The 55,238-nt window shown below is 72.1% G+C and carries 51 protein-coding genes (1 of these 51 cut by a window edge); 17 read left to right on the top strand and 34 right to left on the bottom strand.

Annotated elements, in window-relative coordinates; translation table 11 throughout:
- The 15 genes from hpnH to ACZ4SF_RS11180 all read right to left on the bottom strand — a co-directional run.
- Positions 1-332 carry the 5' end (the start) of an adenosyl-hopene transferase HpnH gene (gene hpnH / locus ACZ4SF_RS11110; protein WP_468381358.1) on the bottom strand. Its footprint begins 691 nt before the window's first position, so only the first 332 of its 1,023 coding nucleotides appear in the window; the start codon lies at positions 330-332; its stop codon lies beyond the left edge, outside the window.
- Between the two features lie 5 nt (positions 333-337).
- Positions 338-979: a phosphorylase family protein gene (locus ACZ4SF_RS11115; protein WP_468381361.1), complete on the bottom strand. Its 642-nt coding sequence runs from the start codon at positions 977-979 to the stop codon at positions 338-340.
- A 1-nt stretch (position 980) separates the two neighbouring features.
- Positions 981-3,011 carry a squalene--hopene cyclase gene (gene shc / locus ACZ4SF_RS11120; RefSeq protein ID WP_468381365.1) on the bottom strand — a complete coding sequence of 677 codons (2,031 nt, stop codon included), beginning with the start codon at positions 3,009-3,011 and terminating at the stop codon, positions 981-983.
- Between the two features lie 118 nt (positions 3,012-3,129).
- A complete protein-coding gene (locus ACZ4SF_RS11125; protein WP_468381368.1) occupies positions 3,130-4,263 on the bottom strand; it encodes a polyprenyl synthetase family protein in 1,134 nt (377 codons plus the stop codon).
- A complete protein-coding gene (hpnE, locus tag ACZ4SF_RS11130; RefSeq protein ID WP_468381370.1) occupies positions 4,263-5,690 on the bottom strand; it encodes a hydroxysqualene dehydroxylase HpnE in 1,428 nt (475 codons plus the stop codon). Before hpnE ends, ACZ4SF_RS11125 begins: the two co-directional genes overlap by 1 nt.
- Complete coding sequence (locus tag ACZ4SF_RS11135; RefSeq protein ID WP_468381373.1) at positions 5,687-5,815, bottom strand: DUF6380 family protein; 129 nt, start codon at positions 5,813-5,815, stop codon at positions 5,687-5,689. Before ACZ4SF_RS11135 ends, hpnE begins: the two co-directional genes overlap by 4 nt.
- Positions 5,815-6,777, bottom strand: coding sequence for a presqualene diphosphate synthase HpnD (gene hpnD / locus ACZ4SF_RS11140; protein WP_468381376.1), 963 nt, complete (start codon positions 6,775-6,777; stop codon positions 5,815-5,817). The genes ACZ4SF_RS11135 and hpnD overlap by 1 nt, the downstream gene beginning before the upstream one ends.
- Positions 6,774-7,670 (bottom strand): squalene synthase HpnC, encoded by an 897-nt coding sequence (gene hpnC, locus ACZ4SF_RS11145; RefSeq protein WP_468381379.1) that lies wholly within the window; start codon positions 7,668-7,670, stop codon positions 6,774-6,776. Before hpnC ends, hpnD begins: the two co-directional genes overlap by 4 nt.
- Positions 7,671-8,030: 360 nt before the next feature.
- Positions 8,031-8,804 carry an ABC transporter ATP-binding protein gene (locus ACZ4SF_RS11150; RefSeq protein WP_468382484.1) on the bottom strand — a complete coding sequence of 258 codons (774 nt, stop codon included), beginning with the start codon at positions 8,802-8,804 and terminating at the stop codon, positions 8,031-8,033.
- Between the two features lie 19 nt (positions 8,805-8,823).
- The gene (locus ACZ4SF_RS11155) at positions 8,824-9,753 is read right to left on the bottom strand and encodes an ABC transporter permease (protein ID WP_468381383.1); all 930 of its coding nucleotides are present in this window, start codon (positions 9,751-9,753) and stop codon (positions 8,824-8,826) included.
- Positions 9,754-9,855: 102 nt separating this feature from the next.
- On the bottom strand, positions 9,856-10,728 hold the full coding sequence (locus ACZ4SF_RS11160) for a glycosyltransferase family 2 protein (protein ID WP_468382487.1): 873 nt from the start codon (positions 10,726-10,728) through the stop codon (positions 9,856-9,858).
- A 5-nt stretch (positions 10,729-10,733) separates the two neighbouring features.
- Entirely contained in the window at positions 10,734-11,513 is a 780-nt protein-coding gene (locus ACZ4SF_RS11165; protein ID WP_468381386.1) for a CDP-alcohol phosphatidyltransferase family protein, read from the bottom strand.
- Positions 11,491-12,552, bottom strand: coding sequence for an iron-containing alcohol dehydrogenase family protein (locus ACZ4SF_RS11170; protein WP_468381388.1), 1,062 nt, complete (start codon positions 12,550-12,552; stop codon positions 11,491-11,493). Before ACZ4SF_RS11170 ends, ACZ4SF_RS11165 begins: the two co-directional genes overlap by 23 nt.
- The gene (locus ACZ4SF_RS11175) at positions 12,540-13,292 is read right to left on the bottom strand and encodes a phosphocholine cytidylyltransferase family protein (RefSeq protein WP_468381392.1); all 753 of its coding nucleotides are present in this window, start codon (positions 13,290-13,292) and stop codon (positions 12,540-12,542) included. The genes ACZ4SF_RS11170 and ACZ4SF_RS11175 overlap by 13 nt, the downstream gene beginning before the upstream one ends.
- Positions 13,289-15,124: a DUF5941 domain-containing protein gene (locus tag ACZ4SF_RS11180; RefSeq protein WP_468381395.1), complete on the bottom strand. Its 1,836-nt coding sequence runs from the start codon at positions 15,122-15,124 to the stop codon at positions 13,289-13,291. Before ACZ4SF_RS11180 ends, ACZ4SF_RS11175 begins: the two co-directional genes overlap by 4 nt.
- A gap of 268 nt (positions 15,125-15,392) precedes the next feature.
- Here ACZ4SF_RS11180 and galE point away from each other — a divergent pair, with 268 nt between their 5' ends.
- From galE to idi, 3 genes are all read left to right on the top strand, one after another.
- On the top strand, positions 15,393-16,364 hold the full coding sequence (gene galE, locus ACZ4SF_RS11185; RefSeq protein WP_468381399.1) for a UDP-glucose 4-epimerase GalE: 972 nt from the start codon (positions 15,393-15,395) through the stop codon (positions 16,362-16,364).
- Positions 16,365-16,499: 135 nt separating this feature from the next.
- Entirely contained in the window at positions 16,500-17,441 is a 942-nt protein-coding gene (locus ACZ4SF_RS11190) for a cation diffusion facilitator family transporter (RefSeq protein ID WP_468381401.1), read from the top strand.
- Between the two features lie 189 nt (positions 17,442-17,630).
- The gene (idi, locus tag ACZ4SF_RS11195; RefSeq protein ID WP_468381404.1) at positions 17,631-18,224 is read left to right on the top strand and encodes an isopentenyl-diphosphate Delta-isomerase; all 594 of its coding nucleotides are present in this window, start codon (positions 17,631-17,633) and stop codon (positions 18,222-18,224) included.
- Positions 18,225-18,226: 2 nt separating this feature from the next.
- Here the strand turns inward: idi and ACZ4SF_RS11200 are convergent, their stop codons facing one another.
- Positions 18,227-18,721 carry an ATP-binding protein gene (locus ACZ4SF_RS11200; protein WP_468382490.1) on the bottom strand — a complete coding sequence of 165 codons (495 nt, stop codon included), beginning with the start codon at positions 18,719-18,721 and terminating at the stop codon, positions 18,227-18,229.
- Positions 18,722-19,015: 294 nt separating this feature from the next.
- On the opposite strand from ACZ4SF_RS11200, the gene ACZ4SF_RS11205 reads away from it, so the two are divergent.
- Positions 19,016-19,771 (top strand): enoyl-CoA hydratase/isomerase family protein, encoded by a 756-nt coding sequence (locus ACZ4SF_RS11205; RefSeq protein ID WP_468381406.1) that lies wholly within the window; start codon positions 19,016-19,018, stop codon positions 19,769-19,771.
- On the opposite strand, the gene ACZ4SF_RS11210 is transcribed toward ACZ4SF_RS11205, so the two are convergent.
- Together ACZ4SF_RS11210 and ACZ4SF_RS11215 are read right to left on the bottom strand one after the other, a co-directional pair.
- On the bottom strand, positions 19,758-20,393 hold the full coding sequence (locus tag ACZ4SF_RS11210; protein WP_468381408.1) for a DJ-1/PfpI family protein: 636 nt from the start codon (positions 20,391-20,393) through the stop codon (positions 19,758-19,760). The two genes, ACZ4SF_RS11205 and ACZ4SF_RS11210, sit on opposite strands and share 14 nt — an antisense overlap.
- 147 nt (positions 20,394-20,540) lie before the next feature.
- Positions 20,541-21,500, bottom strand: a complete 960-nt coding sequence (locus tag ACZ4SF_RS11215; protein WP_468381411.1) for a GlxA family transcriptional regulator — start codon at positions 21,498-21,500, stop codon at positions 20,541-20,543.
- A gap of 154 nt (positions 21,501-21,654) precedes the next feature.
- Here ACZ4SF_RS11215 and ACZ4SF_RS11220 point away from each other — a divergent pair, with 154 nt between their 5' ends.
- Together ACZ4SF_RS11220 and ACZ4SF_RS11225 are read left to right on the top strand one after the other, a co-directional pair.
- Positions 21,655-21,786 (top strand): LPFR motif small protein, encoded by a 132-nt coding sequence (locus ACZ4SF_RS11220; RefSeq protein WP_307788318.1) that lies wholly within the window; start codon positions 21,655-21,657, stop codon positions 21,784-21,786.
- A 99-nt stretch (positions 21,787-21,885) separates the two neighbouring features.
- Positions 21,886-24,285 (top strand): Tex family protein, encoded by a 2,400-nt coding sequence (locus ACZ4SF_RS11225; RefSeq protein WP_468381414.1) that lies wholly within the window; start codon positions 21,886-21,888, stop codon positions 24,283-24,285.
- Positions 24,286-24,562: 277 nt separating this feature from the next.
- Here ACZ4SF_RS11225 and ACZ4SF_RS11230 read toward each other — a convergent pair whose 3' ends face one another.
- Complete coding sequence (locus ACZ4SF_RS11230; RefSeq protein WP_468381417.1) at positions 24,563-26,203, bottom strand: ABC-F family ATP-binding cassette domain-containing protein; 1,641 nt, start codon at positions 26,201-26,203, stop codon at positions 24,563-24,565.
- Between the two features lie 151 nt (positions 26,204-26,354).
- On the opposite strand from ACZ4SF_RS11230, the gene ACZ4SF_RS11235 reads away from it, so the two are divergent.
- Positions 26,355-27,269: an FAD-dependent oxidoreductase gene (locus ACZ4SF_RS11235; RefSeq protein WP_468382493.1), complete on the top strand. Its 915-nt coding sequence runs from the start codon at positions 26,355-26,357 to the stop codon at positions 27,267-27,269.
- A 220-nt stretch (positions 27,270-27,489) separates the two neighbouring features.
- Here the strand turns inward: ACZ4SF_RS11235 and ACZ4SF_RS11240 are convergent, their stop codons facing one another.
- Complete coding sequence (locus ACZ4SF_RS11240; RefSeq protein ID WP_468381419.1) at positions 27,490-29,436, bottom strand: Xaa-Pro dipeptidyl-peptidase; 1,947 nt, start codon at positions 29,434-29,436, stop codon at positions 27,490-27,492.
- Between the two features lie 177 nt (positions 29,437-29,613).
- On the opposite strand from ACZ4SF_RS11240, the gene ACZ4SF_RS11245 reads away from it, so the two are divergent.
- Positions 29,614-31,101, top strand: a complete 1,488-nt coding sequence (locus tag ACZ4SF_RS11245) for a M1 family metallopeptidase (protein WP_468381421.1) — start codon at positions 29,614-29,616, stop codon at positions 31,099-31,101.
- Positions 31,102-31,113: 12 nt separating this feature from the next.
- Here ACZ4SF_RS11245 and ACZ4SF_RS11250 read toward each other — a convergent pair whose 3' ends face one another.
- Genes ACZ4SF_RS11250 through ACZ4SF_RS11260 form a run of 3 tightly spaced genes read right to left on the bottom strand, consistent with a single transcriptional unit; the run spans position 31,114 to position 33,833 of the window.
- Complete coding sequence (locus ACZ4SF_RS11250; RefSeq protein ID WP_468381424.1) at positions 31,114-32,022, bottom strand: PfkB family carbohydrate kinase; 909 nt, start codon at positions 32,020-32,022, stop codon at positions 31,114-31,116.
- Positions 32,019-32,315 (bottom strand): macro domain-containing protein, encoded by a 297-nt coding sequence (locus tag ACZ4SF_RS11255; protein WP_468381427.1) that lies wholly within the window; start codon positions 32,313-32,315, stop codon positions 32,019-32,021. Before ACZ4SF_RS11255 ends, ACZ4SF_RS11250 begins: the two co-directional genes overlap by 4 nt.
- A gap of 42 nt (positions 32,316-32,357) precedes the next feature.
- A complete protein-coding gene (locus ACZ4SF_RS11260; RefSeq protein WP_468381429.1) occupies positions 32,358-33,833 on the bottom strand; it encodes an amino acid permease in 1,476 nt (491 codons plus the stop codon).
- A 221-nt stretch (positions 33,834-34,054) separates the two neighbouring features.
- Between ACZ4SF_RS11260 and ACZ4SF_RS11265 the strand changes: the two genes are divergently transcribed.
- On the top strand, positions 34,055-34,762 hold the full coding sequence (locus tag ACZ4SF_RS11265) for a MerR family transcriptional regulator (protein ID WP_468381432.1): 708 nt from the start codon (positions 34,055-34,057) through the stop codon (positions 34,760-34,762).
- Here the strand turns inward: ACZ4SF_RS11265 and ACZ4SF_RS11270 are convergent.
- From ACZ4SF_RS11270 to ACZ4SF_RS11280, 3 genes are read right to left on the bottom strand one after another with little or no spacing between them, the layout of a single operon-like run.
- Positions 34,748-36,940 (bottom strand): 3-hydroxyacyl-CoA dehydrogenase NAD-binding domain-containing protein, encoded by a 2,193-nt coding sequence (locus tag ACZ4SF_RS11270; RefSeq protein ID WP_468381435.1) that lies wholly within the window; start codon positions 36,938-36,940, stop codon positions 34,748-34,750. The two genes, ACZ4SF_RS11265 and ACZ4SF_RS11270, sit on opposite strands and share 15 nt — an antisense overlap.
- Before the next feature lie 41 nt (positions 36,941-36,981).
- A complete protein-coding gene (locus ACZ4SF_RS11275) occupies positions 36,982-38,196 on the bottom strand; it encodes an acetyl-CoA C-acetyltransferase (protein ID WP_468381438.1) in 1,215 nt (404 codons plus the stop codon).
- A 42-nt stretch (positions 38,197-38,238) separates the two neighbouring features.
- Positions 38,239-39,405 carry a CaiB/BaiF CoA transferase family protein gene (locus ACZ4SF_RS11280; RefSeq protein WP_468381441.1) on the bottom strand — a complete coding sequence of 389 codons (1,167 nt, stop codon included), beginning with the start codon at positions 39,403-39,405 and terminating at the stop codon, positions 38,239-38,241.
- Positions 39,406-39,720: 315 nt separating this feature from the next.
- Between ACZ4SF_RS11280 and ACZ4SF_RS11285 the strand changes: the two genes are divergently transcribed.
- Positions 39,721-40,899, top strand: a complete 1,179-nt coding sequence (locus tag ACZ4SF_RS11285; RefSeq protein ID WP_468381443.1) for a saccharopine dehydrogenase family protein — start codon at positions 39,721-39,723, stop codon at positions 40,897-40,899.
- Here ACZ4SF_RS11285 and ACZ4SF_RS11290 read toward each other — a convergent pair.
- On the bottom strand, positions 40,896-41,627 hold the full coding sequence (locus ACZ4SF_RS11290) for an endonuclease V (RefSeq protein ID WP_468381446.1): 732 nt from the start codon (positions 41,625-41,627) through the stop codon (positions 40,896-40,898). The two genes, ACZ4SF_RS11285 and ACZ4SF_RS11290, sit on opposite strands and share 4 nt — an antisense overlap.
- 60 nt (positions 41,628-41,687) lie before the next feature.
- On the opposite strand from ACZ4SF_RS11290, the gene ACZ4SF_RS11295 reads away from it, so the two are divergent.
- Positions 41,688-41,984, top strand: a complete 297-nt coding sequence (locus ACZ4SF_RS11295) for a YciI family protein (protein WP_468381448.1) — start codon at positions 41,688-41,690, stop codon at positions 41,982-41,984.
- Positions 41,985-41,993: 9 nt separating this feature from the next.
- Here ACZ4SF_RS11295 and ACZ4SF_RS11300 read toward each other — a convergent pair whose 3' ends face one another.
- Complete coding sequence (locus ACZ4SF_RS11300; protein WP_468381451.1) at positions 41,994-42,332, bottom strand: plasmid stabilization protein; 339 nt, start codon at positions 42,330-42,332, stop codon at positions 41,994-41,996.
- A gap of 56 nt (positions 42,333-42,388) precedes the next feature.
- Positions 42,389-43,507 carry a WD40/YVTN/BNR-like repeat-containing protein gene (locus tag ACZ4SF_RS11305; protein WP_468381454.1) on the bottom strand — a complete coding sequence of 373 codons (1,119 nt, stop codon included), beginning with the start codon at positions 43,505-43,507 and terminating at the stop codon, positions 42,389-42,391.
- Positions 43,508-43,755: 248 nt separating this feature from the next.
- Here ACZ4SF_RS11305 and ssgD point away from each other — a divergent pair, with 248 nt between their 5' ends.
- From ssgD to ACZ4SF_RS11325, 4 genes are all read left to right on the top strand, one after another.
- The gene (gene ssgD / locus ACZ4SF_RS11310; RefSeq protein WP_468381457.1) at positions 43,756-44,172 is read left to right on the top strand and encodes a spore wall synthesis regulator SsgD; all 417 of its coding nucleotides are present in this window, start codon (positions 43,756-43,758) and stop codon (positions 44,170-44,172) included.
- A 333-nt stretch (positions 44,173-44,505) separates the two neighbouring features.
- Positions 44,506-46,131 (top strand): ABC-F family ATP-binding cassette domain-containing protein, encoded by a 1,626-nt coding sequence (locus tag ACZ4SF_RS11315; RefSeq protein ID WP_468381460.1) that lies wholly within the window; start codon positions 44,506-44,508, stop codon positions 46,129-46,131.
- Between the two features lie 179 nt (positions 46,132-46,310).
- Entirely contained in the window at positions 46,311-47,087 is a 777-nt protein-coding gene (ddaH, locus tag ACZ4SF_RS11320; protein ID WP_468381461.1) for a dimethylargininase, read from the top strand.
- Positions 47,088-47,314: 227 nt separating this feature from the next.
- Complete coding sequence (locus ACZ4SF_RS11325) at positions 47,315-48,289, top strand: acyl-ACP desaturase (protein WP_468381464.1); 975 nt, start codon at positions 47,315-47,317, stop codon at positions 48,287-48,289.
- 151 nt (positions 48,290-48,440) lie between these two features.
- Here ACZ4SF_RS11325 and ACZ4SF_RS11330 read toward each other — a convergent pair whose 3' ends face one another.
- Complete coding sequence (locus tag ACZ4SF_RS11330) at positions 48,441-48,689, bottom strand: WhiB family transcriptional regulator (protein WP_468382495.1); 249 nt, start codon at positions 48,687-48,689, stop codon at positions 48,441-48,443.
- A 270-nt stretch (positions 48,690-48,959) separates the two neighbouring features.
- Between ACZ4SF_RS11330 and ACZ4SF_RS11335 the strand changes: the two genes are divergently transcribed.
- Positions 48,960-49,751 (top strand): VOC family protein, encoded by a 792-nt coding sequence (locus tag ACZ4SF_RS11335; RefSeq protein ID WP_468381467.1) that lies wholly within the window; start codon positions 48,960-48,962, stop codon positions 49,749-49,751.
- 15 nt (positions 49,752-49,766) lie between these two features.
- Here the strand turns inward: ACZ4SF_RS11335 and ACZ4SF_RS11340 are convergent, their stop codons facing one another.
- Together ACZ4SF_RS11340 and ligD are read right to left on the bottom strand one after the other, a co-directional pair.
- Positions 49,767-50,870 (bottom strand): LacI family DNA-binding transcriptional regulator, encoded by a 1,104-nt coding sequence (locus tag ACZ4SF_RS11340; RefSeq protein ID WP_468381469.1) that lies wholly within the window; start codon positions 50,868-50,870, stop codon positions 49,767-49,769.
- A gap of 239 nt (positions 50,871-51,109) precedes the next feature.
- Positions 51,110-52,129 carry a non-homologous end-joining DNA ligase gene (ligD, locus tag ACZ4SF_RS11345; protein ID WP_468381472.1) on the bottom strand — a complete coding sequence of 340 codons (1,020 nt, stop codon included), beginning with the start codon at positions 52,127-52,129 and terminating at the stop codon, positions 51,110-51,112.
- Positions 52,130-52,202: 73 nt separating this feature from the next.
- Between ligD and ACZ4SF_RS11350 the strand changes: the two genes are divergently transcribed.
- Positions 52,203-53,279, top strand: coding sequence for an ATP-dependent DNA ligase (locus ACZ4SF_RS11350; protein ID WP_468381475.1), 1,077 nt, complete (start codon positions 52,203-52,205; stop codon positions 53,277-53,279).
- Between the two features lie 59 nt (positions 53,280-53,338).
- Here ACZ4SF_RS11350 and ACZ4SF_RS11355 read toward each other — a convergent pair whose 3' ends face one another.
- Positions 53,339-54,529, bottom strand: a complete 1,191-nt coding sequence (locus ACZ4SF_RS11355; RefSeq protein ID WP_468381478.1) for a zinc-dependent alcohol dehydrogenase — start codon at positions 54,527-54,529, stop codon at positions 53,339-53,341.
- 217 nt (positions 54,530-54,746) lie between these two features.
- Entirely contained in the window at positions 54,747-55,211 is a 465-nt protein-coding gene (locus ACZ4SF_RS11360; protein ID WP_468381481.1) for a MarR family winged helix-turn-helix transcriptional regulator, read from the bottom strand.
- Between the last annotated feature and the right edge of the window lie 27 nt (positions 55,212-55,238).

Below are 55,238 nucleotides of genomic sequence, written 5' to 3' on the forward strand. Positions count from 1 at the left end.
AACAAGGCATTGGTGCACAGGAAAACGTATTTGCGCCTGGCCACCAGCTGGCGCACGATCTCGTCGATCTGAGGGTGCATCAACGGTTCGCCGCCGGCGATGGACACCATCGGCGCACCGGACTCCAGCACCGCGCCCACCGCCTGCGCGACCGGCATGCGCTGCTTGAGGACACCGGCCGGGTGCTGGATCTTGCCGCAGCCCTCGCACTTGAGGTTGCAGGCGAAGAGCGGTTCCAGCTCCACGATGAGCGGGAACTTGTCCCGCCTGCGCAGCTTCTGTTCAGCCAGGTAAGTAGCGACCTTGATGGACTGACGCAACGGCATGGCCATCTGGCTCACCTCCGGGGGAGCAGCAAAGAACGGTGCCATTCGAAAAGAGCGGGAAGGATGGATCGAAGAACGCGGAAGGCCGATATTCCACCGCGCACCGTGCCGATCCGGACGAGTTCATGTTCTGGAGCGTCCACGACCACCCGGACGGCCGCAACCGGGCGCCTGCCCGCGCGGACGGCGCCGAGGAGGGTGGCCGCCGACTCCATGTCGACCGCGATCGCGCCGGTCGCGAGCAGCGCGGACCGCTCGGTGCCGCGGACGACGTGGTCGGAGCCGGTCAGCGGGCCGGTGTGCACCGTGCGCCCGGGCAGCAGACGCACGAGTTCCTTGACGAGCAGTTCGGTGCCGACGCACGGGACGGTCCCGCGCGGGTCCCGGGTCTCCTCGGCGACCACCAGGTCACCGGGGTGCATCCCGGGGGCGAGTCCGGCGCAGAAGCCGGTGGCCAGCACGGCTGCGCCGGCGTGTGCCGGAGCGGCCAGCTGCCCGGTGACGGAGCGTTCCGCCGCACGGGGGCCCATGCCCGTCCGGACGAAGGTGACCGGCCCGTCCGCCCCGCTCCTGTCGCCGGTGCGCAGGGCGAGGTGCTCGATGCCGAGCGCGCAGGCGATCAGCAGCGGGGCGGGGGCGGGCCGGCTGCTCAAGTCAGCTCCCCTCGGCCTGTGCGGAGACCTTCCCGGGCAGGGCGAGCAGATTCCGCTCGAAGGGGTCCCCGTGCAGGTACCGGCCGAGCGCCGTGAGCGGGAACACCTGCCGGTAGAGGTGGTAGTTGATGGAGAAGTCCCAGGGGAAGCCGGTGCCCGTGAAGTACGGCTCGTCCCAGGTGCCGTCCTCCCGCTGGGTCGCGGACAGCCACTGGATGCCGCGCTCGACGGCCTTGGAGCCCTTCTCGCCCGCCGCGAGCAGCGCCATCAGCGCCCACGCGGTCTGCGAGGCGGTGGAGGCACCCCGGCCGCTCCATTCCCTGACGTCCTTGTAGGAGCGCAGGTCCTCGCCCCAGCCGCCGTCGTCGTTCTGGACGCTCTCCAGCCAGGCCACGGCCCGCCGGATCGCCGGGTGCGAGCCGGGCAGTCCGGCCGCGGTGAGTGCGGGGACGACCGAACCGGTGCCGTAGATGTAGTTGACGCCCCAGCGGCCGAACCACGAGCCGTCGGACTCCTGTTCGGCCAGCAGCCAGTCGATGCCGCGCCGGGTGCGCGGGTCGTGGGCCAGGCCCTCGGCGGCGAGCATCTCCACGACGTGCGCGGTGACATCCGCCGACGGCGGGTCGATGACCTCGCCGAAGTCGCAGAACGGCAGGCGGTTCGGGAACGGGCTGGTGTTGTCGACGTCGAACGCGCCCCAGGCACCGTTCTTCGACTGCATGCCGAGGTTCCAGCGCACGGCCCGCCCGATGGCCTTGTCGATGCGCTCGGGGTCGTGGTGCCGGACCCGGCGCAGCGCGAGGGCTACCTCGGCGGTGTCGTCGATGTCCGGGTAGTTGTCGTTGTGGAACTCGAACGCCCAGCCGCCGGGCGGTAGTTGGGGTCGCTTGACGGCCCAGTCGCCGGGCCGGACGATCTCCTCGCCGAGCATCCAGTCGGCCGCCTTGACCAGTTGCGGATGGTCGGCGGGGAGCCCCGCGTCGATGAGGGCGATGGTCGCGAGGCAGGTGTCCCACACCGGGGACTGGCAGGCCTCGATCATCCGGGCGCCGTCCTCGCGCCAGACGGCGAAACGGTCCAGCGAGGCGAGGCCCTCGCGCATCACCGGATGCTGGAGGTCGTAGCCGAGCAGGTACAGGGCGATGACCGAGTACACGGCCGGGGGCTGGATGCCGCCCCAGCAGCCGTCGTTCTCCTGCCGCTCGATGATCCAGCGGGCGGCGGAGTTCATCGCGGCCCGGCGGAGTCTGCGCGGGACGACCTTGCGCAGCTGGTGCAGCGCCTTGTCCAGGCGCTGGAAGGCACCGTCCCAACTGGCCACGGGTGCAAGGGGTCTGGGCGGGCTGGGACGGGCCGGGTCGGTGTGCAGCTCGTCCAGCGGGAAGGGCGCCGGGCGCACCGGGCGCTTGGCCGAGACGATGGTGAGCGGAACGATGGTCTGCCGGGCCCAGCATCCGAAGTCGTAGATGTTGAGCGGCATCCAGGACGGGAAGTAGATGAGTTCCGGCGGGAGTTCGGGCAGGTCCTCCCACTTCCACCAGCCGAACAAGGCCAGCCAGATCCGGGTGAAGACACGGGAGGCGGCGATGCCGCCGCGCTCGCGGATCCAGGCGGACGCCTTCGCCATGTGCGGGGCGTCGGGAGCGTCGCCGGCCAGGCGCAGGGCGACGTACGCCTCCACGGTGGTGGAGAGTTCACCGGGCCCGCCGTAGAAGGTGGCCCACGTGCCGTCCTCGCGCTGCTCGCCGCGGATGAACGTCGCCGCGGCCTGGGTCGTCACCTCGTCGCGGATGCCCAGGAACTGACGGAGCAGCAGGTCCTCGGCGTCCATGGTGACGTTGGTCTCGAGGTCGCCCTTCCACCAGCCCTCGTTGTCCTGCCGGGAGAGCAGGAAGTCGGTGGCGCGCCGTGCGGCGTGTGCGGCGGCTTCTTGTACCCCGGCCGCCTCGGGGGTGGTGAGTACGGTGTCGCTGGCCGCGGCAGCGCGGGACGGCAAGGTCGCCCCGGTGCTTCCGTCGGTCGTCGCTGTCATGGCTTCCCCTTCGTGCAGTCGTGCGAGTCGTGCTGCTGTGGGTCCGCCGTCGGCCGGTGTCCGCATCTCCTGCGGGCACCGGCCGGCGACTACGCGCGGCTTGTCGAGCCGATGGTGCTCATCTCTTGCGTACGACGACGAAGTCGGCGAGCGCCGTGAAGGACTCCCTGACCCGGTCGGGCATGGTGACGGCGTCGAGGGCCTCGACGGCGACGGTGTGCTGACGGCGCGCTTCCTCGGCCGTCCACTCGCGGCCGCCGGCTCGCTCGATGAGGGCGGCGCGGGCCGCGAACTCCTCCTCGGAGAAGGTCTCGAAGTCGCTGCTCTTGGCGTCGGCGGCGAGGATCTCGCCGAGTTGCCCGGAGGCGGGGCCGCCGGCCGCGAGCGCGGCCACCACCGGCAGGGACTTTTTGCGCTGGCGCAGGTCGCTCCAGGTCTGCTTGCCGGTGGCCTCCGGATCGCCCCAGATGCCGAGCAGGTCGTCCACGGCCTGGAAGGCGAGACCGAGGTGGTAGCCGTACCGTTCCAGCGCGTCGGCGGTGGTGTCGTCCGCGCCGCCGAGGACCGCGCCGATGGAGGAGGCGCAGGCGAGCAGCGCGCCGGTCTTGTTGCCTTCCATCTCCAGGCACTCCTCGACGCTGACCCGGTCGCGGTGCTCGTAGGAGATGTCCTGGGCCTGACCGTCGATCAGGGCGCGGGTGGCGGTGGTCAGACGGCGGGTGGCGCGGCCGGCCTCGACCGTGCCCAGCTCCAGCAGGACCTCGTTGGCGAGGGCGAACAGGGCGTCGCCGACCAGGATGGCCTGGGCGGGGCCGTGCACCTTCCAGACGGTGTCGCGGTGCCGGCGCTGCTCGTCGCCGTCCATCAGGTCGTCGTGCAGCAGCGAGAAGTTGTGCACGAGTTCGACGGCGACGGCTCCCGGGATGCCCACCTCCGGTGCGGTGCCGGTGACCTCGGCGGAGAGCACGGCGAGCGCGGGGCGGACAGCCTTGCCGCCGTCCCCGGCGGCGGGGTTGCCGGCGGCGTCGATCCAGCCGAAGTGGTAGGCGGCGACGGTGTCCATGGGAGGCGCCAGGCGGTCGACGGCCGCGCGCAGCACCGGTGTGGCCAGGGTCCGGCCGCGCTCCAGGAGCGCGGTCACGTCCGCCGCTGGCCTCCGAGCGGGCGTCGCGGCCGGGGGCACAGTGGGCACAGTCTCTCCTCTTGTTGCGGTACCGGGGGTGCGGGGGGCCGCCGCCTGCCGGTCGGGCATCACGCCGCCTCCTCGAACTCGAAGAGGTGGCGGGGGCGGGGCCGGCCCAGGGCGCCGAGCGCGGCGTCGGCCGCGCTCACTCCACTGCGGACCGCACTCTCCATGGTCGCGGGCCACCCGGTGGCGGTCCACGCTCCGGCCAGGTACAGGCCGGGGGCCTTGGTGCGGGCGCCGGGCCGCAGCCGCCCGACGCCGGGGGTTGGGGCGAACGTCGCCGTGCGCTCCCGGGTCACGAAGAAGTCCTTCACCACGGCGCCGCGCGTGCGCGGGATCAGCCGTTGCAACTCGGGCAGGTAGCGCTCGCGCAGGTCGGCGACCGGGGCGTCGATCTCGCTCTGTGCGGCGGACTGGGACAGCGCGAGGTACTGCCCCGAGCCCAGCCCGGAGGCGTCGGTGCGGTCGAAGACCCACTGCACCGGGGTGCCGAGGGCAGCGAAGAAGGGCCGGGCCAGAACCTTGCGGTCGTAGACGACGTGGACGTTGAGGATCGGCGCGGTCCCGATCTCCAGCAGCCGCCCGGGCGCGTCGAGGGCGCCGGGTGGCAGCAGTTCGTGGGCCTCGCGCTGGGGCACGGCGAGGACGACGGCGTCCGCGGTGAGCGTCTCGCCGGGAACCTGAACGCTCCAGTCCCCGTTTCCGTTGGTAGAGACGGAGGTGACGCGTGTACGGACCTCGGTACGGACGCCCGCGGAGTCGAGCGCCTTGCGGGCCAGCCGGTCGTGCAGTTCGCCCAGCGGGACGCGGGCCCAGCCGATGTCGGCCGCGCCCGGGTCGGACAGCAGACCGGTCTTGAACACCATCGCGGCGAGCCCCAGCGAGGCGTCGCCCGCGACCGCGTTCAGGGTGGCGACCCCCACCAGATCCCACAGGGCCTCGACGGCCCGCGCCGACTGGCCGTGAGCGGCCAGCCAGCTGCCGAAGTCCTGGGTGTCCAGGGCGGGATCGGCTAGGTCGAGCCCCTTCAGCGCGAGAGCGGCGCGTCCGACGGCTGCGCGTTCGGCGAGCGAGAGGTGCGGATAGGCGGCCAGGCTGCGTCCCAGGTGAAGGGGGACGGGCAGCGGGTCGCGCCGCAGTCTGCCGAGCCGCCGGCCCTCGGGCTTGGCGACGTCGACGACGGGCACGTCCAGGCGGTCCTGCAGCGGTGCCAGTGCCGTGCCCTGGATCCGGTCGAGGAACCAGCGGTAGGCGGTGCAGCAGCGCAGGTACACGTGCTGGCCGTTGTCGACGGTCAGTCCGCCGCGCTGGAAGGAGAAGGCGAGGCCGCCCAGCCTGGGCCTGCCTTCGAGCAGGGTGACGCGGACGCCCGCGTCGGCGAGGGCGAGCGCCGCGGTGATCCCGGCGAGACCGCCGCCGATCACGACCGCGCTGCGGCCCGCCGTGCGCGCGGTTTCGGCGTCGGCCTGTGCGGGGCGTGAGCTGTCGCTCATCGTGCGTCCTTCCCTGCGTCCCGGACGTGCTGGTTGAACGGTGCACGCCCGGCCGTCGCAGTCAGGGACGCCACGCCGCAGCGGAGGGTTGCCTGCCGCATGCGGTCCGGTCCGGTGAGCTCCATCAGGCGCGCCTCCTGACGGAGCGCCTGGAGACGTGGCGGGTCACATGCCGGGTGTCGAGGCCGGACAGGCCGCGCACGGCGACGTAGGCCTTCTCGTGTCCGGGCAGCGAGACCCGGCCGCGCAGCACGGCCTCCGGGTCGCGCTCGATGCGGTCCAGCAGCCGGCGGTAGATGCCGGCCATCGCGGCCACGCAGGCGCCGCTGCGCCGGTCGAGCATGGGTAGCAGCCGGTAGCCCTCGGCGAACAGGGCCCGGGCGCGCCGCACTTCGAAGTGGACGAGGCCCGCGAAGTCGGAACCGTCCGGCGGGGTCGGCCCGTGGAACCCGGCCGAGCAGCCGAACTTGGCCAGGTCGTCGGCGGGCAGATAGGTACGGCCGCCCGCCGCGTCCTCGCGGACGTCGCGGAGGATGTTGGTGAGCTGCAGCGCGAGGCCCAGGGTGTCGGCGTACTCGGGTGCGCGTTCGGCGCCGCGCGCCCCCGGCTCGGTGCCGAACACGCCGAGCGAGAGGCGGCCGATGGCCCCGGCGACACACCGGCAGTAGACCTTCAGGTCGTCCCAGGTCTCGTAGGTCTCCCCGCGCACGTCCATCTGGACGCCGTCGATCAGCTCGTCCAGGCCGCCGAGCGGGACCGGGAAGGCCCGCGCGGCATGCGTGAGGGCGACGGCCACCGGGTCGGTGTCGTCCTCCTCGACCTCGTCCTCGCGGATCCGGGCCAGCAGTGCCCGGGTGTCCTCGAGGCGCGCCAGCTTGGTCTCCCCGGGAAGGTCGCCGTCGCCGATGTCGTCCACGCGCCGGGAAAACGCGTACAGCGCCGACATGGCGCGGCGCTTGGCCGTCGGCAGCAACCGGATGCCGTAGGCGAAGTTACGGGCCTGCTGCCCGGTGACGGCCTCGCAGTAGCTGTAGGCGGCGAGTACCGGCGCGGACACGTGCGGCGCAGACTCCACGGTCCGGATCACCCCTCTCCTCGCAGGATCACGCCCGCCTCGCGCAGCAACTGAACCTTGCCGGGCTTGGGCGGGCCGGGAAGTACGTCGTATTCGGCGGCGGCGATCGCCCCGATCGCCGCCCTTCCCCCCGCCACGAACCCTGCGAGCAGCAGCCTCAGCCTGCCGTGGACGCTACCCACCAGGGGGGCGCCTTCATTCAGCAGATCGCGGGCGCGTTGCGCTTCGTATGCAACCAGGGCGCGCACCGATGCGCCTGTGGTTTTTGCGGCGAGGTCCGTTTCCTGGACGTGAAAGCGCTTCATGTCCTCCGCGGGCAGGTAGATCCGGTCACGGCCGAGGTCCTCGGCGACGTCCTGGAGGTGTTCCACGATCTGCAGGGCGGTGCAGATCGCGTCGGACAGCCGGATCCGCTCGGGAGTGGAGGTTCCGGTGACGCCGAGGACGAGGCGGCCGACGGGATTGGCGGACAGTTCGCAGTAGGCGAGGAGGTCGTCGTAGGTCTCGTACCGGGATACGAGCTGGTCCTGGCGGTTGGCGGCGATCAGCCCGAGGAACGGCTCGGGAGTGAGGGCGCAGCGGCGGACGGTGGGCTGCAGGCGGCGCAGCAGCGGATGGCGCGGGGTGCCGTCGAAGACGCGGCGCAGGTCGGCCTCGAAGGCGTCGAGGAGCCCCAGCCGGTCCTCGGCCCCGGCCGGCGACACGCCGAGCACGCGGGCGTCGGCACCGCCGGGGGCGAGGTCTCCGTCACCGATGTCGTCCACCAGTCGGGCGAAACCGTAGACGGCCATGAGGTCGTCGCGCCACGCCCGGGGCAGAAAGAAGGGAGCCACGGGGAAGTTCTCGGTCGCGGCCTTGTCCAGTGTGGCGCGTTCCAGGTCCGGCGGCGCGGCGACGGCCGTCATCGGGCGCTGCCCGGAGGGGGGACGGCACATGCTGCGCTGAGCTGGGGAGTTTCCGTAGCCATTGCCGTCACATCTCCCGTTCTACACTGCCGACCCAATACACACTATTTCGGACACGCCGCCCGGCCGCGCGCCGGGCCGCCCCGGCGGAGGGTGTCGCGCATTATCGCCCCACTTGCCGGTTTCTGGCACCGGTACAGCTTACGTTGTACAACGCAGCAACGACCGTCGGGGTGTCCTGCACATCACAACAACACACCGATTGGCTCCAAGATTCCTGCTGCCAGCCGGAGTTGACGTTTCCTTTGCAGACGCAGGGCCCCGCCGGACGCTCTCCGGCGGGGCCCTGGCCGAAACGGGTCACTTCCCCGTGAACTTCTCGTACTCCTTGAGGACCTCGTCCGTCGGACCGTCCATGCGCAGTTCACCGCGCTCCAGCCACAGCACGCGGTTGCAGGTGTCGCGGATGGACTTGTTGTTGTGACTGACCAGAAACACCGTGCCGGCCTCCTTGCGCAGTTCCCGGATGCGCTCCTCCGAGCGCTTCTGGAACTTGCGGTCACCGGTGGCAAGGGCCTCGTCGATCATGAGGACGTCGTGGTCCTTGGCGGCGGCGATGGAGAACCGCAGCCGGGCCGCCATGCCGGAGGAGTACGTGCGCATCGGCAGGGTGATGAAGTCGCCCTTCTCGTTGATCCCGGAGAAGTCGACGATGTCCTGATAGCGCTCCCTGACCTGTTCCCGGGACATGCCCATGGCGAGGCCGCCCAGGATGACGTTGCGCTCCCCCGTGAGGTCGTTCATCAGGGCCGCGTTGACGCCCAGCAGGGACGGCTGGCCGTCGGTGTAGACCTTGCCCCGCTCGGCGGGCAGCAGGCCCGCGATGGCGCGCAGCAAGGTGGACTTGCCGGAGCCGTTGGATCCGATCAGACCGATGGCCTCACCGCGGTAGGCGACGAAGGACACCCCGCGCACGGCGTGCACCTTGCGCACACCCCGCGCCGAGTCGTCGGAGCCGCGCTTCAGGATCCGGCTCAGGGCGGCCGTCGCGCTGCCCTTGCCGGTCTTGGCGCCGTTGACGCGGTAGACGATGTGCAGTTCGTCCGCGATGACCGTCGGGCGTGGGTCCTGCATGCTCTGCTCGGCGTTCTGCTCAGCCACGGCCGTACCGCTCCTCAGCCTTCCAGAAGTACACGAAGCCCCCGGCGAAGACGGCCACGGCCCAGAACAGGGCGATGGCCCACACGTGCGGCGGCAGGTTCGAGGCACCGTAGCCGTCGATGAGCGCGAACCGCATCAGGTCCATGTAGACCGCGGCCGGGTTGACCTGGAGCACCCGGACGATCCACTCGGGCCGGCCCTCGAGCATCTTGTTGATCGAGAACATGACGCCGGAGGTGTACATCCAGGTGCGCAGGAGGAAGGGCATCAGCTGCGCGAGGTCCGGCGTCTTGGCGCCCATGCGGGCCACGATCAGCGCGAGCCCGGTGTTGAACAGGAACTGCAGCACCAGCACGGGCACGATCAGCAGCCAGGACAGACCCGGGTAGCTGCCGAAGCCGATCGCCACGACGAACAGCACGATCATCGAGAACAGCAGCTGCTGGAGCTGCTGCAGCGAGAAGGAGACCGGCAGGGAGGCGCGCGGGAAGTGCAGGGCGCGCACCAGGCCGAGGTTGCCGGAGATCGCGCGGACGCCCGACATGATCGAGCTCTGCGTGAAGGTGAAAACGAACACGCCGGTCACCAGGAAGGGGATGTACACGTCCTGGGACATGCCACGGCTCGCATGCAGGATCAGCCCGAAGATGAAGAAGTACACGGCCGCGTTCAGCAGTGGCGTGGCCACCTGCCAGAGCTGGCCGAGCTTGGCCTGGCTGTACTGCGCCGTCAGCTTCGCCTGCGAGAAGGCGAGGATGAAGTGACGGCGTCCCCACAGCTGACGGACGTAGTCCACGAGCGAGGGCCGGGCGCCGCTCACGGAGAGCCCGTACTTGGCGGCCAGCTCGGCCGCCGTCAGTCCCGCGTCGGGCGACGGCGCCGCGGTCACCGCGACCGTGCCGTCGTGCGTGGTCTCACTCACAGGGGAAACTTTCGTCCTCGGGTTCGTCTGCTGCACGCCGTCCGACCGGCGAACATGTGTTCCTGGGCTGTTCGACAGTAACGACTCTCAGGGTCGAGCTTGTCAGATCACCGGGGGGCGGCCCAGTCGGGTGAGTCGCCACACCGTACGCCAGCGCATCGGGCGACGGGGACCGCACGGTGTGGTCCAGCCTTCCCGGAAACCGCCGAACCAGGCCTTCAGGGCCGGCCGCGAGGGGCGCCTGAGCAGGGTCAGCAGCAGCCAGACCCCGAGGTAGACGGGGACCAGGAGGGCGGGGAGGTTGCGGCGGGCCAGCCAGACGCGGTTGCGGGCGACCATGCGGTGATAGACGGCGTGCCGCGAGGGCGCGGTCGTCGGGTGGTACAGCACCATGTCGGACCGGTAGTCGATCATCCAGCCGGCGTCGAGGGCCCGCCAGGCCAGGTCCGTCTCCTCGTGCGCGTAGAAGAACTCGTCCGGGAGCCCGCCGACCTCGGCGAGGACCCGGGTGCGGACGGCGTTGGCGCCGCCCAGGAAGGTGGTGACCCGGGAGGAGCGCATCGGGTCGGAGGCGCGCAGCCGCGGCACGTGCCGGCGCTGGGTCTCACCGGTGTCCGGGTCGGCGATGCGGAAGCTGATGATGCCCAGCTCGGGGTCGGCGGCGAAGGCCTGGCGGCACAGCTCGGCGGTGTCATGCCGGGCGAGCAGCCCGTCGTCGTCCAGGAAGAGCAATATGTCGACATCGCGGCCACCGGGCCCGAAGGCCTCTATGCCGACGTTGCGCCCGCCCGGGATGCCCAGGTTCTCGGGCAGTTCTATGGTCCGCACGCCCTCGGGCACGTCCGGGACGGGCGAGCCGTTGCCGACGACGACCACCTCGACGGGATCGCCGTCCTGCTTGGAGACCGAGTCGAGCAGAGCCCGCAGTTCCTCGGGCCGGTTGCCCATGGTGATGATGACGGCGCCGACCTTCATGGCACTCACTTCAGCCTGCTGGAGGCGAGGATGGACACCAGGTGCAGCAGCGTCTGGAGCAGGGCGATGCCGGCGAGGACGGCCGTACCGAGGCGGGTGAAGAACAGGTCACCGCGGGCCTGGTCCACGATCGCGAGGACCAGGATCAGCAGCGCGGCCTCGATGCCGAGGATCAGCCGGTGGAACTTCAGCGCCGAGGCGGCCCGGCGGGCCAGCGCCATGCCGGAGGAGCGCGGCTCGGAGGCGGCCTCCTGCACGGGCGGCTTGCCCGCCTGGTGGCGGGCGACGCCGACCAGGTCGGTCTCGGCCTTGATCAGGATGGCGCCGAGCGCGGCCAGAGTGCCGAGGAAGGCCCACAGCCAGTCGATACGGCCGCTGCCCCACAGGTCGGCGGCGCGCAGCCCGAGACCGACCAGGACGGCCGCGTCGGTGAGGTAGGCGCCGACGCGGTCGAGGTAGACCCCGCCGAGCGAGTACTGCTTCTTCCAGCGGGCGATCTCGCCGTCGACGCAGTCCAGCAGCAGGTACAGCTGGGTGGCGACGACACCGAGGACGGCGCCCGCGATCCCCGGCACCAGCAGGGCCGGGGCCGCGAGCACACCGCAGACGGTCATCAGGTACGTGAGCTGGTTGGGCGTGACCCGGGTGTTCACCAGGTAGCGGTCGACGCGCAGGGACACCTCGCGCATGTAGAGGCGTCCCGCCCAGTGCTCACCGCTGCGCCGGTCCTTCACCCCCGCGGGGTGGACGACCGGACGGAGTTCAGCTACCGATGGCCTTGACATAGTCGGCGTAGATGTCCTTGATCTGGTTCGTCTTGAGGTCGAGGTGTTCGAGGATCGTGTAGCGGCCGGGCCGGGTCTCGGGGGCGAACTCCACCGCGCGGACGAACTCGTCCACCGTGAAACCGATCTCCTCCGGCAGCACCGGCAGCCCGTGCCGGCGCAGCACCTCGGCCATGTGTGCCGACTCCTCGTGCGCGCCGCGCAGGTACATGGCGAAGGCGGCGCCGAGGCCGCACTGCTCGCCGTGGCTGGCGGCGCGCTTGGGGTACAGCAGGTCGAAGGCGTGGTTGATCTCGTGGCAGGAGCCCGAGGCGGGCCGGGAGTCACCCGAGATCGACATGGAGACGCCGGTGAGGACCAGCGCCTCGGCGAGCACCTGCAGGAACTCGTTGTCCCCGATGCCGCCGGGGTGCCTCAGCACCGCCTCGCCCGCCTGGCGCGCCATGGCGGCGGCGAGACCGTCGACCTTCTCGCCGTTGACGCGGTGGGACAGCTCCCAGTCCGCGACCGAGTTGATGTTGGAGACGGCGTCACCGATGCCCGAGCGCACGAAGCGCGCCGGTGCCTCACGGATCACGTCCAGGTCGATGACGACCGCGATGGGGTTCGGCACGCCGTAGGAGCCGCGGCCGGCGTCGTTGTCGAGGGTGGCGACCGGCGAGCACAGGCCGTCGTGCGCGAGGTTCGTCGGCACGGCGACCAGCGGCAGGCCCACCCGGGCCGCCGCGAACTTCGCGCAGTCGATGATCTTCCCGCCGCCGAGGCCCACGACCGCGTCGTAACGGCCGGCCTTTATGTCGCCCGCCAGCCGGACCGCGTCGTCGATGGTGCCCCCGTCGACCTCGTACCAGCTCGCGCCCGGCAGGGTCGGGGCGATCCGCTCGCGCAGCCGGGCGCCGGAGCCGCCGCTGACGGCGATGGCGAGCCGGCCGGACTGCGAGATGCGCTCGTCGGCGAGGACGCAGGCCAGGTCGTCCAGGGCACCCGGGCGGATGTCCACGACGACCGGCGAGGGGATGAGCCTCGTCAGTACTGGCACGCGATCTCCCGTCCGCGGGCGAGATCGTCGTGGTTGTCGATCTCCACCCACTTGACGTCGCCGATCGGCGCCACGTCGATCCTGAAGCCCCGGTTCACCAGTTCCTGGTAGCCGTGCTCGTAGAACTGCTGCGGGTCCGTCTCCCAGACCGTCTTCAGCGCGTCCGCCAGCTCGGGCGCGGCGTCGCCCTCGATCAGGGTGACGCCGATGTACTCGCCGGTGGCCTCGGCCGGGTCCATCAGCTTGGTGATCTTCGTCATGCCCTTCCCGGGGTCGACGACGACCTTCATCTCCTCGTCGGCCAGGTTCTTCACCGTGTCCAGCGCGAGGATGATCTTCTTGCCCTCCCCGCGGGCGGCGAGCAGCGTCTTCTCGACGGAGACCGGGTGCACGGTGTCGCCGTTGGCGAGGATCACACCGTCCTTGAGGGCGTCACGGCCGCACCACAGGGAGTAGGCGTTGTTCCACTCCTCGGCCTTGTCGTTGTCGATGAGGGTGAGCTTCAGGCCGTACTTCGCCTCCAGAGCGGCCTTGCGCTCGTACACGGCCTCCTTGCGGTAGCCGACGATGATCGCGACCTCGGTCAGGCCGATCTCGGCGAAGTTGCCGAGGGTCAGGTCCAGGACCGTGATGCTGTCCTCTATGCCCGCGGGACCCACCGGCACCAGAGCCTTGGGGAGGCTGTCGGTGTAGGGGCGCAGACGCCGTCCGGCGCCGGCCGCCAGCACGAGGCCGATCATGCGGGTTCTCCTTCATCGTGTACGGCGGGCGCACCCCTCAGATGAGAGGTCACCCAGAAGCGGATGCTCTCGACGAGCACCAGCAGGGCCACGGCCACGGCCAGGACCGTGAGTGCGACCGTGAACTGCGAGGCGGTGAGCACCACGGCCAGGACGGTGACGAGCAGCGCCCGTCCCTCGTGCCCCCCGATGGCGCGTACCAGCCAGGCCGGCGGCGCTCCGGCGCCGCCGCGGATGCGGTAGACCGTGTCGTAGTGATGGTAGGCGACGGCGGCCACCAGGCCGAAAGCAGCTGGAAGAGCCCCGTTCACCGCCGCTTTGCTCGCGAGGGCGAGGACGGTGCCGTACTCGGCGGCCCGGAAGAGGGGCGGAACCAGCCAGTCGAGGGCGCCCTTGAGGGGGCGGGCGGCGGTGCCGGCGAGAGCGGAGAAGGCGACGTAGAAGACGGCGCCCAGGACCGGCACCCAGCTGCCGAAGGGGGCGAAGCACGCGGTGAGCAGGACCGCGGCGGTGCCCATCAGTGCCGAGACCAGCGGGGTGCGCAGGGGAATCGCGACACGGCTCAGCGCCTGGGCGAGCGGGCCGTTGTCCGCCAGGTCCGCCAGTGCTCCGGCCGCGCGGTCGGTCCGCCGCGCCTTGCGGGTCAGCGAGCGCAGCACCCGGCCGGCCGTGGTGTACGTCGCGGCGAAGGCGCAGCCGACGAGCAGGACGTAGAACGTGATCCGCGGGGTCGTGGCGGCCGTGAGGACAGCGATCAGTGCCCAGCGTTCGCCGATCGGGAGCACGATCATGCGGCGCACCCAGACGGTCCAGCCGACGCTGTCGAGCTTGTCGGAGAGGGCGGCCGTGGGACTGGTGTTGGCCGTGGCGTCGTGGTTGGCCTCGTTGAAGGAGAAGTCGACCACGTGCCGGCAGGTCTGCAGGATCATCGCGCCGAGCGCGAGGGCCCACACGTCGTCGCCGCCGCGGGCGGCGCCGAGGGCGAGGCCGGCGTAGTAGGCGTACTCCTTGGCCCGGTCGAAGGTGGCGTCGAGCCAGGCGCCGAGGGTGGAGTACTTCAGGGCGTAGCGGGCGAGCTGGCCGTCGGTGCAGTCGAGCACGAAGGAGGCGATCAGCAGCACACCGGCGGCGACGAAGCCGCCGCGGGTACCGGTCGCCGCGCAGCCGGCCGCTATGAGCGCGGTGAGCAGCGAGGCCGTGGTGACCTGGTTCGGGGTCAGGCCGCGGCGGGCGCACCAGCGGGCGATGTAGCGCGAGTACGGGCTGATGAAGAAGGTGGTGAAGAAGCCGTCCCGGGCCTTCACGGCCGACTTCAGGCGTACGGCCTCGTCGTCCACGGAGGCGACGCCCTGCCGGGCCTCGTTGCGGGCCTGCGGGTCGGCCGGCACGGCTGCGACCAGGCTGCCCAGCTCGGGCCGGTGCACCGCGGCGCCGTCGGTGCCGAGGGCGGTGGCGACCCGGTCGGCGAGGCTGTCCACGGCGAGCGCGGGGGCGCCGCCGGTGGCCGCCGGGGCCGCCGTACCGTCGTCCGTGGAGGTCTCGCGCGCCATGGCCCGGGTGAGCTGCTGCCGGGCGGCCGGCTGGGCCGTCACGGCACCGGGAACGGCGGCGAGCGGGAAGCGCGGGTCGGTCAGGCCGAGGCGCAGGGCGTGCAGGTGGCCGACGAAGCGGGAGTCGACCAGGGCCACCCGGTGGCCGGCCGGGACGGCCGCGAGCCGGGCCTCGGTCTCGGCGGCGTCGGCGGCCGTGCACACGTCGAAGCCGAGGGACCGCAGATCGTTCTCCAGTGACGATCCGGGGACCGGCTGACCGGTGACGATGGCGGTCGGCAACCGAACTCACTCCCTGGGTGCCGGCGCACGGCGCGCCGGTCTGCTGCGTGGTGGGGGCGCCCCTGCCTGCGGCACCCGGGCGGCATGTCGGCAGAGGCTATCGGATGTGCGGGAGCCGGTGTTCACCGGCCGTTCACGACCCGGCCCCCCGGGGGCTGCCCCGGCCTTTGCCGCGATCATCATCGGTGATGCGGGGCCCGGCCCACAAACCGTGGGGGCGGACCCGGGCATCCGGGACAGCGGGCACCTCGGCATAGGGTGTTCGACCATGACGTGGCTGATCACCGGCGGGGCCGGATACATCGGGGCACATGTGGCACACGCCATGGCGGGCGCCGGCGAGAGCGTCGTCGCACTGGACGACCTGTCGGCCGCCGTGCCCGCGCGCCTGCCGGCCGAGGTCCCGCTGGTCCGGGGTTCGACGCTGGACGGGGCGGTGCTGAAGCGGGTGTTCGCGGAGTACGGCGTCACCGGCGTCGTCCACCTGGCCGCGCGCAAGCAGGTCGCCGAGTCGGTGGCCCAGCCCACCCGCTACTACCGGGAGAACGTGGGCGGCCTCGCCACGCTGCTGGACGCGGTCGCCGAGGCGGGCATCGGCCGCCTGGTGTTCTCCTCGTCGGCGGCGGTGTACGGCAACCCGGACGTGGAACTGATCACCGAGGACACCCCGTGCGCGCCGGTGAACCCGTACGGCGAGACCAAGCTCGCCGGGGAGTGGCTGGTGCGGGCGGCCGGCCGGGCACACGGGATCTCCACGGTCTGTCTGCGGTATTTCAACGTGGCGGGTGCCGCGGCGCCGGAGCTGGCGGACACGGGGGTGTTCAACATCGTGCCGATGGTCTTCGACCGGCTCACCCGTGACGAGGCCCCGCGGATCTTCGGCGACGACTACCCGACGCCGGACGGCACCTGCATCCGCGACTACATCCATGTCGCCGATCTCGCCGAGGCGCACCTGGCGGCGGCCCGGCGGCTCACCGCCGGGGACCTCACCGGCGATCTGACGCTGAACATCGGCCGCGGCGAGGGCGTCTCGGTGCGCGAGCTGATCACGGTGATCGGCGAGGTCACCGGGGACCGCCGGGCGCCCTCGGTGGAGGGCCGGCGCCCCGGGGACGCACCGCGCGCGGTGGCCTCGGCCGAGCGGGCCGCCGAGGCGCTGGGCTGGCGGGCCCGGCGCGAGGTGCGGGAGATGGTCGAGTCGGCCTGGCAGGGCTGGCGGCTGCACCGCGGCGCCTGAGGCCGGCACCGCCCTGACCTGCGGATCGTTTCCGCAGGTCAGGGCACATGACAACGGTGTTCAGTGCCGCGTTGCCCGATACCCCCCGCCCGTAGTTGACTGGCCTTTTGGCAGGCAGATGAAAGGGCGGCGCACATGGGGGCTGGGCACGACCACGGGCACGCGCACTCCCACGCGCCGGCCCCGGGTACGGCCACGGGGGCGTACCGGGGGCGGCTGCGGATCGCGCTGGGCATCACGCTCACGATCATGGTGGTCGAGATCGTCGGTGGTCTGGTCGCGGACTCGCTGGCGCTGATCGCGGACGCGGCGCACATGGCGACCGACGCCGTGGGCCTCGGCATGGCCCTGCTGGCGATCCACTTCGCGAACCGCCCGGCGAGCACGAACCGCACCTTCGGCTACGCCCGCGCCGAGATCCTCGCCGCGCTGGCCAACTGTCTGCTGCTGCTCGGTGTCGGCGGATACGTCCTGTACGAGGCGGTGCAGCGGTTCGTCGAGCCCGCGGAGACCCGGGGCGGCCTGATGATCGTGTTCGGTGCGATCGGCCTGGTCGCGAACTCCGTGTCCCTCGTTCTGCTGATGCGCGGGCAGAAGGAGAGCCTGAACGTGCGCGGCGCCTTCCTCGAGGTGGCCGCGGACGCGCTCGGCTCGGTGGCGGTGCTGATCTCGGCGGCCGTGATCCTGGCCACGGGCTGGCAGCCGGCGGACCCCGTCGCCTCGCTGGTCATCGGCCTGATGATCGTGCCGCGCACGCTGAAGCTGCTGCGCGAGACGCTGGACGTGCTGCTGGAGGCGGCCCCCAAGGGCGTCGACATGGCGGAGGTCCGGGATCACATCCTGGCGCTGGACGGCGTGGAGGACGTGCACGACCTGCACGCCTGGACGATCACCTCGGGCATGCCGGTGCTGTCGGCGCACGTGGTGGTCAGCTCCGAGGTGCTGAACGCCATCGGCAACGAGAAGATGCTGCACGAGCTGCAGGGCTGCCTGGGCGACCACTTCGACGTGGAGCACTGCACCTTCCAGCTGGAGCCGGGCGGGCACGCCGAGCACGAGGCACGGCTGTGCCACTGACCGACCCTCCGCACTGTCGTTCGGCGCACCTCCGGACGGTTCCCGGAGGCGAGCGCCGGGCACGATGATCCACCGGGTCCGGCTTCCGGTTCCGTGCGGTGCGCGAACATGCGGACGTGCACGGAAGTGCCGGGAGTGCCGGATTCGTACGGCAGACTTGGGGTGCGAAGACCGAGGCGAAGGATGGGTATGCCGATCACACCTGCCACCGCGACGCACAGCTCGTCGAAGGGCACCGCAGAGGCGATTTTGCTGGAACTGGTCGACGAGAAGGGTGTCACGATCGGTACGGCGGAGAAGCTCGCCGCCCACCAGCCGCCGGGACAGTTGCACCGGGCGTTCTCGGTTTTCCTCTTCGACGAGCACGGCCGCCTGCTGCTGCAGCAGCGGGCGCTCGGCAAGTACCACTCCCCCGGCGTGTGGTCCAACACCTGCTGCGGCCACCCCTACCCCGGCGAGGCGCCGTTCGCGGCCGCCGCCCGGCGCACCTACGAGGAACTGGGCGTGTCGCCGTCGCTGCTCGCGGAGGCCGGCACGGTCCGTTACAACCACCCTGACCCCGGTTCGGGCCTGGTCGAGCAGGAGTACAACCACCTGTTCGTCGGTCTGGTGCAGGCGCCGCTCGCGGCGGACCCGGAGGAGGTCGGCTCGACCGCCTTCGTCACGGCGGCCGAGCTGGCGGAGCGGCATGCCCGGGACCCGTTCTCGGCCTGGTTCATGACCGTGCTGGACGCGGCCCGCCCGGCGATCAGGGAGCTGACGGGCCCGTCCGCCGGCTGGTAGGGCTAGGGAAGTACGGCGGGCTTGAGCGGCAGGGCGGCCCAGATCACCTTGCCGCCGCTCGATGTGTGCTCCACGTCGACCACCCCGCCCGCCTCCCGGGCCACCTCGCGGACCAGGAGGAGTCCCCGGCCGCCCGTGCGGCCGTGGTCGGCCTCCAGGGCGGTCGGGCGGTAGGGGTGGTTGTCCTCCACGGACACCCGCACCCACTCGGCTCCGACGGCCACCTCGACGGCCAGCGTCGGCGACAGCAGCGCCGCGTGCCGGACGGCGTTGGTGACCAGCTCGGAGACGATCAGCAGCAGCCCGTGCACCAGGTCGTCGGAGGCCGGTACGCCCTGGCGCAGCAGCAGGTCCCGCACCGCGTGGCGGGCCTGCGGGACCGAGGCGTCCACCGCGGATGCGGTGAAGCGCCAGACGCCCTCGTAGGGCAGTGGATCCGGCGGCCGGTCGCCGCCCCCCGCTGGGCGCGGGCCGTCCCCGCGCCCGTGGTTGTCCATCGTCCGGTCGCCACCCTCGCGCTCGATTGTCACCACACGTCGAGTGTTGGTAACGAGGCGCGCCAGTCCGGATGCCTGACCAGAAGTCGACGGGTATCGGTCGGTTTCTGACCGACTGCGCATGACCTGGCCACGGGTGGGACTGTTCCTGTTGCCCGGGCGCCGGTTCGCGAACTAGTCGGGTTGTACGGGTTCGGCATGCCGTTCCCCGCGTGTCCCGGGGCGACGACGACGGCGTGCCTCGCGGCGGGAGGCACCGGCCGGCCCGGCGGACCCGGTCGATAGCATCGCCGCATGGAGCCCCAGCTGTCGCATGAGGTCGTCGACTCCGTCGCCACCGTGGTCATCCGCCATCCGGCCCGGCGCAACGCCATGACGGCGGCGATGTGGCGTGCCCTGCCGCCCCTGCTGGACCGGTTCGCGGCCGACCCGGAGGTACGGGCGCTGGTGCTGACCGGCGAGGGCGGGACGTTCTGCGCCGGCGCGGACATCACCTCGCTGCGGGAGACGCCCGAGGGGCCGCAGGCCCTCGCGGTGGCGGCCGAGGAGGCGCTGGCCGCGTTCCCCAAGCCGACCGTCGCCGCCGTGCACGGGCACTGTGTGGGCGGCGGCGCGCAGCTGGCGGTGGCCTGCGATCTGCGGCTCGCGGAGGAGGGTTCGCTGTTCGGGGTGACACCGGCGCGGCTCGGCCTCGTCTACCCGGCCTCCTCGACCCGGCTGCTGGCGTCGCTCGTGGGGCCCTCCACCGCCAAGTACCTGCTGTTCACCGCCGAACTGATCGACGCCGGACGCGCGCTGCGCACCGGGCTCGTGGACGAGGTGCTGCCCCAGGGCCGGCTGGAGGCACGTGTCGCCGAGCTGACCCGGGTGCTGGTGTCCCGCTCGCAGCTCACCCAGGCCGCCGCGAAGGAGTACGTGAACGGCAGGGTGGACCGGGACGCCCACTGGGCCGAGCGGGCCCGCGGCCACGACGAGGCCGCGGAGGGCATCGCCGCGTTCCTGGAGCGCCGTCAGCCACGCTTCACCTGGAGCGTTTCTACCTCAGGATGAGGTGGCTCGCCGCACGCCACTTCTCGACCAGGTGCGCCGGCGCCTTCTCCGGGGACCCGGCGTCGTACGGCGGTTGCGGGTCGTACTCGGTCAACAGCTGGACGGACTGGGCGTGTTCGTCGCCGGCGATGGTGCCGAGCAGGGTGAGGCCCATGTCGATGCCGGACGACACGCCCGCCGCGGTGACGTACTTGCCGTCCATGACCACCCGTTCCCCCGTCGGTTCGGCCCCGAAGCGGCGCAGCTGGTCCAGGGCCAGCCAGTGCGAGGCGGCCCGGCGGCCCCGCAGCAGTCCGGCGGCGGCCAGCAGCAGCGAGCCCGTGCACACCGAGGTGGTCCAGGTGCTGGTGGCGTCGGCCGTGCGCAGCCAGTCCAGCAGGGCCGGGTTCTCCATCTGCGGCGTCTGGTCGGGGCCGCCGGGCACGATCACGATGTCCGGGGACGGCACGTCGGCGAGGCAGCGGTCGGCGGTGAGCGCCAGATTCCCGGTGTCGGTGCGGACGGGTCCGGTGCGCTCGGCGACGAACACCGTCTCGGAGTCGGGGAGCCGGCCGAGGGTCTCGTAGGGGCCGACGGCGTCGAGGGCGGTGAAGCGGTCGTAGAGGACGATGGCGATCTGCATGAGGTTCCTTGTCTCTCGGGGTCTCTCGGGACCGGGGTCTTTCGGGATCTCTCGGGGTCCCTGGAGGTCTTTGGTTCTGGGGGTCTGGGGGTCTGCGGGTCCGGGTACGGGTGTGGTTTCTCGGAATTCCTCGGGGGTGACGGTCGGTCAGGTGACGGGGGCCGGGCGGAAGCGGCGCCGGTACTCGGCCGGGGAGACGCCCAGGGTGCGCAGGAAGGCGCGGCGCATGGCCTCCGGCGTGCCGTAGCCGCTGGCACGGGCGATCCGCTCGATGCCGTCGCTGGTGTCCTCCAGCAGGCGGCGCGCATGTTCGAGGCGGACCTGGTCGACGTACCGGCCGGGTGTCGTTCCCGTCTCGGCCTGGAAGGCACGGGCGAAGTGGCGTGGTGAGAGGGCGGCGCGAGCGGCCAGCGCCTCCACGCCGAGGTCGCCGTCCGGATGCTCGGTGATCCACTGCTGGACCTCGCGGAGCGGCTCGCGCCGGGCCGTCTGGGCGCTGAGCTGGGCGCTGAACTGGGCCTGGTTGCCCGGCCGGCGCAGGAACACCACCAGGTGGCGGGCGACGGTCAGCGCCGCCTCCCGGCCCAGATCCTCCTCGACCAGTGCCAGTGCGAGGTCGATGCCCGCGGTGACCCCGGCCGAGGTGACCACGTTCCCGTCCCGGACGAAGATCGGGTCGGGATCGACCCGGACGGCGGGATGCTTCCGGGCGAGATGGTCGCAGTACGCCCAGTGCGTCGTGACCCGCCGGCCGTCCAGGAGTCCGGCCCGCGCCAGCGGTACGGCGCCGGTGCAGACGGAGACCAGGCGCCGCGCCCGCGGACCGTGCCCGCGCAGCCACTCCACCAGCCGCGGGTCCGGGTCGCGGGTGCCCTCCCCGCCGGGCACCAGCAGGGTGTGCGGATCGGCGGCGTCCGCCAGGGAACCGTCCGGTACGAGGGTCAGCCCGCTGGAGGAGCGCACCGGTCCGCCGTCCAGGGAGGCCGTGCGGATGCGGTACGAGCCCGGGGTGTGCGTCTCCGCTCCGGCGAAGACCTCCAGGGGGCCGGTGAGGTCGAGGCTCTGGACACCGTCGAAGAGCACGAAGAGGAGCGTTCGCTGCGCCATGACCTCGATTCTTGGCGGCCGCGGGAACGGCCGCAACGACTCCTTTCCCACCTTTTCTGCCATCAGGGGGTTCCCCGGCGCCCCGCGGAGGTACCCGGACCCCGCCCGGTCACCGGGACCGGGCGGAACGACCATGCGCAAAGGAGAGGTTCTCGTGTTCCGTGCCATTGCAGACGTACTGCGGCAGGTGGGCGGGGCTGCCGCCACGGTGGTCACGCTGCCGTTCCGGGCGGCCGCCCGGCTGTTCGGCGGAGCGTCGTCCACCACGCGCGGCAGCCGGGCCTGACAACGGGCCCGGCGGCCCGCCGCGTGCCGCCCTGATCCCCGGTTGTCGGCGTCACCTGCCACAATTGCCGCGCAACCCCAGTGGAGAAGGCGGTACGGCGTGACGACACCCGGGTCCCTGGCAGCAGGGTCCATCGAAGGCAGGATCGCCGAGGAGCTCGGCGTACGGGAGCGGCAGGTGAAGGCCGCGGTGGAACTGCTCGACGGCGGTTCGACGGTGCCCTTCATCGCCCGCTACCGCAAGGAAGCGACCGAGATGCTCGACGACGCGCAGCTGCGCACGCTCGAGGAGCGGCTGCGCTATCTGCGGGAGCTGGAGGAGCGGCGGACCGCGATCCTGGAGTCGGTCCGGGAGCAGGGCAAGCTCACCGAGGAGCTCGAGGCCCGCATTCGCGGCGCCGAGACCAAGGCGCGGCTGGAGGACATCTACCTCCCCTTCAAGCGCAAGCGGCGCACCAAGGCGCAGATCGCCCGTGAGGCGGGCCTGGAGCCGCTCGCGGAGGGGCTGCTGGGCGACCCGTCGGTCGAGCCGGCGGCCGCGGCCGCCGCGTTCGTGGACGCCGACAAGGGCGTCGCCGATCCGCAGGCCGCACTGGAAGGCGCGCGAGCCATCCTCACCGAGCGGTTCTCCGAGGACGCCGACCTGATCGGCGAACTGCGCGAGCGCATGTGGGTCCGCGGGCGGCTGGCCGCCAGGGTGCGCGAAGGCAAGGAGGAGGCGGGCGCCAAGTTCGCCGACTACTTCGACTTCGCCGAGCCGTTCACGGAGCTGCCCTCGCACCGGATCCTGGCGATGCTGCGCGGCGAGAAGGAGGAGGTGCTGGACCTCGTCCTGGAGCCGGAGGAGCCCACGGACGGGCCGTCCTCGTACGAGGGGATCGTCGCCGCGAAGTTCGGGATCGCCGACAGGGGCCGCCCGGCCGACAAGTGGCTGAAGGACACGGTCCGCTGGGCCTGGCGCACCCGGATCCTGGTCCACCTCGGCATCGACCTGCGGCTGCGGCTGCGTACGGCGGCCGAGGACGAGGCGGTGAACGTGTTCGCCGCGAACCTGCGCGACCTGCTGCTGGCCGCCCCCGCCGGCACCCGCGCGACGCTCGGCCTGGACCCCGGTTTCCGTACGGGCGTGAAGGTCGCCGTGGTCGACGCGACCGGCAAGGTCGTCGCCACGGACGTCGTCCACCCGCACGTCCCGGCCAACAAGTGGGACGAGGCGATCGCCAAGCTGGCGCAGCTGGCCAGGGAGCACGCGGTCGAACTGGTCGCCATCGGCAACGGCACGGCGTCCCGGGAGACCGACAAGCTCGCCGGTGAACTCATCGCCCGGCACCCCGATCTGAAGCTCACCAAGGTGATGGTGTCCGAGGCCGGCGCGTCCGTGTACTCGGCGTCGCAGTACGCCTCGCAGGAGCTGCCGGACATGGACGTGTCACTGCGCGGAGCGGTCTCCATCGCCCGCCGGCTGCAGGACCCGCTGGCCGAGCTGGTGAAGATCGACCCGAAGTCGATCGGTGTCGGGCAGTACCAGCACGACCTGTCCGAGGTGAAGCTGTCCCGCTCGCTGGACGCGGTCGTGGAGGACTGTGTGAACGGCGTCGGCGTGGACGTCAACACCGCGTCCGTGCCGCTGCTTTCGCGGGTGTCGGGCGTTTCCGCCGGGCTCGCCGAGAACATCGTCGCGCACCGGGACGCGAACGGGCCGTTCACGTCGCGCGCCGAGCTGAAGAAGGTGGCGCGGCTCGGCCCGAAGGCGTACGAGCAGTGCGCGGGCTTCCTGCGCATCCGGGACGGTGTGGACCCGCTGGACGCTTCCAGCGTGCACCCCGAGGCGTATCCGGTGGTCCGCCGCATGGTGAAGACCGCGGGCCAGGAGGTGGCCTCCCTCGTCGGCAACACGGGTGTGCTGCGCTCGCTGCGGCCCGCCGACTTCGTGGACGACACGTTCGGTCTGCCGACCGTGACGGACATCCTGAAGGAGCTGGAGAAGCCGGGCCGCGACCCGCGACCCGCCTTCAAGACGGCCACCTTCAAGGAGGGCGTGGAGAAGATCTCCGACCTGTCCGCCGGGATGATCCTGGAGGGCGTGGTGACGAACGTGGCCGCGTTCGGCGCGTTCGTGGACATCGGCGTCCACCAGGACGGCCTGGTGCACGTGTCGGCCATGTCGAAGACGTTCGTCAAGGACCCGCGCGATGTGGTCAAGCCCGGTGACATCGTCAAGGTGAAGGTCCTGGACGTGGACATCCCGCGCAAGCGCATCGGGCTGACCCTGCGTCTCGACGACGAGGCGGCACCCCAGGGGCAGGGCGGCGGCCGGCAGCAGCGCGGCGGCGGCGCCCGCCCGCCCCAGCAGCGGCAGGGCGGCGGCCAGGGCCGGCGCGAGGGCCGCGGCGGCGACCGGGGCGGCGACCGGGGCGCGCGCCAGGCGCCGGCACCGGGGAACAGCGCGATGGCGGACGCCCTGCGTAGGGCCGGACTGCTCGACCCGAAGAAGCGCTGACGGCCGTGGGGCCGGTCCGGGCAAGCCACCTCGCCCGGACCGGCCCGGACCGGCCTCTCGCCCGGACCGGCCTCGCCTCCCGCCCGGGTCGGCCCCACCTCCCCGTGGGCAGGACGGCCGCAACACGGCACCGTTCGGTCCCGGGCACGTCGAGCGGGTGGAGCGGGCCGCGAAGGAGGCCGCGCGGGTCGCCCGGCCTCCGGCTCCCTGATCACCCCGCGGCCCTGGTCGGCTCTCGGCCTCCGGCGGACCCTCGGCCGTTCCCGGCCCTGCGCCGCTAGCGCTCGGTCACCTTGCCGTCCGCGACCTCCAGGCGGCGGGTCACCCGGACCGCGTCCAGCATGCGCCGGTCATGGGTGACGAGCAGCAGCGTGCCCTCGTAGGCGTCGAGGGCCGACTCCAGCTGCTCGATGGCCGGCAGGTCCAGGTGGTTCGTCGGCTCGTCCAGGACGAGGAGGTTGACGCCGCGGCCCTGGAGCAACGCCAGGGCGGCGCGGGTGCGTTCGCCCGGGGAGAGGGTCGCTGCCGGGCGCAGCACATGGCCGGACTTCAGACCGAACTTGGCGAGCAGGGTGCGGACCTCCACCGGTTCGGTGTCCGGGACGGCCGCACAGAACGCGTCCAGCAGGGTCTCGGTGCCGTGGAACAGCTTGCGGGCCTGGTCGACCTCGCCGACCAGGACGCCGGAACCGAGGGCGGCATGGCCGGAGTCGAGCGGCACCCGGCCGAGCAGCGCGCCGAGCAGGGTGGACTTGCCGGCGCCGTTGGCCCCGGTGACCGCGATCCGGTCCGCCCAGTCGATCTGCAGGGACACCGGGCCGAAGGTGAAGTCGCCGCGCCGGACCTCGGCGTCCCGCAGGGTCGCCACGACCGCGCCGGAGCGCGGGGCGGAGGCGATCTCCATGCGCAGGTCCCACTCCTTGCGCGGCTCCTCGACCACGTCCAGGCGCTCGATCATGCGCTGGGTCTGGCGGGCCTTGGCGGCCTGCTTCTCGCTGGCCTCGCTGCGGAACTTGCGGCCGATCTTGTCGTTGTCGTTGCCGCCCTTCCGGCGGGCGTTCTTCACGCCCTTGTCCATCCAGGCGCGCTGCATCTGTGCGCGGTCCTGGAGGGCGGCCTTCTTGTCGGCGTACTCCTCGTACTCCTCGCGGGCGTGCCGGCGGGCTACGTCCCGCTCGTCCAGATAGGCCTCGTAGCCACCGCCGTAGAGGTTGATCTGCTGCTGGGCGAGGTCGAGTTCGAGAACCCTGGTGACCGTGCGGGTGAGGAACTCGCGATCGTGGCTGACGACGACCGTGCCCGCACGCAGGCCCTTGACGAACCCTTCCAGACGTTCCAGGCCGTCCAGGTCGAGGTCGTTCGTGGGCTCGTCCAGGAGGAAGACGTCGTAGCGGGAGAGCAACAGGGAGGCGAGGCCGGCGCGGGCCGCCTGACCGCCGGAGAGGGCGGTCATCGGCTGGTCCAGGTCCACGGCCAGGCCCAGGGAGTCGGCGACCTCCTCGGCGCGTTCCTCCAGGTCGGCGCCGCCGAGGCCCAGCCAGCGCTCGAGGGCCGCGGCGTAGGCGTCGTCGGCGCCGGGCGCGCCGTCGACCAGCGCCTGGGTGGCCGTGTCCATGATCCGCTGGGCCTCGGCGACGCCGGTGCGGCGGGCCAGGAACTCCCGGACCGTCTCCCCCGGCCTGCGTTCCGGTTCCTGCGGCAGGTGGCCGACGGTCGCGGCGGGCGGGGACAGCCTGAGTTCGCCCTGCTCGGGCGGGGTGAGCCCGGCGAGCATCCGCAGCAGGGTCGACTTGCCCGCGCCGTTGGCGCCGACCAGCCCGATCACATCGCCGGGCGCGACGACCAGGTCGAGCCCGGAGAAGAGGGCGCGGTCGCCGTGCCCGGCGGCGAGGTTCTTGGCAACGAGGGTGGCAGTCATGAGAACGCCGATCCTAATGGCCCGCGCCTGCGTCCCCAGCCGTGGCGGTCCGCCGGTCACCAAAGCCGGGCACGTGCCCCGCTCGCCGGTCTGACGGACTTGGCCGCGCAAGTCCTATGGTCCCGGTGTGGACAGTGAGCCGAGTGACGAAGTGATCGTGGTCGGGGGTGGGATCGCCGGGCTGACGACGGCCGTGCTGCTGGCCGAGTCGGGGCGGCGGGTGCGGGTCTGGGCGCGGGAGCCGGCCGAGCGCACGACGTCGGCGGTCGCCGGCGGCCTGTGGTGGCCGTACCGCATCGAGCCGGAGCCCCTGGTGGGCGCGTGGGCGCTGGAGTCCCTCACCGTGTACGAGGAGTCGGCGGCGCGTCCCGCCGAGACGGGCGTCCGCCTGGCCGAGGGCCTGCACCAGGGGGCCCGGCTGGACGAGCTGGGGACGTGGGCGGGCCGGGTGCCGGGGCTGCGGGCGGTGCCGGGCGGGCTGGCGGCGCGGCTGCCGGTGATCGACATGCCGGTGCACCTGGGGTGGCTGCGGGAGCGGCTGGCCAAGGCGGGCGGGGTGGTGGAAGAGCGCGAGGTGACCGACCTGGCCGCCGTGCCTGCCGCCGTCGTGGTCAACTGCACCGGGCTGGGCGCCCGTGCGCTGGTGCCGGATCCCACTGTGCATCCGGTGCGCGGGCAGCTCGTCGTGGTGGAGAACCCGGGCGTCACGACGTGGTTCACGTCCGTCGACCACCCGTCCGCCGCCTCCACCTACTTCATCCCGCAGCCGGGCGGGCTCATCCTGGGAGGCACGGCGGAGGAGGACGACTGGTCCCTGGAGCCGGATCCGGAGGTCGCCTCGGCGATCGTCGCCCGGTGTGCCGGGGTCCGTCCGGAGATCGCAGGGGCGCGGGTTCTGGCCCACCGGGTCGGACTACGGCCGGCCCGCCCCGCGGTACGCCTGGAGCGCCGGCCCCTGCCGGACGGACGCGTACTGGTGCACAACTACGGCCATGGCGGGGCCGGGATCACCGTGGCGTGGGGATGCGCCCGAAAGGCGGCCGACCTGGCGTTCCCGGCGGCTTGAGCGACCGGCCGCCTGAGCGAGCGTCGGCCTGAGCAAGCGGCGGCCTGGCTGATCGGTCGTGCGGTAGCGCAGCGCGCCGAAGGGGCGCGGGGAACTGCGCGACCAGCCCACCACGGCCCGCAGCCGGACACCACGGCCGGCCGCCCGGCCCGGCGCCGCAGGCAGCGGTGCCCGAACGCGGCAGGCGGCCGGAGGCCTGCGCTCCCGGCCGCCCGAGGCCTCAGCCCGTCGGGACGTGCCGGGCGGCGCGTGGTGCGCGAACGCCGTCCAGGTCCGTCGGCGCGGGGGCGGTGGCGTTGCCGGAGGCGGCCTGGGCGAACGCCGCCGCTCCGCCCACCAGCGGGAGCCTCACCGTCGTACGGGAGAGGTCCAGGGTGAGGGTCGGCCGGGTGGACGGTGGGTCGATGAGGTCCTTGTCCGTGCCGGCGACGATCAGGGCGAGGCGGTGCCCCTCGGGGACGACGTGGTCGGTGGCCGCCAGGCCGACGGTCATCGTGTAGGCCTTGCCGGGGGTGAGGGGCACGCCCTTGCCGAGCGAGGCGTGGTGGCCGAGGTCGGCCCAGCCGCGGCTGACCAGCGTGTAGTCGACCGCGGCCGTCTTCGCCCTGGTCTCCTTGAAGCAGGCGCTGTCCCCGGCCGTGCTCGCGCCCCAGCAGGTGCGGTTGTCGAGGGTGGTGATGCCCTCGGCGCTGTCGGCGTAGTCGCGGATGGTGTCCGGGCCGAGGTCGACCAGGACGGCGGACAGGTGGGCCGAAGTGGTGGTCGGGGTGACGGTGACGGTCACCCGGGAGGAGCCGGACAGGCGCAGGGGGCGGGTGAGCGGTGCGGTGAGGAAGCCGGCCTTCTCCGGGGTGGCGGTGGCCAGGTGTGCGGCCCACTCCGTCTCGCTCAGCCGCGGGTCGTCCGTGAACTTCTCGGTGCCGGTCGCGGGGCGCAGGCCGAGTGTGCCGACGCCTGCGTGGCTGCCGGAGGCCGGGTGCAGGACGGTGGTGCGGGTGCCGTGCGGGGGCCAGGCCGAGGAGGTGACCCACTGGTCGGGGTGGCGTTCGACGTCGGCCATGGGCTCGCGGTCGATGCCGTTGTCGTAGCCGAGGAGTTCGTGGTCGAACCAGCGGTGCAGGGTGTCGACCCAGGCGCCGCGCCGGTAGTCGAACGGGTCGACGTGACCGGTCTGGGAGAGCCAGATCTTCCGCTCGACGCCGTGCTTCGCCAGGGCGTCCCACCACTGTCCGAAGTGCTTGCTGCGGACGTTGAGGTCCTGCATCCCGTGGACCAGGAACACGCTGGCGCGCACCTTCGACGCGTCCTTGACGTAGTCCCGCTCGGTCCACAGCGGGGTCCAGTCGCCGCTGCGCGGGCTGCCGTCGGCCAGCTTGCGCTGTACGGCCGCGCAGTGGGCCTGGGCGTCGTCGCTCTCGACGTAGCCGGCCAGTTCGTCGGGGCCGCCCTCGTAGAGCGGGGCGCCCTGGGCGAAGTAGTAGTCGTACCAGGAGGAGATGGCGCTGATCGGGACGACGGTCCTCAGGCCCTTGACGCCCGTGGCGGCGACCCCGTTGGCGATCGTGCCGTCCCAGCTCTTGCCGATCATGCCCGTGCGGCCGTTGGTCCAGCCGGCCTTCACGGGAGTGCCGCCCGTGCGGCTGGTGTACGCGCTCGCGCGGCCGTTCAGCCAGTCGACGACGGCCTTGGCGGACTGGATGTCGGAGCGGCCACCCACGTCCACGCAGCCGTCGGAGCGGTTGGTGCCGGTGAGGTCGACACCGACGAAGGCGTAGCCGCGGGGCACGAAGTAGTTGTCGTAGTACAGCGGCATCCGGACGACATGGCCCCGCGCGTCGTACGTCTTGCGCTGGCTCTCGTTGCCGCGTCCGCAGCAGGAGTAGTAGGGGCTGGCGTCCATGATGACGGGCACCTTGCGGCCCTGCCGGGCGGGTTCGGAGGGGCGGACGATGTCGGCGGCGACGCGGTCGGTGTGTCCGTCGCCGTCCTCGTCGAGGCCCGTGTCCACCCACACCGACTCGCGGACGGCGTCGGTGTAGGAGTAGACGGGTCTGCTCTCCCGGGGCGTGGCCCGGGCGGCGGACGGGGTGAGGAAGAGGGCCGTCAGGGCGGTGACGGCGGCTGTGACGAGCGTTCTCCAGGTCCTGGAGCGCATGCGTGTCGGCATGCGCGGACGGTACTCCGGTCAACTGCGGCGCAGAAGACGCCTTTCCGTGAGTCGTGACGGCTGAATGGCGATCGTGTGACAGCCGGGGTCATGGACAGGCCAGTGGTCACAGGGACTGAATAGGCTCCGAAAAGACCTCTCCGAACGGACGTGCAGTCCTGACGACTTGGAGCTGACGTGCACCGCAGAATCATCGCGCCGGGCGCACTGGCGGCGGCCTCCCTCCTGCTGGCGATCCCGGCATCGGCCGCGAGCCACTCCGCGGGCGCGCCGGGCATCGGCGACCCCTACTACCCGAACTACGGCAACGGCGGCTACGACGTCGCGCACTACGACCTGAGGCTGCAGTACCAGCCGAAGACGGACGAGTTGCAGGGCACGGCGACGATCCTGGCGAGGACCACCCAGGACCTGTCCAGCTTCGACCTGGACTTCCTGCTGGACGTGAGCGAGGTCCGGGTCAACGGCGCCAAGGCCTCCTTCGCGACGTCCGGCCAGCACGAACTGGTCGTCACCCCGAAGACCCCGCTGGCCAAGGGCACACCGGTCACGGTCGTCGTCCGCTACAGCGGCGTGCCCTCGGCCAAGAGCGCCTACGGCATCACCACCTGGCACCGCACACCGGACGGCGCGGTGGCCGCCGACGAGCCCGAGGCCGCCTGGTGGTGGTTCCCGAGCAACGACCACCCGCGCGACAAGGCCACCTACGACGTGTCGGTGGCCGTCCCGGACGGCACCCAGGCCATCTCCAACGGCACCCTGCAGTCGACCTCTTCGCGGCTGGGCTGGACCCGCTACAACTGGCGGCAGAACAAGCCGCAGGCGACCTATCTGGCCACTCTCGCGCTCGGGAAGTTCGACATCACCACCGGTACCTCCGACGGCGGCGTGCCCGTCATCAACGCCTACAGCAAGGACCTCGGCGACAACGACGGGGCCGCGCGGGCGAGCGTGGAGCGCACCGGGGAGATCGTGGACTGGCTGAGCGGCTATTTCGGGCCGTATCCGTTCAGCAGCGCCGGCGGGTACGTCCCGAACACCACCACCGGGTACGCGCTGGAGACGCAGACCCGGGTCTACTACAGCCCACGGCAGTTCGCGAACGGTTCCAACGCCTCCGTGGTCGTGCACGAGCTGGCCCACCAGTGGTACGGCGACGACGTGTCGCTGAAGGACTGGAAGGACATCTGGGTCAACGAGGGCTTCGCCCGGTACGCGCAGTGGCTGTGGTCCGAGCACGAGGGCGAGGGCACCGCGCAGCAGCTGGCCGACTACGTGTACGCCTCGCACCCGGCGAACGACCCGTTCTGGACGGTCGCGCCCGGCGACCCGGGCGCGGACGCCCAGTTCGACATCGCCGTGTACGACCGGGGTGCCCTGGCCATCCAGGCGCTGCGCAACGAGATCGGTGACGACGCCTTCTTCGCGATCCTGAAGGGCTGGCCGCAGGAGCACGCGTACGGCAACGCCTCGGTGGCCGACTTCCAGCGGTACGCCGAGCGGGTGTCCGGCAAGCCCCTGGCAGCGCTGTTCGACAGCTGGCTGTTCCAGCCGTCCAAGCCGGCCGCGCCCGGGGCCCGCTCACTGGCGAAGCCGGGGACGGCGGTGGCCCAGCCGAAGTCGTGGAAGAAGATCGAGGCCACCAACGACGCGCACGAGCACTGACCGGCGGGCGCCTCACCGGTGCGGCACGGCCGCCCGCGCCAGTAGCTCGTCGCGGCCTATCGCGTCCGCGCGCGAGGCCGGGACCGTGCAGGCGTATGCACCGGCGATCGCCCCGTACGCGGCGCATCGCCCGGGCGGTTCGCCGCTGAGCCGGCCGTAGAGGAACGCGGCGGCGAAGGCGTCACCCGCGCCGTTGGAGTCGACCACCGGCGCGGGCGGGGTCACCGCGGGTACCCGGGTCAGCTCGCCGCCGGCCAGCAGGTACGCGCCGTCCGCCCCGGCGGTGGCGACGACGGTCCCGGCGCGGCCGCGCTCGGCGATCCGCCGCATGGTCCGCTCGGGATCGGCGAGGGCGGTGGCCGACAGGAAGACGACGTCGGCGGCGTGCGCGAACGGCTCGTGGTACGGGTTCTCGCCGTCCCAGTCGTGCAGGTCCGTGGAGAGCGGGACGCCGGCCCCGGCCAGGACCGGCAGGGCCTCGGCGCACGGCTGGGTGATGGTCACGTGCACATGCCGGCTGGCGGCGGCCAGCTCGCGCAGGGTGGCCTCCGGGAAGCGGTCGCCGGGGTGGGTTCGGCTCGTGTCGTACAGGGAGAGGCGGCGTCCGTCGGGGCCGACGAGGTTGGCCGCACGCTTGGTCCCGGCGGGCTGCGGCAGCGCGGTGAGGGCGATGCCGTTCTCCCGGTGCAGGGCGCGCACGAGGTCGCCCTCGGGGTCGTCGCCGAGCAGGTCGAGGTGGTGGGTGTCCAGGCCGAGCCTCGCCAGACCCAGGGCCACGAAGTCGCCGGTCTGCCCGGCGCGGGTGCGGATCCCGGAGTCGATCATGTAGCTGTCGGCGTACGGCAGGGGCAGCTCGGGGACGCGGACGATCGTGTCCACCCCCGCGCCCCCCAGCACGAGCACATCGCTCCGCAGAGTCATCCGCCGCCCTCCCCGTGGTCGTACACCGTGACCGGGATCCCCCGCCGCACCAGGCGTTCCGTGATGAGCGGCTCCACGCGGGACCACTTGCCGCCCGCCGGGACGCAGCCTATGCGGCGCATGGGCACCGACGCACCGAGTCCGGTCACTTCGCCGGCGAGGCGCGCGAGGGCGGTGTCGATCACCTCGTAGCGCATGGGGACGCCCTCGCTGTTGCAGACGTGGGCGATGACCTTGGGGCCCTTGCTGAACGGCGTGGTGGCGTCACCCCGGAGGCAGATGATCTCCGGCATGACGCCACCGTAGCCGGTGCCACAGACAGTGGCTCCGAGGTGCTACTTCGTGCCCGTCGACATCCGCGACAGCTCCTGCTCGGCGTTCTGCGACACCCGGCGACGCACCCCGAACCAGCCGGCGACCAGCATGACCGCGATCACCGGGATCAGGAGCAGGGTCTTGCGGCCGACCTCCGGGTCGTTCCACATCATGCCGAGGCAGATCAGCAGGAAGGCGATCGTGGCGATCTCCGTGACCGGGCTGAACTTCAGCTGGAAGTGCGGGCGGCTCACCAGGCCCTCGCGGGCGCGGCGGACGAACAGCATGTGGCAGAGCATGATGATCACCCAGGTGCTGATGATGCCGAGGGAGGCGACGTTCAGCACGATCTCGAAGGCCTGGCCGGGCATCAGGTAGTTCAGGCCGACGCCGAGCACACAGACCGCACAGGTCAGCAGGATGCCGCCGTAGGGCACCTGGCTGCGGTTCATGCGGGCGGTGAACTTGGGGGCGGACCCGGCCATGGCCATGGAGCGCAGGATGCGGCCGGTGGAGTACAGACCGGAGTTCAGCGAGGACATGGCGGCGGTGAGCACGACCAGGTTCATCACGTCACCGGCCGCCGGAACGCCGATCTTGGACAGCACGGTCACGAACGGGCTCTGGTCGGCGGAGTAGACCGAGCCGGGCAGCAGCAGGGCGAGCAGCACGACCGAGCCGACGTAGAACAGGCCCACGCGCCACATGATCGAGTTCACCGCGCGCGGGACGACCTTCTCCGGCTCGGCGGTCTCGCCGGCGGCCACGCCGACCAGCTCCAGGGCGGCGTAGGCGAAGATCACGCCCTGCATGACCAGGACGACCGGCATCACGCCGTGCGGGAACACGCCGCCGTTGTCGGTGACGATGCTCAGGCCGGGGGTGTGGCCGCCGACCTTGTGCTGGGTGGCGAGCAGGAAAATGCTGATCAGCATGAAGCCGACGATGGTCGCGACCTTGATGATCGCGAACCAGAACTCCATCTCGCCGAAGATCTTCACCGAGATCAGGTTCACGGCGAGGACCACCGCGAGGGCGATCAGTGCCAGCACCCACTGCGGGATGGAGGTGAACATGCTCCAGTAGTGCGTGTAGAGCGCGATCGCGGTGATGTCGGCGATGCCGGTGGTCGACCAGTTCAGGAAGTACATCCAGCCGGCGACGTAGGCGCCCTTCTCGCCGAGGAACTCACGGGCGTAGGACACGAAGGACCCGGAGGACGGGCGGTACAGGACCAGTTCGCCGAGCGCCCGGACGACGAAGAAGGCGAAGACGCCGCAGACCAGGTAGGCCAGGGCGAGCGCAGGGCCCGCGTTGTGCAGCCGGCCGCCTGCTCCGAGGAGGAGTCCGGTGCCGATGGCGCCGCCGATGGCGATCATGTTGACGTGGCGGGCCTTGAGGTCCTTGCTGTAGCCGGCGTCGCCCGCGTCCGCGGGCGTCCCGGCCGCCGGAGTGTGCGGGGCGGCCTGTGCCGATTCCACGGCTTTCTTGCTCACGGGTGGTTCCACTTCCTGGTGCGCCCGGACCTCGTGGGTCCGGGGGTCGTGCAGGTCCCGGCCCGCACCACCCTGGTGTCGCGGTACAGACCAAGGCAGCAGCTTCCCAGAGGGTTCAGCCGATATGCGGTGGTCCAGGTCACAGAGCGGTTCTTCTCACATGGTCGACACGCGCTCTTCCCCGGTTTCACAGCAATGGTGAGACAGCGATACTGCTGCACATGACGACCGAGACCGGGGAGCCCACCCTCACGATCGACGAGCTGGCCGCGCGGGCGGGCGTGACCGTCCGTACCGTCCGCTTCTACGGCAGCAAGGGGCTGCTCCCGCCGCCGGAGATCGGCCCGCGCCGGGTGGGCCGCTACGGGCCCGGTCATGTGGCGCGGCTGGCGCTCATCGAGGAGCTGCAGCAGCAGGGCATGACGCTGGCGGCGATCGACCGGTATCTGCGGCAGCTGCCGGCGGACCTCACGCCGCACGATCTGGCCATCCACCGCGCGGTGGTCGCGTCCTGGGCGCCCGACGCGGTCGAGACCGTCTCGCGGCGGGAACTGGAGCAGCGCGCGGGACGGCCGCTGGACGAGGAGGACGTGGAGCGGCTGGCGGCGATGAACGTGGTCGAGCCGGGTGAGGGGGACACGTTCCGGGTGGACGCCGGGCTGCTGCGGCTGGGCGTGCAGCTCCTCGACGTGCCGCTGTCGCAGGAGGTGATCCTCGCGGCGCGCAAGGTGCTCGTGGAGCACTCGCGCGCCGCGGCTCACGAACTCTCCCAGCTCTTCCGTGGCGAGGTCGCGGAGCGTGACGCCCGGGACGTGAAGTCCCTGTCGGCGCACATGCACCCGCTGGTGGTGCAGGCGCTGCTGACCACCTTCCAGCGATCGCTGCGGGAAGAGCTGAGCGAGTGGCTCACGGGGTCAGGAGCGGGCTGAGTCGCTGAACGGCTCCCCCTTCTCGCCCTTCTCCGCCTTCTCCACGAGCAGCGCGGGCGGCGTGAACCGCTCGCCGTAGCGCTCGGCCAGCTCCCGCGCGCGGGCCACGAATCCGGGCAGGCCCCCTTCGTAGCCGTTGATGTACTGGAGCACGCCGCCGGTCCAGCCGGGGAAGCCGATGCCGAGGATCGAGCCGATGTTGGCGTCCGCGACCGAGGTCAGCACGCCCTCCTCCAGCAGGCGCACGGTGTCGAGCGCCTCGGCGAAGAGCATGCGCTCCTGCATGTCCTGGAACGGGATCTCGTGCCCGGGCCGCGTGAAGTGCTCGCGCAGGCCCGGCCAGAGCGCGGCCCGCTTGCCGTCCTCGGTGTAGTCGTAGAAGCCGGCGCCGCCGTTGCGGCCGGTGCGGCCGAACTCGTCCACCATGCGGTCGATGACCGTCTCCGCCGGGTGCGCGGTCCAGGTGCCGCCCGCCTCCTCCACGGCGCGCCTGCTCTCGTTGCGGATCTTGCGGGGCAGGGTGAGGGTCAGTTCGTCCATGAGGGACAGCACCTTGGCCGGGTAGCCGGCCTGGGCCGCGGCCTGTTCGACGGAGGCGGGCTCGATGCCCTCGCCGACCATGGCGACGCCCTCGTTGATGAAGTGGCCGATCACCCGGGAGGTGAAGAAGCCGCGCGAGTCGTTGACGACGATCGGCGTCTTGTTGATCTGGCGGACCAGGTCGAAGGCGCGCGCGAGGGCCTCGTCGCCGGTGCGCTCGCCCTTGATGATCTCGACCAGCGGCATCTTGTCGACGGGCGAGAAGAAGTGCAGCCCGATGAAGTCGCCCTGGCGCTGCACGCCCTCGGCGAGCGTGGTGATGGGCAGCGTGGAGGTGTTGGAGCACAGCAGCGCGTCGGGGGCGACGACGGACTCGATCTCCTGGAAGACCTTGTGCTTGAGGGCGGTGTCCTCGAACACGGCCTCGATGACCGCGTCACAGCCGGCGAGGTCGGCCGCGTCGGCGGTGGGCGTGATGCGGGCGAGCAGCGCGTCGGCCTTCTCCTGGCTGGTACGGCCCCGGGCGACGGCCTTGGCGCAGAGCTTCTCGGAGTACCCCTTGCCCTTGACGGCCGCTTCCAGGGCGACGTCCTTGAGGACGACGTCGATGCCGGCGCGGGCGCACGCGTAGGCGATGCCGGCGCCCATCATGCCGGCGCCGAGCACGGCGACCTTGCCGACCTTGCGGGGCTCGATGCCCTTGGGGCGGTTGGCGCCGGAGTTGACGGCCTGGAGGTCGAAGAAGAACGCCTGGATCATGTTCTTCGAGGTCTGGCCCGCGGCCAGCTCGACGAAGTAGCGGGCCTCGATGACCTGGGCGGTCTCGAAGTCGACCTGGGAGCCCTCGACGGCGGCGGCGAGGATGTTGCGCGGGGCCGGGTAGGGGGCGCCGCCCGTCTGCTTGCGCAGCGTGGCCGGGAAGGCGGGCAGGTTGGCGGCGAACTTCGGGTTGGCCGGCGTACCGCCGGGGATCTTGTAGCCCGGCTTGTCCCAGGGCTGCTGGGACTCGGGGTTGGCGTCGATGAAGGCGCGGGCCTTGGCGAGCAGTTCCTCGGGGGTCGCGGCGACCTCGTGGACCAGGCCGTTCTCCTGGGCGCGCCGCGCGTTGTACTGCTGGCCCTGCAGCAGCACCTTCAGCAGCGCGTCCGCGATGCCCAGCAGCCGTACGGTACGGACGACACCGCCGCCTCCGGGCAGCAGGCCGAGGGTGACCTCGGGACAGCCGATCTTCGTGCCGGAGGTGTCGAGGGCCACCCGGTGGTGGCAGGCGAGGGCCAGCTCGAAACCGCCGCCGAGGGCCGCGCCGTTGATCGCCGCGACGACCGGCTTGCCGAGAGTCTCGATGCGGCGCAGGTTGCGTTTGATGGCCAGGCCGCCGTCGAGCAGTTCCTGGGCGGTCCCGGGCGTGACCCGGATCAGGTCGCGCAGGTCGCCGCCCGCGAAGAAGGTCTTCTTGGCGGAGGTGAAGATGATGCCGCGGATGTTCTCCTGCTCCGCCTCCAGACGGTCGGTGATCGCGGCGAGGGAGTCGCGGAACGCCTGGTTCATGGTGTTCGCGGACTGGTTCGGGTCGTCCAGGACGAGGGTGACGACCCCGGTGTCGTCCTGCTCCCAGCGGATGGTGGTGCTCTCGGTCATGACAGTCGTCTCCGTTGAAGTCGCTTGGTTCCGCAGGGAGTTCAGATGCGCTCGATGATGGTGGCGACACCCATGCCGCCGCCCACGCACAGCGTGGCGAGGCCGTACCGCTTGTCCTGGCGCTCCAGTTCGTCGACGAGGGTGCCGAGGATCATCGCGCCGGTCGCGCCGAGCGGGTGGCCGAGGGCGATGGCGCCGCCGTTGACGTTGACCTTGTCCAGGGACAGGCCCATGTCCTTCACGAAGCGCAGCACGACCGCGGCGAACGCCTCGTTGATCTCGACCAGGTCGATGTCGTCGATGGTGAGGCCGGCCTTCGCCAGGGCCTTGCGGGTGGCGGGAGCGGGGCCGGTGAGCATGATGGTGGGCTCGGAGCCGGAGACGGCCGCGGAGACGATCCGCGCGCGCGGGGTGAGGCCGTGGCGCTCGCCGACCTCCTTGGAGCCGATGGCGACGAGCGAGGCGCCGTCCACGATGCCGGAGGAGTTGCCGGCGTGGTGGACGTGGTCGATCTTCTCCACCCAGTGGTACTTCTGCAGCGCGACGGCGTCGAAGCCGCCCAGCTCGCCGATGTCCGCGAACGACGGCTTCAGCTTGGCGAGGGAGTCGGCGGTGGTGCCGGGCCGCATGTGCTCGTCGTGGTCGAGGACGACCAGGCCGCTGCGGTCCTTCACGGGGACGACCGAGCGCTCGAAGCGGCCTTCCTTCCAGGCGGTGGCGGCGCGCTCCTGGGACAGGGCCGCGTACTCGTCCACGTCCCGGCGGGAGAAGCCCCCGATGGTGGCGATCAGGTCGGCGCCGATGCCCTGGGGCACGAAGTTGACGGCGAGGTTGGTCATCGGGTCGTTGAACCAGGCGCCGCCGTCCGAGGCCATGGGGACCCGGGACATGGACTCGACACCGCCCGCGAGGACCAGGTCCTCCCAGCCGGAGCGGACCTTGGCCGCGGCCAGGTTGACGGCTTCGAGGCCGGAGGCACAGAAGCGGTTCTCCTGGACGCCCGCGACGGTGTCGGGCAGTCCGGCGGCGATGGCGGCGATCCGGGCGATGTCGGAGCCCTGGTCGCCGACGGGGCCGACGACGCCGAGCACGACGTCGTCGATCGCGGCCGGGTCCAGGCCGGGGAAGCGGTCGCGGATCTCGTGGATGAGGCCGACGACCAGGTCGATGGGCTTCGTGCCGTGCAGGGCGCCGTTCGCCTTGCCGCGGCCACGCGGGGTGCGGATCGCGTCGTAGACGTACGCTTCGGTGCTCACTGGTGTGCCTTTCGGGAGGGTGGGCCGAGCGGGTGGGCGGGGTCAGCCGCCGTCGGTGACCAGGTCGTCGGGGGCGCCGGCAAGGCGTGCCGGTATGCCCCAGTCCTGGGCGACCGACTCCGTGTCCGCGCCGGGCCGGGCGGGTCCGCTGCGGACGGCGGTGGGGGTCGCCGAGAAGCGGGGGGCGGGGGCGGGCTGGGTGATGCCGCCGTGGTCGGTGAAGGTGCCGCGGGCGGCCAGGTGCGGGTGGTGGGGGGCCTCGCCGAGGCTGAGTACGGGTGCCACACAGGCGTCGGAGCCCTCGAAGACGGCGGTCCACTCGGCCCGGGTGCGGGACGTGAAGGCGGCGGCGATCCGTTCACGCAGCTCGCCCCAGCGGGTCCAGTCCTTGCGGGCGGACGCCAGGTCGTCCAGGCCGAGCAGGCTCAGGAACTCCTCGTAGAACTTCCCTTCCAGGGCGCCGACCGCCATGTACCCGCCGTCGGCGGTCTCGTAGGTGCCGTAGTAGGGGCACCCGCCGTCCAGCAGGTTGGCTCCGCGCCGGTCCTGCCAGCCGCCGGCGGCGAGCATGCCGTGGATCATCGCGGACAGGTGCGCCGTGCCGTCGACGATCGCGGCGTCGACGACCTGGCCGGTGCCGGTCGCGCGCGCGTGGTGCAGGGCGGCGAGGACGCCGACGACCAGGTAGAGGCTGCCGCCCGCGTAGTCCCCGAGGAGGTTGGCGGGGACGGCCGGGGGCTCGTCCGGGCGGCCGATCATGCCGAGGGTGCCGGTGAGCGCGATGTAGGCGACGTCGTGGCCGGCGCGCTGGGCGAGGGGGCCGTCCTGGCCCCAGCCGGTCATGCGGCCGTAGACCAGGCGGGGGTTGCGGGCGTGACAGTCCCCGGGGCCGATGCCGAGCCGCTCGGCGACGCCCGGGCGGTATCCCTCGACGAGGATGTCGGCCCGCTCGGCGAGGTCCAGGACGCGCGCGGGACCGTCCGGCGCCTTCAGGTCGATCACGACCGAGCGCTTGTTGCGGTTGGTGACGTCGTAGGCGGGGTCGATCGCGAGACCCGGGCCGCCCGGCCGGTCCACCCGGACCACGTCGGCGCCCAGGTCGGCCAGCAGCATGGCGGCGAACGGGCCCGGCCCGATGCCGGCCAGCTCCAGCACGCGCACGCCGGAGAGCGGACCGGTTCCCGGCGTCGGTGCTCCTGCCGTAGTCATGCGACCAGCTCCCCAGCATGTGTGACACAACTGATGTAACACCGGTGATGCTAAGAACCCGTTCCACCGGACACAAGACCTGAACGAGCAAGCGCTTAGCCAAGTGCCCCGGCGCGCCGGTCATCACCCGGGAGAGTGACCGGGCCCGGTGGGGAGAGCGTGGACGCGTGCGCTTTCTCCCTCTTCTTCAGGGCATTCCTGGCCACGCCCACCGCTGCCTCCAGGCTGGTCGTAGGAGTCCGCACGCCTCACGCTAGCCTCAGCCACCGACAGCGGCGCGGGCTGTACGACGGGCCGCACGATCCAAGGGGTGTCATGAGCAGGCTGAACAGGACACAACGTCCCTACGACCTCGTGCTCTTCGGAGCCACGGGATTCGTCGGCACGCTCACTGCGCAGTACCTCGCCGCGCATGCGCCGCAGGACCTGCGCTGGGCGGTCGCCGGCCGCGACGAACTCAGGCTGGAACAGCTGCGTGAGCAGTTGCCCGGCGGCGCCGGCATCGGCGTCCTGCGCGCCGACGTGGGCGAACCGGCCACCCTGCGCGCCCTCGCCGAACACGCGCGCGTGGTGGCCACGACGGTGGGGCCGTACATGCTGCACGGCGAGGAACTCGTCGCCGCCTGTGCCGATGCCGGCGCCGACTATCTGGATCTCACCGGCGAGCCGGAGTTCGTGGACCTGATGTACGTCCGCCACGACGCACGCGCGCGTGAGACGGGCGCCCGGCTGGTGCACGCCTGCGGCTTCGACTCCGTACCGCACGACCTGGGCGCGTATTTCACGGTCCGGCAGCTGCCGGAGGGCGTCCCGCTGACCGTGGACGGCTACGTGACCGTCGATGCGGCCTTCTCCGGCGGCACCTTCGCCTCGGCGCTGAACCAGATGGGCCGCGCACGGCGGATGCTGGCCGCCGCGCGCGAGCGGGCCCGGCACGAGCCCCGGCTGCTGGGCCGCCGGGTGACGGCCCCGGCGGGCCGGCCGAAATTCGCCGGCGAGGTCGGCGCGTGGGCGCTGCCGCTGCCGACCATCGACCCGCAGATCGTCTGCCGTTCGGCACGGGCGCTGGAGCGGTACGGCCCGGACTTCCGCTACCGGCACTACGCCGCCGTGAAGCACCTCCCGGTCGCCCTCGGCGGAGTCGCCGCCGTCGGCGCGGTGACGGTCGCGGCCCAGCTGCCGCCCGCCCGGCGCTGGCTGTCGGACCGGCTCAAGCCGGGCGACGGACCGAGCGCCGAGAAGCGCGCGAAGAGCTGGTTCACCGTGCGGTTCGTCGGTGAGGGCGGCGGGCGGCGTGTGTTCACGGAGGTCGCGGGCGGCGACCCCGGATACGACGAGACGGCGAAGATGTTCGCCGAGGCGGCCCTGTGCCTGGCCTTCGACGACCTCCCGCAGACGGCCGGCCAGGTCACCACGGCCCAGGCGATGGGTGACGCCCTGACCGGACGGCTGCGCGCGGCCGGGATCACCTTCCGGGTGGCAGCGGAGCGCTAGGGGACGTCGCGGCGGGATCCGGCCTGATCCGACCGACACCCCTCAGCGGCGTCGCGCAGGGCCCGCCGGCACAGGGCGTCCGCCCGGCGAGTGGTCTCCGGCAGCCGGAACCGCGGGGTCAGCGCCAGGGTGTGCGCCACCGCGCCGGCCAGGTCGACGCGGTGGCCGACGGAGACGAAGACCGGCTTGACGCCGTCCCGGGTGCGCAGGGCACGCCCGACCTCCTCGGCCCCGGCGAGCAGCGGCGCGGAAGCGCCCCGCGCCGGCTCCGGGTCGTCGTACGTGAAGGTGAACGGGTTCTTGGCGACACCGATGGCCGGCAGGCCGGTGAGCACGCCCAGGTGGCTCGCCAGGCCGAAGCGCCGCGGGTGGGCCAGCCCGTAGCCGTCGCACACGACCAGGCCGGGCGGGCACGGCAGCCGGTCCAGCGCGGCCAGCACGGCCGGGATCTCGCGGAAGGCGAGGAGCCCGGGCACGTACGGGAAGGAGACCCGGCCCACCGCCGTCGCCTCCCCCACGACGTCCAGGGTCGCGGCGTCCAGCGTGACGGCCGCCGCGGCGACGAGGTCCAGCTCGTCGTCGTAGGCGACGTCGACCCCGGTGACGCGGCCCGTGCCGGGCGGCGGTCCGGGCTCGTCCAGCACCACCCGCCCGCGCAGCTCGTCCTGCACGGCACGGGCCTCTTCCTCGGTCGCGGGCCAGCCCGCGGGAACACCGACGATCGTCATGACCGGCGACTGTACGCGCCCGCCACGGGCCGTCCGACCGACGGGGGTAGGCTCGCGATCATGTTCGTACTGGAGCTGACCTACACCGCGCCGCTCGAAGCCGTCGACGCCGTCCTGCCGGAGCATGTGGTGTGGCTGGAGGAGCAGTACGAGAAGGGTTTCTTCCTGGCCTCGGGACGCAAGAACCCCCGCGACGGCGGGGTGATCCTGGCCGTCGCGGGGGACCGTGCCCGCATCGAGGAACTCGTCGCGGGCGACCCGTTCACCGTCGCCGGAGTGTGCGCCTACCGCGTCACGGAGTTCATCGCCACGAAGACGGCCCCCGAGCTGGCGCAGCACCGGCAGACGCCCGGCTGAGCCGGTGGCTCAGCCCTTCTTGTCGTTCAGCGCGCGCTGCAGCTGATCCTTGTTCATGTGCGAGCGGCCTTCGATGCCGCGCTGCCTGGCCTCGTTGTACAGCTGGTCGCGGGTCGGGCCCTGCGAGCCCTCCCGGTTGCCCGACCGCTGACCGCCACGCTTGCTCGACGACATGTCCTGGGTCGAGCTGCGGCTGGCGGTCTTGGACTCGCCGGAGCGGGCACGTTCCTTGTTCACGGTCCGCGCGGCGATCTCCTTGGCGCGTCCGGTGCTCTCGCCCCGGTCCTCCGCGCTCTTCTTGATGTGTTCGTACTGACGTTCGCGCTTGGGGCTGGAACCGGCTGGCATGGATCGCTCCCTTCCTTTGCGGCAGGGAACGGGTACCCGCGTTCCGGGCACTTAGCTCACCGTTCCAGCCGTGCCACCCTTCCCTGCTCGCCGGCCGCCCAGCAGCTCAGGTCGGGCGTGCAGGCCACGGTGTCGTACGAGCCGGGGTCGATCGTCCGCCAGCTGCGGCCGCCGTCGGTGGTCAGGTCGGTGCCGGCCGGGCCGACGGCCAGCGCGGCGGTACGGCTGTGCGGGAGCCAGGCGGCACCGGAGCGGTAGGCGGGCGGCGGAGTGCCGGCGGGCCGCCAGGTACGGCCGCCGTCGGCGGTGACCGCGGCGGCCTGCGGGGAGGGCTCGCCGGGACGGTAGTCGCCGCCGACCGCGATGCCGTGGGTGCGGTCGCGGAAGGCGAGCGCGAAGACGCCCTTCGCCGGATCGCCCGCGGGGACCGGCGCACCGGCGGCCGTCCAGGTCAGCCCGCGGTCCGCGGAGTGCAGCACGCGCGCGTGGGCGGCACCGCCGGTGGCCAGCCAGACGTCCTTCGGGCCGGCGGTGACCAGGCACTGGCCGCTCGCGGCGAAGCCCGCCTCGCCGTCCAGGGCGGGCGGCATGCCGTCCGGGGGCAGCACCCGCCAGGAGCGGCCGCCGTCGGCGGTGGACAGGATGCGGAACTTTCCGTCCACGGGGTCGCCCATGGCCAGGCCGTGGCGGCGGTCGAAGAAGGCGAGGCAGTCGTAGAAGGCCCTCGGGTCGGTGTTGCGGAAGGACTCCGTCCAGGTCGCCCCGCCGTCATCGGTGCGATACACGCGGGACGCCTCTCCCTCACCGATGGCCAGCACCACCGCGCGCCGCGCGTCGAACGCCTCCACGTCCCGGAACTGCAGGTCCGCCGCGCCGGGCGGAGAGACGTTCCGCCAGCTCGCGCCGCCGTCCGTGGTGCGCAGCACCGTGCCGCCGGTGCCGGCCAGCCAGGCGGTGCGCCGGTCCACGGCCGCAAGTCCCCGGAAGCGGACCTGCGGGGCGCCGGAGTCCTTCGGCGCCCAGTGCACGCCCGCCCCGCCTGTGCCCGCCGGTCCCGGCGGCCGTGCCCCGGCCGCCGGTGCCGTCAGCGCAGCCAGCGCCGTCCCGCACACCACCCCCGCCGCCAGCAGCCTGCCGGCCCGTCCCCCGCGTCGCGTGCTCCCCGAGCGCCTCATGGCGGGCGAAGCTAGCCCACTGTCCCGGCGCCGTCCAGAGGACGGTGCGGGGCCATCCCCGGGCCTTCGCACCCGTGCACCCCTTGCAACGGGAAACGAGCGGGAACACTCGTGCGGCGCTTGTGCATGAAGGCGGTGACCGAGGTCACTCGTACCTCGTGTGCACGCATCGGCCGATTCCGTCGTCTCTTCCAGTGCCGGGTGTCGCACATCCGGACGCAGTCCAGCCGTCACGAGGGAGCAAGGCGTTGTCCACCGTCATCGAGCAGCCGGTAGAGGCCCGTCTCGTCGCCGCAGCCCCGCGGATGCCGAGCATTCCCGCCACGCTGCGCTACGACCGGCGCGACCCGTTCGCCGTCCGCATGACGTTCCCCGCCCCGGCCACCCTGGAGGGTGTCGACGTGTGCTGGACGTTCTCCCGGGAGCTGCTCACGGCCGGGCTGCACGGCCCCGAGGGCCACGGCGACGTCCGCGTGCGGCCGTACGGGTACGACCGCACGGTGCTGGAGTTCCACGCCCCCGAGGGCACCGCGATCGTGCACGTGCGCTCCGGCGAGATACGGCAGTTCCTGGAGGCGGCCGGCGACCTGGTGCCCGTCGGTCTCGAACACCTCCAGCTGGACCTGGACCACGACCTGGCCGAGCTGATGCGGGACGCCTGCTGAGCGCTCCGCGCGCGTGAGGAGCGTTTCCGGCCGGCCGCCTGTCCGGGGTCCGGCGGCGGCGCGCTCCGGTCAATTGCGTTGACACCCCTTGTCCGACCCTCGTACGGTGTACAGCGGTTCTGTTGCCGTCGATTGGAGAAGGACGTTGCTCGTCTGAGGTTCCGGGACATCGCGTCGCACCGGTGAGGTGTGCGCGGCGTACGACCTCGGCGTCCGAGCCGTCCTCCGGCACAGGCCTTTTTTCATGGCCTCCTCCGTGCCCAGACCCTTCGGTTTCCGCCTCGCGGTGTCTCACATGCGTCCACCGACCCCACGCACCCTCGCGAGGCGCCCATGTCTGCTTCCCTCACCTGCACGTCCCTGTCCTTCACCTGGCCGGACGGCACCACCGTCTTCGACGGCCTCGACATCGCCTTCGGCCCCGGCCGCACCGGGCTCGTAGGCGTCAACGGGTCAGGAAAATCCACCCTGTTGAAGCTGCTGGCCGGGGAACTCGCACCGGCCGACGGCAGCGTCAAGGCGGCCGGAGAGATCGGCTGCCTCCCGCAGAACGTCACGCTCGACACCACTCTCCGCGTCGACCAGGCGCTCGGCATCGCCGGCCGGCGTGCCGCGCTGCACGCCATCGAGGCGGGAGACGTCCGCGAGGAGCACTTCGAGACCGTCGGCGACGACTGGGACGTCGAGGAGCGCGCCCTGGTCACCCTCGGCGAACTCGGCCTCGGCCACATCGGCCTGGACCGGACGGTCGGCGAGGTGTCCGGCGGCGAGTCGGTGCTGCTGCGGCTCGCCGCACTGCTGCTGCGCCGCCCTGACGTCCTGCTGCTGGACGAGCCCACCAACAATCTCGACCTGTACGCACGCCGGCGGCTGTACCAGGCCGTCGCCTCCTGGCCGGGCGTCCTGGTCGTGGTCAGCCACGACCGGGAGCTGCTCGACCTGGTCGACCAGATCGCGGAGCTGCACTCCGGGGAGGTCACCTGGTACGGCGGCAACTTCTCGGCCTACGAGGAGGCTCTGGCCGTCGAGCAGGAGGCGGCCGAGCGGACGCTGCGCGTCGCCGAGGCCGATGTGCGCAAGCAGAAGCGCGAACTGGCCGACGCCCAGGTCAAACTGGCCCGCCGCAAACGGTACGGGCAGAAGATGTACGACCAGAAACGCGAACCGAAGATCGTCATGGGCGCCCGCAAACGCGCCGCCCAGGAGTCCGCGGGCAAGCACCGCATCATGCACGAGGAGCGGCTCGCCGAGGCCAGGGAACGCCTGGACGAGGCGGTGGAGGCCGTACGGGACGACGACGAGATCCGCATCGACCTGCCGTACACGGCCGTGCCGCCCGGCCGGCAGGTGCTCACCCTGGAGCAGCTGCAGATGGTCCACCACGCGCGCGTGGAGGGCATTTTCGATCTGCGGGGCCCGGAGCGGATCGCGCTCGTCGGCCGCAACGGCGCCGGCAAGACCACGCTGCTGCGCACCGTCGCCGGGGAGCTGGTGCCGGTGGCGGGCACGGCGACGGTGCACGTCCCGCTGCGGTTCCTGCCCCAGCGCCTGGACGTGCTGGACGACGACAGGACGGTCGCCGAGAACGTGGCCCGGTTCGCACCCGGCTCCACCAACAACCGGATCCGCGCGCGGCTGGCCCGCTTCCTGTTCCGGGGTGGGCGGGCCGACCAGAAGGCGGGCACGCTCTCGGGCGGCGAGCGGTTCCGGGCGGCCCTGGCCGCGCTGATGCTCGCCGAGCCCGCGCCCCAGCTGCTGCTGCTCGACGAGCCGACCAACAACCTCGACATGGCGAGCGTCCGGCAGCTGGCCTCGGCCCTGGAGTCGTACGAGGGAGCACTGATCGTCGCCAGTCACGACCTGCCGTTCCTGGAGTCGGTCGGAATCACCCGGTGGCTGCTGATGGAGGAAGGAGAGCTGAAGGAGACGTCGCCCGAGGCGCTCGCGGATCCCGCCTGACCGGCCCCGGCCGGTCTCGCGGAAGCCGTCTGACCGGCCCCGGCCGCGATCTCAGGAGGGGCACAGCCTGGCAACGAGGGTTTTGTCCTGGCCGGGGCGCCCTGCATGATGGCGGACCGGTGCCTTATCGCCGGCACCGGAAAGCCGTACCGTCGTCCGACAGTCCCGAAAGGCCCCTCGTGCCCAGCAAGAAGGCCCTCGTCCGCCGCCCCAGCCCCCGCCTCGCCGAAGGCCTGGTGACGCACATCGAGCGGGACAAGGTCGACGTGGGGCTCGCCGTGGAACAGTGGGAGGCCTACGTCGAGGCCCTGCGCACGCACGGCTGGGAGACGGTCGAGGTCGAACCGGAGGACGACTGCCCGGACTCGGTGTTCGTCGAGGACACCGTCGTCATGTACCGGAACGTGGCTCTGATCACCCGGCCCGGCGCCGAGTCCCGGCGGGCGGAGACCGCCGGCGTCGAGGAGGCGGTGGCCCGCCTCGGCTGCTCGGTCAACTGGATCTGGGACCCGGGCACGCTGGACGGCGGTGACGTCCTGAAGGTCGGCGACACGGTGTACGTCGGCCGCGGCGGACGGACCAACGCGGCCGGTGTGCAGCAGCTGCGGGCGGCCTTCGAGCCGCTGGGCGCCCGCGTGGTGGCCGTGCCCGTGACCAAGGTGCTGCACCTGAAGTCGGCGGTGACCGCACTGCCCGACGGCACGGTGATCGGGCACATACCGAAGATCGACCGTCCGTCCCTGTTCCCGGGCTTCCTGTCGGTGCCGGAGGAGTCCGGCGCACACGTGGTGCTGCTCGGCGGCGGCAAGCTGCTGATGGCCGCGAGTGCCCCCAAGACGGCGGAACTGCTGGCCGACCTCGGCCACGAGGTGGTCACGGTGGACATCAGCGAGTTCGAGAAGCTGGAGGGCTGTGTGACCTGCCTCTCGGTGCGCATGCGGGAGCTGTACACCTGATCGGGTGATCCTGTCGCGTCGGCAGCCCCGGGACCTGCGTGTCCCGGGGCTGCTCCGCATGCCTGTGAGCTGGCGTCCAGACGGCTGATCAGCAGTTCTTTACAGACGCCTTAACCTACGGCTTCGTAACCTACGGATTCGTAGCCTACGATCACGTAGGTTCCGGCACCGCTCGCCGGACCGTCCCCGTATCTCCCCCTTTTGTTCGGCGTCCCCCTGGAGTTCCCGTGACGATCACCTCCCCTCACCTCGGCAGCCCGTCCGCCTGGACCGACGCGCGGCTGCTGTACGCACTGGAGGAGGTGGTCGAGCAGGAACTGAACCGGCACCTGCAGGTCGCCAAGGACTGGATGCCGCACGAGTACGTGCCGTGGACCGACGGCCGTAACTTCCCGGGCCTGTTCGAGGACGGGGAGGCCTGGGACAAGGAGCAGTCCAAGGTCACGGAGCTGGGCCGGATCGCCCTGGTGGTCAACCTGCTGACCGAGGACAACCTGCCGAGCTACCACCACGAGATCGCCACGCTCTTCGGCCGCGACGGCGCCTGGGGCACCTGGGTGCACCGCTGGACGGCCGAGGAGGGCCGCCACGGCATCGTGATGCGCGACTACCTGCTCGCCTCGCGCGCGGTGGACCCGGACCAGCTGGAACGTTTCCGCATGGCACACATGAGCGAGGGCTTCGAGTCCGACAACCGGCACTCGATGCTGCACTCGGTCGCCTACGTCGCCTTCCAGGAGCTGGCCACCCGGATCTCGCACCGCAACACGGGCCACCAGTCCGGGGACCCCGTCTGCGACCGCATGCTGGCCCGCATCGCGACCGACGAGAACCTGCACATGGTCTTCTACCGCAACCTGCTCAAGTCGGCCTTCGAGCTGGCCCCCGACCTGACCATGCAGGCGGTCCGGGACGTCGTCGTGAACTTCCGCATGCCCGGCCACGGCATGCCGGGCTTCGAGCGGGCCGCCGCGCAGATGGCGATCGGCGAGGTCTACAACCTGCGCATCCACCACGACGACGTGCTGCAGCCGGTGCTGCGCTTCCTGAAGGTCATGGAGATCGACGGGCTCGGCCCCGAGGGGCGTCAGGCGCAGGAGGAACTCGGCCTGTTCCTGCGCGGGCTGAACGCGGAGGCCCTGAAGTTCGACGAGAAGCTGGCCGCGCGGAAGGCGCGGCTGGCGGCCCGCGCCGGAGGCTGACGCCCGCGTGCCCGGGCGGTCGGCCGGGGTCGTCCCGGACCGCCCAGGGTCATCGCGAACCGCCCAGGGTCGTCCCGGACGCGAGTCGACCCGGGCCGTCGGGGTCGTCGTACGGGAACGGCGGGCGGTGGTACGACGGGCGCCCGCGGTGTCAGCCTGCGGCGGTGCGCCTGATGGCGAGGCGCTCCTTCTCCGACAGGCCGCCCCACACACCGAAGCGCTCGTCGTTGGCCAGCGCGAACTCCAGGCAGGCCGGGCGCAGGTCGCACATCGCGCAGATGCGCTTCGCCTCGCGCACCGAGCTGCCGGGCTCCGGGAAGAAGAAGTCCGGCCCGGTCTGTGCGCACAGCGCCTGCGCCTGCCAGGTGTCGTCGGCCGGGGTGATGGTGTCGAAGTGCATGACCAGGAGCATGCCGCGCGGCGAAAAACGTTCCATCAACGCCGGCTCAACGGCGGTCCCAGGGCCTCCGGCCGCCTCGATGATGCTCCCTCCGGACCGGCGTGCGCACGGCGGCGCGCGGAGCCGGTGCGAAAACCGTGGGAACGCGCGCTGTCACACTGGGTGAGAGCGGAGCCGGTGCGGCGCGTCCCGGAACTCCGGCGGCGATCGTCGGTGGGCGGTGCCAGACTCGGCAGTGCACAGGACGGATCCCTGTCGAGGAGGGCCGAGATGCTCACCACCCGTTTCGTCACCGGTGCCCCCAACTGGATCGACGTCGGCACCCCCGACATGGACGGGGCCACGTCGTTCTACGGCGCTCTCTTCGGCTGGCGGTTCCGGTCGGCCGGGCCGGAGGCCGGCGGATACGGCTTCTTCCAGCTGGACGGCAGGACCGTCGCGGGCGGAATGCAGACCGGCGCCGGACAGGGCCTGCCGGCCTGGACGGTCTACTTCCAGAGCGAGGACGCCCAGGCCACCGCCGAGGCGGCCGAGTCGGCCCACGGCAGGGTGCTGGCGCAGCCGTTGGACGTGATGGGCCAGGGGCGCATGGCGATCCTCGCCGACCAGGCGGGCGTGCCGTTCGGAATCTGGCAGCCCGGCCGGACCAAGGGCGTGGACGTGGCGAACGAGCCGGGCGCGCTGTGCTGGGTCGAGCTGTACACGCAGGACATCGCGGCTGCCGCCGCCTTCTACCACCGGGTGCTCGGTCTGGAGACCTCCGGCGTGCCGTTCCCGGGCGGGACGTACACGTGCGTCAATCCGGCAGGCGGCGGTGACGAGACGATGTTCGGCGGCGTGGTGCCGCTGGCCGACGACCCCATCGAGGCCGGGGCGGGCCCGTACTGGCTGCCCTACTTCGAGGTGGCGGACACCGACGCCGTGGCCGGCCAGGCACAGCGGCTCGGCGGGACGGTGCGGATGCCCGCGACGACGCTGGAGGGCGTGGGCCGCATGGCCAAGCTCGCCGATCCGTACGGGGCCCGGTTCGCGGTGATCACGAGCGAGACGCCGCCGGGCTGAGCCGTCCGGCGGCGGTCACGCGGAGGCACGGCGTATCAGGGTCGTCGGCAGGACGACTCCGTTCGCCGCTGTGTCCGGGGCCCCGGCCGCCGGGCCCGGGCCGTCGCGGTCACCGGACAGGCCCCGGAGCAGCAGGCAGGCCATCAGCCGGCCCATCTCCTCGATGTCCTGACGGACCGTCGTCAGCGGTGGGTCGGCCTGCTCGGTGACCGGCACCATGTCGTCGAACCCGATCACCGCCACGTCCTCGGGCACCCGCCGGCCGCTCGCGCGCAGCACCCGCAGGGCGCCGAGCGCGGTGAGGTCGTTGGCCGCGAACACGGCGTCCACGTCCGGGCAGCGGCCGAGGAGTTCGCGCATGGCGTGTTCGCCACCGCCCGGGGTGAAGTCGCTCTCCACGACCAGCCGGGGATCGCTCTCGCCCAGGACTTCGGCCATGACGTCCCGGTAGCCGTCGAGCCGGTCCACCGCCGAGGTCTGGTCCAGCGCACCGGTGATGTGCGCGATGCGCCGGCGGCCGAGGCCCACGAGGTGCCGTACGGCCGAGCGGGCTCCGCCCCGGTTGTCGCAGTCGACGTACACCGGGCCCGGGTGGGCGTCCGTCCGGGCGGGTCCACAGCCGGCGGTCCGGGGCTCCTCGCCCCAGCCGGGGCGTCCGCCGAACACGGTGGGCACGCCGGCGTCCTGTATGAGTCCGGGCAGCGGGTCGTCCAGGTGCAGCGAGAAGACGAGTGCGCCGTCGACGTGGTTGCCGGCGAGATACCGCGCCACGCGCGCGTGGTCGGCGCGGCCCTCGATGAGGAGCAGCACCAGCTGGTTGTCGTGGGCGGTCAGCTCCTTGCTGATACCGCGCAGCTGGAGGGCGAAGAAGGGGTCGGCGAAGACCCGGGTCTCGGGCTCGGCGATGACGACGGCGACGGCGTCGTGCCGCTTGGTGACCAGGCTGCGCGCGGCCTGGTTGGGCACGTACCCGAGTTCCTCCACGGCCTTGCGGACCCGTTCGGCCAGGACCCCCCGGACCCCGTCCCCGCCGTTGACGACCCGGGAGACGGTCGCCCGGGACACCCCGGCCCGCGCGGCCACGGCCTCCAGTGTGGGACGGGACACTGCCTCGGTCACTGCGGGACTCCTCATCGGCGGCGGGAGATCAGAATAGCCGCGCAGCGCTGCGTCAGAAGGGCCCGGAACGGGGTTGCCCGGCCGTTGTCGGTGGTGTGCGGCATGCTGTGATCCGTGAGCGTGCAGCCGATGGCCGCAGCGCGCGACGCCCCGTCCTGGTCGCGCGTCCGCCGCATCCGGCCGCCACACACCGCCAGCCCGTCCGAGGGGCTCCGCCCCGGTGCGCCGGGGCGGAGCCGTCAGGACGTCTCCTCCCGCCGGGCCCGGCTCGGCTGCACGCGTTTGGGCTCGCCGGGCATCTTCGGATACTCCGGCGGGTACGGCAGGTCGCCCAGGCCGTGGTCGTGCTCGTCCTGGCGGGCCAGTTCGAGCAGGGCGTCCAGGGAGTAGGCGTGGTCGTCCATGTCGGCGTGCACGTCGCCGACTTCGGCGAACCGGGCCGGCATGGTGGCGAGGTCGAAGTCCTGGGGATGGGCGACGCCGACCTCCTCCCAGCGCAGGGGAGCGGAGACGGGCGCGTGCGGGCGGGGGCGTACGGAGTAGGCGGAGGCGATGGTGCGGTCGCGGGCCGTCTGGTTGTAGTCGAGGAAGATACGGCGGCCGCGTTCCTCCTTCCACCACTTGATGGTCACCTGCTCGGGCATCCTGCGTTCCATCTCCCGGCCCACCGCGATCGCGGCGCGGCGCACCTGGGTGAAGGTCCAGCGGGGTTCGATCGGGACGAAGACGTGCAGGCCCCGGCCGCCGGAGGTCTTCGGCCAGCCGCGCAGCCCGCCGAACTCGTCGAGGACCGCACGCAGTTCGTGGGCGGCGTGGACGGCGTCGTCGTAATCGGTGCCGGGCTGCGGGTCGAGGTCGATACGGAGTTCGTCGGGGCTGTCGACGTCGGTGGCGCGCACCGGCCAGGGGTGGAAGGTGAGGGTGCCGTACTGGGCGGCCCACACCACGGCGGCCTCCTCGGTGGGGCACATCTCGTCGGCGCTGCGCCCGCTGGGGAAGGTGATGTGGGCGGTCGGGATCCAGTCGGGCATCCCCTTCGGGGCCCGCTTCTGGTAGAACCACTCGCCGCCGACGCCGTCCGGGTAGCGCTCCAGGGTGGTGGGGCGGTTGCGCAGGGCACGCAGGATGCCGGGGCCGACGGCCGCGTAGTAGCGGGCGAGGTCCAGCTTGGTGAAGCCCCGCTCCGGGAAGAACACCTTGTCCGGGCTGGACAGCCGTACCGTCCGGCCGGCGACCTCCAGTTCCACCGCATCACCCATGCGGCCACGGTAGGCGCACCCCGCACAGCTCGCATACCGGGCGAAGCGGTATGTATGCGAGCAGAATCGGACCATGGATCTGCCCGTCATGCCGCCCGTGAAGCCCATGCTCGCCAAGTCGGTGGCGAAGATTCCGCCGGGCATGCACTACGAGGCCAAGTGGGACGGGTTCCGTTCGATCGTGTTCCGGGACGGGGCCGAGGTCGAGTTGGGCAGTCGTACCGGGAAGCCGTTGACCAGGTACTTCCCAGAGCTGGTCACGGCGCTGAAGGAGCGGGTGCCCGAGCGGTGCGTGCTGGACGGGGAGATCGTGATCGCGCGGGGCGGCCGGCTGGACTTCGACGCGCTGACCGAGCGGATCCACCCGGCGGCCTCCCGGGTGCGGATGCTGGCCGAGAAGACGCCGTCGTCCTTCGTCGCCTTCGATCTGCTGGCCCTGGACGACCACGCTCTGCTCGACGTGCCGCTGACCGACCGCCGCGCGCTGCTGGACCGGGCCCTCGCCGAGGCGACGCCGCCGGTGCACCTGGCGCCGGCGACGACCGACATCGAGGTGGCCCGGCAGTGGTTCGAGCGGTTCGAGGGCGCCGGTCTGGACGGGGTCGTCGCCAAGCCGCTCGACCTGCACTACCGGCAGGACGAGCGGGCCATGTTCAAGATCAAGCACGAGCGGACGGCGGATGTCGTGGTGGCCGGGTACCGCTTCCACAAGAGCGGACCGGTGGTGGGCTCCCTGCTGCTGGGTCTGTACGACGACCACGGCCGGCTCCAGCACGTCGGCGTGTCGGCGGCCTTCGCCATGAAGAAGCGGGCCGAACTGGTGGAGGAGCTGGAGCCGCTGCGCCTGGCGGACGTGTCCGGTCACCCCTGGGCCGCCTGGGCGGACGAGGCCGCGCACGAGACCGCCCGGCTGCCGGGCGCGCCGAGCCGCTGGTCGGGCAAGAAGGACCTGTCGTGGGTGCCGCTCCGGCCGGAGCGGGTGGTCGAAGTGGCGTACGACCACATGGAGAACGGCCAGCGGTTCCGGCACACGGCGCGCTTCCGCCGCTGGCGCCCGGACCGTACGCCGGAGAGCTGCACGTACGCGCAGTTGGAGGAGCCGGTGCGCTACGACCTCGCGGAGATTCTCGGCGAGAAGGACCGCGACTGAGTCACGGCACCCCACGGCACCCCTCAGGGGCGCGTACCGCGACCGGCCCCACGTCGCCCCTACGGCTGCATGAGGATCTTGACGGCGCCGTCCTGCTTGCGCTGGAACATCTCGTACGCGTGCGGCGCCTCGGCCAGCGGCAGCCGGTGCGTGGCGAAGTCCTCGACGCCGAGCGGGTCCTCGTCGGTGAGGAACGGAATGATCTTGTCGCTCCAGGTGCGCACGTTGGCCTGGCCCATGCGCAGCTGGATCTGCTTGTCGAAGAGCGTGAGCATCGGCATCGGGTCGGCCGTGCCGCCGTAGACACCGCTGAGCGAGATGGTGCCGCCGCGGCGGACCAGGTCGATGGCCATGTGGAGCGCGCCGAGCCGGTCGATGCTGAAGCGTTCGGCGAGCGGCCCGCTGAGCTTGCGCGGCATGAGCGCGGTGGCCGTCTGGGCGAGCTTGGCGGCGTGGCTGCCGTGGGCCTCGGTGCCGACGGCGTCGATCACGGCGTCCGGGCCCCGGCCGCCGGTCTCGTCCTGGATCGCATGGACCAGCGCCTTCTCGTCGTCGAAGGCCCTGAGGTCGTACGTCTCCACGCCGCGCCGGTTCGCCCTGGCGAGCCGCTCGGGCACCAGGTCGACGCCGAACACCCGTTCCGCACCGCGGGCCTTGGCGATCCGGCAGGACATGTCGCCGATCGGGCCGAGCCCGAGGACGGCGACGGTGCCGCCGGGCGGGACGGCGGCGTACTCGACCGCCTGCCAGGCGGTGGGCAGCACGTCGGAGAGGTAGACGAACCGGTCGTCGGGCGGGCCCTCGGGCACCTTGATCGGGCCGAAGTGGGCCTGCGGGACGCGCAGGTACTCGGCCTGGCCGCCGGGGACGGCGCCGTACAGCCGGGTGTAGCCGAACAGCGCGGCGCCCATGCCCTCGCCGGTGACCTGGGTGGTCTCGCACTGCGTGGGCAGCCCGGTGTCGCACATGAAACAGTGCCCGCAGGCGATCTGGAAGGGAACCACGACACGGTCGCCGGGCCGTAGGTTCGTCACTTCCGAGCCGACCTCCTCGACGATGCCCATCGGTTCGTGTCCGAGGATGTCGCCGGGGCTCATGAACGGGGTGAGCACCTCGTAGAGGTGCAGGTCCGAGCCGCACAATCCGGTCGATGTGATCCGGATGACGGCGTCCGTGGGTTCCTCGATCCGCGGGTCGGGCACGTCCTCGACCCGGACGTCCCGGTGGCCCTGCCAGGTGACTGCCTTCATGGGGTCGCACTCCCTTGGTCGCGTGTGCCGGCGTCCTGTGCGGTGGCGCCCGGGTACCCGTGCCCACCGGCACCGAATCCCGGCCGGCACGGTCCACGCGGACCGGTCACGCTCATGCGACCGGACGCCGGGTGGGTGGAACAGGTGGAGGGCAGCCCGCCGGGCTTCGCCGGCGGGCGGTGTGAGGGGTGTTCGTACCGGCGCGGTGAGGACGCGGTCAGCCCTGTGCGGCCAGCGGCTCGGCCGGGTTGCGCAGGGCCTCGGCCGCGTCCGCGACCCGGCGGATGAGGTCGAAGAACACGGTCTGTTCGTCGGCGGAGAGCGGGGCGAGGAACACCTGGTTCATCCTGGCGGTGCGCACGCTCAGCTTGCGGTGGCTGCGCAGCCCCTCGTCGGTGAGGCGGAGCAGGAAGCGGCGGCCGTCCTGCGGGTCCCGCGCCTTGTCCAGCAGCCCTCGGCGGCCGAGCCGGCTGATCACCTCGGCGATGGTCGAGCGGTCCAGGCCCACCCGCTCCCCCACGGCCCGCTGGTCGAGCCCCGGCTCGGCGACGAGGGCGTTCAGCACGGCGAACTGCGGCGAGGTGATCTCCTCCGAGACCATCGTGTTCCACAGCAGGTAGTGCGCCTGCTGGAGCCGCCGGGCCAGATACCCGGGATGGGCGGCGAGGTCCACCGCGGCCATGTGCGCTCCCCTGGTCGGTTCGTTGGT

This window comes from Streptomyces sp. NPDC027663, assembly GCF_055566415.1.

What these genes read in the sequence shown, in the direction of transcription:
- ACZ4SF_RS11240 (WP_468381419.1), bottom strand. Translation starts at nt 29,436, where the DNA reads ATGCCGACACGCATGCGCTCCAGGACCTGGAGAACGCTCGTCACAGCC.
- ACZ4SF_RS11210 (WP_468381408.1), bottom strand. Translation starts at nt 20,393, where the DNA reads ATGCAGATCGCCATCGTCCTCTACGACCGCTTCACCGCCCTCGACGCC.
- ACZ4SF_RS11200 (WP_468382490.1), bottom strand. Translation starts at nt 18,721, where the DNA reads ATGGACAACCACGGGCGCGGGGACGGCCCGCGCCCAGCGGGGGGCGGC.
- ACZ4SF_RS11190 (WP_468381401.1), top strand. Translation starts at nt 16,500, where the DNA reads ATGGGGGCTGGGCACGACCACGGGCACGCGCACTCCCACGCGCCGGCC.
- ACZ4SF_RS11160 (WP_468382487.1), bottom strand. Translation starts at nt 10,728, where the DNA reads ATGAAGGTCGGCGCCGTCATCATCACCATGGGCAACCGGCCCGAGGAA.
- ACZ4SF_RS11150 (WP_468382484.1), bottom strand. Translation starts at nt 8,804, where the DNA reads ATGCAGGACCCACGCCCGACGGTCATCGCGGACGAACTGCACATCGTC.
- hpnE (WP_468381370.1), bottom strand. Translation starts at nt 5,690, where the DNA reads ATGAGCGACAGCTCACGCCCCGCACAGGCCGACGCCGAAACCGCGCGC.
- ACZ4SF_RS11350 (WP_468381475.1), top strand. Translation starts at nt 52,203, where the DNA reads ATGGATCTGCCCGTCATGCCGCCCGTGAAGCCCATGCTCGCCAAGTCG.
- ACZ4SF_RS11305 (WP_468381454.1), bottom strand. Translation starts at nt 43,507, where the DNA reads ATGAGGCGCTCGGGGAGCACGCGACGCGGGGGACGGGCCGGCAGGCTG.
- ACZ4SF_RS11290 (WP_468381446.1), bottom strand. Translation starts at nt 41,627, where the DNA reads ATGACGATCGTCGGTGTTCCCGCGGGCTGGCCCGCGACCGAGGAAGAG.
- hpnC (WP_468381379.1), bottom strand. Translation starts at nt 7,670, where the DNA reads ATGACGGCCGTCGCCGCGCCGCCGGACCTGGAACGCGCCACACTGGAC.
- shc (WP_468381365.1), bottom strand. Translation starts at nt 3,011, where the DNA reads ATGACAGCGACGACCGACGGAAGCACCGGGGCGACCTTGCCGTCCCGC.
- ACZ4SF_RS11175 (WP_468381392.1), bottom strand. Translation starts at nt 13,292, where the DNA reads ATGATCGGCCTCGTGCTGGCGGCCGGCGCCGGACGGCGTCTGCGCCCC.
- ACZ4SF_RS11250 (WP_468381424.1), bottom strand. Translation starts at nt 32,022, where the DNA reads ATGACTCTGCGGAGCGATGTGCTCGTGCTGGGGGGCGCGGGGGTGGAC.
- ligD (WP_468381472.1), bottom strand. Translation starts at nt 52,129, where the DNA reads ATGGGTGATGCGGTGGAACTGGAGGTCGCCGGCCGGACGGTACGGCTG.
- ACZ4SF_RS11280 (WP_468381441.1), bottom strand. Translation starts at nt 39,405, where the DNA reads ATGACTACGGCAGGAGCACCGACGCCGGGAACCGGTCCGCTCTCCGGC.
- ACZ4SF_RS11255 (WP_468381427.1), bottom strand. Translation starts at nt 32,315, where the DNA reads ATGCCGGAGATCATCTGCCTCCGGGGTGACGCCACCACGCCGTTCAGC.
- galE (WP_468381399.1), top strand. Translation starts at nt 15,393, where the DNA reads ATGACGTGGCTGATCACCGGCGGGGCCGGATACATCGGGGCACATGTG.
- ACZ4SF_RS11265 (WP_468381432.1), top strand. Translation starts at nt 34,055, where the DNA reads ATGACGACCGAGACCGGGGAGCCCACCCTCACGATCGACGAGCTGGCC.
- ACZ4SF_RS11315 (WP_468381460.1), top strand. Translation starts at nt 44,506, where the DNA reads ATGTCTGCTTCCCTCACCTGCACGTCCCTGTCCTTCACCTGGCCGGAC.
- ACZ4SF_RS11125 (WP_468381368.1), bottom strand. Translation starts at nt 4,263, where the DNA reads ATGCCCGACCGGCAGGCGGCGGCCCCCCGCACCCCCGGTACCGCAACA.
- ACZ4SF_RS11360 (WP_468381481.1), bottom strand. Translation starts at nt 55,211, where the DNA reads ATGGCCGCGGTGGACCTCGCCGCCCATCCCGGGTATCTGGCCCGGCGG.
- ACZ4SF_RS11205 (WP_468381406.1), top strand. Translation starts at nt 19,016, where the DNA reads ATGGAGCCCCAGCTGTCGCATGAGGTCGTCGACTCCGTCGCCACCGTG.
- ACZ4SF_RS11285 (WP_468381443.1), top strand. Translation starts at nt 39,721, where the DNA reads ATGAGCAGGCTGAACAGGACACAACGTCCCTACGACCTCGTGCTCTTC.
- ACZ4SF_RS11165 (WP_468381386.1), bottom strand. Translation starts at nt 11,513, where the DNA reads ATGTCAAGGCCATCGGTAGCTGAACTCCGTCCGGTCGTCCACCCCGCG.
- ACZ4SF_RS11300 (WP_468381451.1), bottom strand. Translation starts at nt 42,332, where the DNA reads ATGCCAGCCGGTTCCAGCCCCAAGCGCGAACGTCAGTACGAACACATC.
- ACZ4SF_RS11215 (WP_468381411.1), bottom strand. Translation starts at nt 21,500, where the DNA reads ATGGCGCAGCGAACGCTCCTCTTCGTGCTCTTCGACGGTGTCCAGAGC.
- ACZ4SF_RS11295 (WP_468381448.1), top strand. Translation starts at nt 41,688, where the DNA reads ATGTTCGTACTGGAGCTGACCTACACCGCGCCGCTCGAAGCCGTCGAC.
- ACZ4SF_RS11270 (WP_468381435.1), bottom strand. Translation starts at nt 36,940, where the DNA reads ATGACCGAGAGCACCACCATCCGCTGGGAGCAGGACGACACCGGGGTC.
- ACZ4SF_RS11335 (WP_468381467.1), top strand. Translation starts at nt 48,960, where the DNA reads ATGCTCACCACCCGTTTCGTCACCGGTGCCCCCAACTGGATCGACGTC.
- idi (WP_468381404.1), top strand. Translation starts at nt 17,631, where the DNA reads ATGCCGATCACACCTGCCACCGCGACGCACAGCTCGTCGAAGGGCACC.
- ACZ4SF_RS11230 (WP_468381417.1), bottom strand. Translation starts at nt 26,203, where the DNA reads ATGACTGCCACCCTCGTTGCCAAGAACCTCGCCGCCGGGCACGGCGAC.
- ACZ4SF_RS11135 (WP_468381373.1), bottom strand. Translation starts at nt 5,815, where the DNA reads ATGGAGCTCACCGGACCGGACCGCATGCGGCAGGCAACCCTCCGCTGC.
- ACZ4SF_RS11355 (WP_468381478.1), bottom strand. Translation starts at nt 54,529, where the DNA reads ATGAAGGCAGTCACCTGGCAGGGCCACCGGGACGTCCGGGTCGAGGAC.
- ACZ4SF_RS11330 (WP_468382495.1), bottom strand. Translation starts at nt 48,689, where the DNA reads ATGCACTTCGACACCATCACCCCGGCCGACGACACCTGGCAGGCGCAG.